Annotated in this window: 46 protein-coding genes, 1 pseudogene and 1 riboswitch; of the genes and pseudogenes, 24 read left to right on the top strand and 23 right to left on the bottom strand. The window is 65.6% G+C overall.

From position 1 onward, the window contains the following. The first annotated feature begins 248 nt into the window (after positions 1–248). The 3 genes and pseudogenes from J2Y55_RS08840 to J2Y55_RS08830 form a co-directional block, all read left to right on the top strand. The gene (locus J2Y55_RS08840) at positions 249–1,364 is read left to right on the top strand and encodes an AraC family transcriptional regulator (protein ID WP_310150869.1); all 1,116 of its coding nucleotides are present in this window, start codon (positions 249–251) and stop codon (positions 1,362–1,364) included. A gap of 104 nt (positions 1,365–1,468) precedes the next feature. Next, positions 1,469–3,409 (top strand): serine hydrolase, encoded by a 1,941-nt coding sequence (locus J2Y55_RS08835; protein ID WP_310150864.1) that lies wholly within the window; start codon positions 1,469–1,471, stop codon positions 3,407–3,409. 296 nt (positions 3,410–3,705) lie between these two features. Continuing rightward, positions 3,706–3,943 (top strand): annotated as a pseudogene (locus J2Y55_RS08830) (transposase); the annotation flags it as partial. 66 nt (positions 3,944–4,009) lie between these two features. Here the strand turns inward: J2Y55_RS08830 and J2Y55_RS08825 are convergent. After that, positions 4,010–5,173, bottom strand: a complete 1,164-nt coding sequence (locus J2Y55_RS08825) for a Gfo/Idh/MocA family protein (protein ID WP_310150860.1) — start codon at positions 5,171–5,173, stop codon at positions 4,010–4,012. 104 nt (positions 5,174–5,277) lie between these two features. Between J2Y55_RS08825 and J2Y55_RS08820 the strand changes: the two genes are divergently transcribed. Then, entirely contained in the window at positions 5,278–6,144 is an 867-nt protein-coding gene (locus tag J2Y55_RS08820; RefSeq protein WP_310150855.1) for a LysR family transcriptional regulator, read from the top strand. A 163-nt stretch (positions 6,145–6,307) separates the two neighbouring features. On the opposite strand, the gene J2Y55_RS08815 is transcribed toward J2Y55_RS08820, so the two are convergent. Then, positions 6,308–7,084 carry a C40 family peptidase gene (locus J2Y55_RS08815; protein ID WP_310150852.1) on the bottom strand — a complete coding sequence of 259 codons (777 nt, stop codon included), beginning with the start codon at positions 7,082–7,084 and terminating at the stop codon, positions 6,308–6,310. Positions 7,085–7,210: 126 nt separating this feature from the next. Next, positions 7,211–7,828: a ParB-like protein gene (locus J2Y55_RS08810; RefSeq protein WP_310150850.1), complete on the bottom strand. Its 618-nt coding sequence runs from the start codon at positions 7,826–7,828 to the stop codon at positions 7,211–7,213. 369 nt (positions 7,829–8,197) lie between these two features. Here J2Y55_RS08810 and J2Y55_RS08805 point away from each other — a divergent pair, with 369 nt between their 5' ends. The 5 genes from J2Y55_RS08805 to J2Y55_RS08785 all read left to right on the top strand — a co-directional run bounded on the left by J2Y55_RS08805 (position 8,198) and on the right by J2Y55_RS08785 (position 17,988). Beyond that, complete coding sequence (locus J2Y55_RS08805) at positions 8,198–9,466, top strand: MdtA/MuxA family multidrug efflux RND transporter periplasmic adaptor subunit (protein WP_310150846.1); 1,269 nt, start codon at positions 8,198–8,200, stop codon at positions 9,464–9,466. Continuing rightward, positions 9,463–12,570, top strand: a complete 3,108-nt coding sequence (locus tag J2Y55_RS08800) for an MdtB/MuxB family multidrug efflux RND transporter permease subunit (protein WP_310150844.1) — start codon at positions 9,463–9,465, stop codon at positions 12,568–12,570. Before J2Y55_RS08805 ends, J2Y55_RS08800 begins: the two co-directional genes overlap by 4 nt. A 3-nt stretch (positions 12,571–12,573) precedes the next feature. Next, complete coding sequence (locus J2Y55_RS08795; RefSeq protein WP_310150842.1) at positions 12,574–15,852, top strand: efflux RND transporter permease subunit; 3,279 nt, start codon at positions 12,574–12,576, stop codon at positions 15,850–15,852. A gap of 192 nt (positions 15,853–16,044) precedes the next feature. After that, the gene (locus J2Y55_RS08790; RefSeq protein ID WP_310150839.1) at positions 16,045–17,472 is read left to right on the top strand and encodes an efflux transporter outer membrane subunit; all 1,428 of its coding nucleotides are present in this window, start codon (positions 16,045–16,047) and stop codon (positions 17,470–17,472) included. Positions 17,473–17,718: 246 nt separating this feature from the next. After that, positions 17,719–17,988 (top strand): hypothetical protein, encoded by a 270-nt coding sequence (locus J2Y55_RS08785; protein WP_310150836.1) that lies wholly within the window; start codon positions 17,719–17,721, stop codon positions 17,986–17,988. 119 nt (positions 17,989–18,107) lie between these two features. On the opposite strand, the gene J2Y55_RS08780 is transcribed toward J2Y55_RS08785, so the two are convergent. Both J2Y55_RS08780 and J2Y55_RS08775 read right to left on the bottom strand, forming a co-directional pair. After that, complete coding sequence (locus tag J2Y55_RS08780; RefSeq protein ID WP_310150833.1) at positions 18,108–19,637, bottom strand: Do family serine endopeptidase; 1,530 nt, start codon at positions 19,635–19,637, stop codon at positions 18,108–18,110. Positions 19,638–19,793: 156 nt separating this feature from the next. Continuing rightward, positions 19,794–20,573 (bottom strand): glycine-rich domain-containing protein, encoded by a 780-nt coding sequence (locus J2Y55_RS08775; protein ID WP_310150829.1) that lies wholly within the window; start codon positions 20,571–20,573, stop codon positions 19,794–19,796. A 365-nt stretch (positions 20,574–20,938) separates the two neighbouring features. On the opposite strand from J2Y55_RS08775, the gene J2Y55_RS08770 reads away from it, so the two are divergent. Next, the gene (locus J2Y55_RS08770) at positions 20,939–21,970 is read left to right on the top strand and encodes an LLM class flavin-dependent oxidoreductase (RefSeq protein ID WP_310150824.1); all 1,032 of its coding nucleotides are present in this window, start codon (positions 20,939–20,941) and stop codon (positions 21,968–21,970) included. A 45-nt stretch (positions 21,971–22,015) separates the two neighbouring features. Here J2Y55_RS08770 and J2Y55_RS08765 read toward each other — a convergent pair whose 3' ends face one another. The 9 genes from J2Y55_RS08765 to J2Y55_RS08725 all read right to left on the bottom strand — a co-directional run bounded on the left by J2Y55_RS08765 (position 22,016) and on the right by J2Y55_RS08725 (position 33,382). Continuing rightward, positions 22,016–23,254 carry a c-type cytochrome gene (locus J2Y55_RS08765; protein WP_310150821.1) on the bottom strand — a complete coding sequence of 413 codons (1,239 nt, stop codon included), beginning with the start codon at positions 23,252–23,254 and terminating at the stop codon, positions 22,016–22,018. A gap of 2 nt (positions 23,255–23,256) precedes the next feature. After that, positions 23,257–25,023: a GMC family oxidoreductase gene (locus J2Y55_RS08760; RefSeq protein WP_310150819.1), complete on the bottom strand. Its 1,767-nt coding sequence runs from the start codon at positions 25,021–25,023 to the stop codon at positions 23,257–23,259. A 3-nt stretch (positions 25,024–25,026) separates the two neighbouring features. Beyond that, positions 25,027–25,776 (bottom strand): gluconate 2-dehydrogenase subunit 3 family protein, encoded by a 750-nt coding sequence (locus J2Y55_RS08755; protein WP_310150817.1) that lies wholly within the window; start codon positions 25,774–25,776, stop codon positions 25,027–25,029. Between the two features lie 186 nt (positions 25,777–25,962). Next, positions 25,963–27,162 carry a M24 family metallopeptidase gene (locus tag J2Y55_RS08750; protein WP_310150815.1) on the bottom strand — a complete coding sequence of 400 codons (1,200 nt, stop codon included), beginning with the start codon at positions 27,160–27,162 and terminating at the stop codon, positions 25,963–25,965. Between the two features lie 44 nt (positions 27,163–27,206). Beyond that, positions 27,207–28,862 (bottom strand): ABC transporter ATP-binding protein, encoded by a 1,656-nt coding sequence (locus tag J2Y55_RS08745; RefSeq protein ID WP_310150811.1) that lies wholly within the window; start codon positions 28,860–28,862, stop codon positions 27,207–27,209. 4 nt (positions 28,863–28,866) lie between these two features. After that, complete coding sequence (locus J2Y55_RS08740) at positions 28,867–29,685, bottom strand: ABC transporter permease (protein WP_310150809.1); 819 nt, start codon at positions 29,683–29,685, stop codon at positions 28,867–28,869. Next, positions 29,678–30,628, bottom strand: a complete 951-nt coding sequence (locus J2Y55_RS08735; RefSeq protein ID WP_310150807.1) for an ABC transporter permease — start codon at positions 30,626–30,628, stop codon at positions 29,678–29,680. The genes J2Y55_RS08740 and J2Y55_RS08735 overlap by 8 nt, the downstream gene beginning before the upstream one ends. A 7-nt stretch (positions 30,629–30,635) precedes the next feature. After that, entirely contained in the window at positions 30,636–32,192 is a 1,557-nt protein-coding gene (locus J2Y55_RS08730) for an ABC transporter substrate-binding protein (protein WP_310150804.1), read from the bottom strand. A gap of 11 nt (positions 32,193–32,203) precedes the next feature. Further along, the gene (locus J2Y55_RS08725; RefSeq protein ID WP_310150801.1) at positions 32,204–33,382 is read right to left on the bottom strand and encodes a M24 family metallopeptidase; all 1,179 of its coding nucleotides are present in this window, start codon (positions 33,380–33,382) and stop codon (positions 32,204–32,206) included. A 116-nt stretch (positions 33,383–33,498) separates the two neighbouring features. Here J2Y55_RS08725 and J2Y55_RS08720 point away from each other — a divergent pair, with 116 nt between their 5' ends. The 4 genes from J2Y55_RS08720 (at position 33,499) to J2Y55_RS08705 (ending at position 37,331) form a co-directional block, all read left to right on the top strand. Then, positions 33,499–34,233: a GntR family transcriptional regulator gene (locus tag J2Y55_RS08720; protein WP_310150799.1), complete on the top strand. Its 735-nt coding sequence runs from the start codon at positions 33,499–33,501 to the stop codon at positions 34,231–34,233. Continuing rightward, positions 34,230–35,528 carry a Zn-dependent hydrolase gene (locus tag J2Y55_RS08715; protein WP_310150797.1) on the top strand — a complete coding sequence of 433 codons (1,299 nt, stop codon included), beginning with the start codon at positions 34,230–34,232 and terminating at the stop codon, positions 35,526–35,528. Before J2Y55_RS08720 ends, J2Y55_RS08715 begins: the two co-directional genes overlap by 4 nt. A gap of 67 nt (positions 35,529–35,595) precedes the next feature. After that, positions 35,596–36,330, top strand: coding sequence for a 5-oxoprolinase subunit B family protein (locus J2Y55_RS08710; RefSeq protein WP_310150796.1), 735 nt, complete (start codon positions 35,596–35,598; stop codon positions 36,328–36,330). After that, the gene (locus J2Y55_RS08705) at positions 36,327–37,331 is read left to right on the top strand and encodes a 5-oxoprolinase subunit C family protein (RefSeq protein ID WP_310150794.1); all 1,005 of its coding nucleotides are present in this window, start codon (positions 36,327–36,329) and stop codon (positions 37,329–37,331) included. Before J2Y55_RS08710 ends, J2Y55_RS08705 begins: the two co-directional genes overlap by 4 nt. 3 nt (positions 37,332–37,334) lie before the next feature. Here J2Y55_RS08705 and J2Y55_RS08700 read toward each other — a convergent pair whose 3' ends face one another. Beyond that, positions 37,335–38,099: a LamB/YcsF family protein gene (locus J2Y55_RS08700; RefSeq protein WP_310150791.1), complete on the bottom strand. Its 765-nt coding sequence runs from the start codon at positions 38,097–38,099 to the stop codon at positions 37,335–37,337. Between the two features lie 340 nt (positions 38,100–38,439). Between J2Y55_RS08700 and J2Y55_RS08695 the strand changes: the two genes are divergently transcribed. The 9 genes from J2Y55_RS08695 to J2Y55_RS08655 all read left to right on the top strand — a co-directional run bounded on the left by J2Y55_RS08695 (position 38,440) and on the right by J2Y55_RS08655 (position 48,436). After that, a complete protein-coding gene (locus J2Y55_RS08695) occupies positions 38,440–40,356 on the top strand; it encodes a putative bifunctional diguanylate cyclase/phosphodiesterase (protein ID WP_310150789.1) in 1,917 nt (638 codons plus the stop codon). 43 nt (positions 40,357–40,399) lie between these two features. Next, on the top strand, positions 40,400–41,407 hold the full coding sequence (locus J2Y55_RS08690; RefSeq protein WP_310150787.1) for an aspartate/ornithine carbamoyltransferase family protein: 1,008 nt from the start codon (positions 40,400–40,402) through the stop codon (positions 41,405–41,407). Beyond that, a complete protein-coding gene (locus tag J2Y55_RS08685; RefSeq protein WP_310150785.1) occupies positions 41,395–42,312 on the top strand; it encodes a DMT family transporter in 918 nt (305 codons plus the stop codon). Before J2Y55_RS08690 ends, J2Y55_RS08685 begins: the two co-directional genes overlap by 13 nt. Before the next feature lie 79 nt (positions 42,313–42,391). After that, positions 42,392–42,521: riboswitch (TPP riboswitch) on the top strand. A 93-nt stretch (positions 42,522–42,614) separates the two neighbouring features. Continuing rightward, entirely contained in the window at positions 42,615–43,718 is a 1,104-nt protein-coding gene (locus tag J2Y55_RS08680; RefSeq protein WP_310150784.1) for a LuxE/PaaK family acyltransferase, read from the top strand. A 4-nt stretch (positions 43,719–43,722) separates the two neighbouring features. Next, positions 43,723–45,171 carry an acyl-CoA reductase gene (locus J2Y55_RS08675; protein ID WP_310150782.1) on the top strand — a complete coding sequence of 483 codons (1,449 nt, stop codon included), beginning with the start codon at positions 43,723–43,725 and terminating at the stop codon, positions 45,169–45,171. Further along, complete coding sequence (locus J2Y55_RS08670) at positions 45,161–45,925, top strand: ABC transporter ATP-binding protein (protein ID WP_310150780.1); 765 nt, start codon at positions 45,161–45,163, stop codon at positions 45,923–45,925. Before J2Y55_RS08675 ends, J2Y55_RS08670 begins: the two co-directional genes overlap by 11 nt. Continuing rightward, positions 45,922–46,671, top strand: coding sequence for an ABC transporter permease (locus tag J2Y55_RS08665; RefSeq protein ID WP_310150778.1), 750 nt, complete (start codon positions 45,922–45,924; stop codon positions 46,669–46,671). The genes J2Y55_RS08670 and J2Y55_RS08665 overlap by 4 nt, the downstream gene beginning before the upstream one ends. Positions 46,672–46,674: 3 nt before the next feature. Beyond that, positions 46,675–47,658 (top strand): ABC transporter substrate-binding protein, encoded by a 984-nt coding sequence (locus J2Y55_RS08660; protein WP_310150775.1) that lies wholly within the window; start codon positions 46,675–46,677, stop codon positions 47,656–47,658. Positions 47,659–47,668: 10 nt separating this feature from the next. Beyond that, a complete protein-coding gene (locus J2Y55_RS08655; protein ID WP_310150772.1) occupies positions 47,669–48,436 on the top strand; it encodes an SDR family oxidoreductase in 768 nt (255 codons plus the stop codon). 99 nt (positions 48,437–48,535) lie between these two features. Here the strand turns inward: J2Y55_RS08655 and J2Y55_RS08650 are convergent, their stop codons facing one another. The 5 genes from J2Y55_RS08650 to modA form a co-directional block, all read right to left on the bottom strand. Continuing rightward, complete coding sequence (locus J2Y55_RS08650; protein ID WP_310150770.1) at positions 48,536–50,887, bottom strand: xanthine dehydrogenase family protein molybdopterin-binding subunit; 2,352 nt, start codon at positions 50,885–50,887, stop codon at positions 48,536–48,538. A gap of 122 nt (positions 50,888–51,009) precedes the next feature. Continuing rightward, positions 51,010–51,384 (bottom strand): winged helix-turn-helix domain-containing protein, encoded by a 375-nt coding sequence (locus J2Y55_RS08645; protein WP_310150767.1) that lies wholly within the window; start codon positions 51,382–51,384, stop codon positions 51,010–51,012. 164 nt (positions 51,385–51,548) lie between these two features. Then, on the bottom strand, positions 51,549–52,637 hold the full coding sequence (modC, locus tag J2Y55_RS08640; RefSeq protein ID WP_310150764.1) for a molybdenum ABC transporter ATP-binding protein: 1,089 nt from the start codon (positions 52,635–52,637) through the stop codon (positions 51,549–51,551). Beyond that, a complete protein-coding gene (gene modB / locus J2Y55_RS08635; RefSeq protein ID WP_310150761.1) occupies positions 52,634–53,332 on the bottom strand; it encodes a molybdate ABC transporter permease subunit in 699 nt (232 codons plus the stop codon). Before modB ends, modC begins: the two co-directional genes overlap by 4 nt. Next, on the bottom strand, positions 53,329–54,135 hold the full coding sequence (gene modA, locus J2Y55_RS08630) for a molybdate ABC transporter substrate-binding protein (protein WP_310150758.1): 807 nt from the start codon (positions 54,133–54,135) through the stop codon (positions 53,329–53,331). The genes modB and modA overlap by 4 nt, the downstream gene beginning before the upstream one ends. 144 nt (positions 54,136–54,279) lie before the next feature. Between modA and J2Y55_RS08625 the strand changes: the two genes are divergently transcribed. Further along, positions 54,280–54,486, top strand: coding sequence for a TOBE domain-containing protein (locus tag J2Y55_RS08625; protein ID WP_310150756.1), 207 nt, complete (start codon positions 54,280–54,282; stop codon positions 54,484–54,486). A gap of 29 nt (positions 54,487–54,515) precedes the next feature. Here the strand turns inward: J2Y55_RS08625 and J2Y55_RS08620 are convergent, their stop codons facing one another. The 3 genes from J2Y55_RS08620 to J2Y55_RS08610 all read right to left on the bottom strand — a co-directional run bounded on the left by J2Y55_RS08620 (position 54,516) and on the right by J2Y55_RS08610 (position 57,452). Beyond that, entirely contained in the window at positions 54,516–55,820 is a 1,305-nt protein-coding gene (locus tag J2Y55_RS08620; RefSeq protein WP_310150753.1) for a TRAP transporter large permease, read from the bottom strand. Positions 55,821–55,884: 64 nt separating this feature from the next. Further along, the gene (locus J2Y55_RS08615) at positions 55,885–56,493 is read right to left on the bottom strand and encodes a TRAP transporter small permease subunit (protein ID WP_310150750.1); all 609 of its coding nucleotides are present in this window, start codon (positions 56,491–56,493) and stop codon (positions 55,885–55,887) included. After that, positions 56,490–57,452 (bottom strand): TRAP transporter substrate-binding protein, encoded by a 963-nt coding sequence (locus J2Y55_RS08610; RefSeq protein ID WP_310152001.1) that lies wholly within the window; start codon positions 57,450–57,452, stop codon positions 56,490–56,492. The genes J2Y55_RS08615 and J2Y55_RS08610 overlap by 4 nt, the downstream gene beginning before the upstream one ends. Positions 57,453–57,671: the final 219 nt, after the last annotated feature.

The following is a 57,671-nucleotide window of genomic DNA, read 5'->3' as shown; positions in this document are numbered from 1 at the left end:
TGGTGTGGCGCTTTCGGACGATGTGCAGACCGTCAGCAATTCGGACAGTCTCGGCTTTTCGGCGCGGCGGCTGAAACACATGACCTCCTGGTTTGAGGCGCAGCAGCTCCCGTCCGGTTCGTGGCCGCTTTCGAAATCATCCGCCGACTCGACGTCGGCTGCGTCAAGGGCGTACGAAGCGAACCTACGCGGCTTTGGCGTCTACAATGGCATTCGGAGTATGTCCGGTCGTGGACACCAGCGGTTTGATGTCGATCGATCTGGGGTTACGGGGCGCCGTCGTCGCATTGTGCTTGCTGATCGCGGCCATGGCGCTGCGCGATCGCCGCGACAGCACGGCCGCGCTGCTGGGCGCCGCGCTCGCGATCGGCGCCGCGGCTTCGATGATCTGCTCGGCGCCGACCTTCCCGCGGCCATTTGCGTGGTGGGGCCTGTTGCTGCTGGCGTTGTCCAGCGCGAACTGTGTCGTGTTCTGGCTATGGGCGCGTGCCGCCTTCGATGACGATTTCGTGCCGCGGCCCTGGCATGGCGTCTTGTGGGCGGCCGTCGCCGTCGCGCAATGGCTGGACGCCAGCGGCATCACCCGATCGGCCGCGCTGGAGCGTGCGATCGAACGCACGCTGTCATCAGCCTTTCTCGGCCTTGCGTTATTGGCGGTGGCGCAGACGCTGCTCACCTGGCGGGCGGATCTGGTGGAGGGCCGACGTCGGCTTCGGCTGGTCGTCCTGATCGGGGCGTCGGCCCAAATCGTTCTCAACTCTTACTTGAACTTCGTGCAGCAGCCCTCGATCCCCACTTTTTCCATGGCCAGCGTCGCCAACGCCTTCGCTCTGTTCGTGTTGGTTGGCTTGAGCGCATGGAATCTACTGGATGCGCGTACGCGGAAAGGTTCGATCCTGCTGCCGGCGACAAATGTACCCTTAGGCGCGCCAGCCAAGGCGTCTGATGATCAAGGCAAGCCTGCCTCGATCGAACCGGCTATCTTGCGCCGCTTGGAACGGCTGATGACCGTCGAGCGCATCTACCGGCGTGAGCGATTGACGATTGGATTGCTATCCGCCGAGTTGGGCGTGCCGGAATACCGGCTTCGGCAGCTCATCAATGAGGGCCTCGGTTACCGCAATTTCAATGCGTTCCTCAATCATTACCGGATCGGGGAGGCCAAGGCCGCACTGGTCGACCCCGAACAAGTGGAAGTCCCGGTGCTGACAATTGCGATGGACACAGGTTTCCAGTCGATCGGGCCGTTCAACCGCGCCTTCAAGGCCGCGACAGATCTGACTCCAACCGAATTCCGCCGTCTTGCAATGGCCGGAAATGCAGCCCCGAGGAACGAGCGATTGAAAATCGGCCAGTCGAGTTGAGGAATCGGCCAGCCGGATTGCAGGAATCGGCGAGAAGGAAGCAGCAACATTCGACAGGCTGATGGCGATCTTTCCTCGCACTAGCTGCGACAACGGGGTTGCCCATGCGATATCAGCGATTTGCCATTTCATTGACCGCGCTGGCGGCGCTCACGCTCGGTCTGGCAGCTGCGGCGCTTGCCGACGATTTGAAGACCGTCGGCGATCCGGACAGTCTCGGCTTTTCGGCGCGGCGACTGGCCCGCATCACCTCCTGGTTTGAGGCGCAGACCAAAACGGGCGATCCCTCCGGCTTTGTCGTTGGGATCGCCAGAGGCGGAAAGCTGGCTTATTTACAGCCCACCGGCTTTGAGAACCACGACAAGACAATTCCGATGCGACCGGATTCGATCTTTCGCATCGGCTCGATGTCCAAGCAGATCACCAGCGTCGCCACCATGATGCTGGTCGATGACGGCAAGCTCGACCTCGACGCTCCCGTGGCGCAGTATCTGCCGGAGCTCAGGGATATGCAGGTCGTCAAGACCAATCCGGCTACAGGAGATGCGATCCTGCTGGAGCTTGGACCTGCCAGGCGGGCGATGACAATCCGGGACCTTCTGCGCAATACGTCCGGCCTCGTTTATGCTTCGCCGGACTACGCCGATCCCGGATTTGGCAATGCCGCGATTCACGCACTGTACGGAGCCAAGGCCCCATTCCGACGCGACAAGCCCATCGCCTCCTTTATCGCAAGCCTAGGAACACTTCCGCTTCTGCACCAGCCGGGCGAAGTCTGGGAATATTCTATCGGCTACGATGTTCTCGGACGGGTCATTGAAGTCGTATCGGGCCAGACTTTCGACCGGTTTCTGCAAAGCCGCCTGTTCGCGCCGCTCCATATGGTCGATAGCGGCTTCTCGGTGCCGGAGGATAAACTCGCCCGTCTCGTCGCCGTGCCCGGCGCCCAGCCCCGACCTCTTTCGGATGGCGACGTCGGCAAGCCGCAGACGTTCTTGTCCGGCGGGGGAGGAATCGTCTCGACGGTCCCCGACTTCCTGCGCTTCTGCCAGATGCTGCTCAACGGCGGCGAGCTCGACGGCGTGCGTATCTTGAAGCCCGAAACGGTCAAGCTGATGACGACGAATTCGCTACCGCCGGATATGCACATGGCGGGACACGAAGCCGGCCCGGCTGTTGGCACGGGATGGGGGCTCGGCTTCGCCATTCGCACCAACCCGGATTTCAGCCTCATCCCAGGCGCGGTCGGCAGCTTCAACTGGCAGGGAAGCTGGGGCACGTTTTTCTCGATCGATCCGACACAGAAGCTGATCCTGGTCATGATGATGCAGCGGAGCCAGTTCAGTGAGAACGGTTTCTATTTCAACGCGATCCGTCGTCTGCCCTATGCGGCGCTCAAGATTCCCCAAGCTCCCGCACCCGTGGCGTCGGAACAGGAAAACGCCGGTGCTCTCACCGAGTATGTTGGACGTTACGTTTTCGGCGGGTCTGCAAGTTCGCTGGACCGACAGATACTGGTCGCCGACGGCAATAGTTGGACCGGGCTTGAATCCGTTGTCGTGGAGAGCGATGGCCTCAGGGTGATCAAGCCGGCCGAGGGCGGCCCCGCCGCAAGGGCGGGCGTCATGGCGGGAGATCTCATCACCGCTATCGGCGATAGATCGATCAAGGGCCTGACCCTGGAAGCGGCCTTTCGCCGGATTTCAGGCCCGGTCAACGCCACCATCAAGCTCAAGATCATCCGAGAGCGGCAGAACGATCCGATCGTGATCGCCTTTGCCAGGGAGGCGGTCCCCTCGCACAGTGTCGCGCTTCAAGTCCGTGTCGCGGACGGCAAGCTTGTCGTTGAAGCCACGGGTGCCTGGTCGATCCTTGATTTCGACAAGGGCGAGCCGATGCCCGTAGCGTTCCTTTCGAAGGATGAATTCCATGTCGAGAGCGGCGATCATACGCGGATCGCCTTCATTCGCGACGCCGCCGGCAAGGTCAACGGCGCGGTTCTCAATCCTGGACCATGGGAGCAACGCGGCGCAATCACCCAATAGGGCACACTGACAAATGGCGGAAGCTTGCGCGGCCCGAACATTAACGTGTCCGACGATCGCCTCAATGTTAGCGGTCCGACTTCCGCTTGGGGTCAATCGCTACACGGGCGACCCAGCGGCAAGTCCGGCCATGTCGGCTATCGGGCCGAAAGCAGAAGTAAATTCAGAGCATTGGCGGCTTCGCGGCCAGTGATTGCGGCTTACTGGCCCTGCCCGAGACGTGATTCAAGCTCCGAACCGGAGTCTCGAACCCTGCGCTACGAACTCAGCGATTATGAATGGACCGCCATCAAGCCGATGCCGACTCGATCAGGGAGCTTGCTCGCCAGCAGGGAGCAGGCGAACAGTCCGCCGAAACGAAATCGCAAGGACCCAATCTGCTTCAGCCCTTATCTGTATCGCGCCCGCAACCTGATCGAACGGTTCTTCAACAAGATCAAGCAATGTCGGCGTGTCGCGACCCGATACGACAAACTCGCAGCCAATTATCTGGCGTTCGTCAAACTCGCTTCAATCAGAATTTGGCTACGTGCTAATGCGTCCACGCCCTGGAACACGCTTTCTTCGCGCGAACCGGTGTCCCGTTCGCTCGAAAGCGCACTAAAGGGATACCCGCTGTCCGCTCTCGGCGGCTCTCTCGATGGCCGCGATGACACGATGCACGGCCACAGCATCGTCAAAACGCGGTGTCGTGCGCGTGCCGTGCCGCAAATCATGAGCCATCCCGGCATAGACGCGAGCGACATTGCCCGGCTCGACATCGTCTGGCCAGCCGGCGCGATATGAGGCTGGCACCTGGATGGGGCGGAATGCCTTCTCCTCGCCCCTGATCCCTTTGAGGGCAAGCTGCACCATCTGTGTGTGACCGGACGGGCCTGAGACCCGGATGTCGCCCTTGGTCCCGTTGATTTCCCAGAACAGGCCATCGCCGTCGCGCGCTTCGCCGCCACGATAATGCAGCGAGACAGGCACGCCACGGGTCAGCATCCCGGACACCTGGACCTGGTCCGGGGCGGATACGGGCATGATCTCGCCGGTGTCGACCACAAGCGCGGTTGGGCGCCGTGTCGCCAGCACCGCCGAAACCTCGGTGACGGGCCCGAGCACGCTCGTAAGTGCTGCCAGTGTATGGCCCACAGGGATCGTCAGCATGGTGGCGCCATTGCCGCGATCCAGCAGATAACCATAGGTTTTCTTGTCGGGAATGCTGCCTCCGCCCTGCAGGGCGCCGCCCCACGCGACAATCGTGGTCGACAGCACCTCTCCGACGAAGCCGTCCGCAATAAGCTGCTTCAGATATGCGATTTCCGGCGCAAACGGCGCCTGTGTGCCGACGACACCCACGATTCCCTTTGCGTCCGCCAGCGCGGCCATCTCCTCTGCCTCGGCCAGGCCATTGCCGAGCGGCCATTCGCAATAGACGTGTTTGCCTGCTGCGATGGCTGCTTTCACGATCTCGAAGTGAGGGGGCACCTTTACGGCGACGGTCACGATATCGACCTCCGGCGCTGCGATCAGCTCCGCGACCGTGTCGAAGGCACGGGAAAGCCCGGTCTCGGCAATGGCTGCTTCGGCGCTCGCCCTGCTCGAATTGGCGACGCCTACGATCTCGAAGCTGTCCGAGAGCGCGCGCAGCGCAGGCACATGGGATCTTGCAGCCCAGCTCCGGCCTGGCTGCAAGCCAACAAGGCCGATCCCAAAACGTTGACCTGGCATGATGTTTCGTTCTCCTGGATAGCGTGTCGGCTTTGCCATCGGCGTCATCTGACCATCGTCGATGGCAGGCCGGTTTCGGTACCCAAGCTAGGGCAGCGCGCTCTCCGCAAAAATTCGGTATATCTGCCAGCGATCCTTGAGAATTCGCACAGATGACCGATTGGGAAGACATCCGCCACTTTCTGGCTGTGGCCGAGTGCGGCACGCTCTCAGGAGCGGCCCGCAAGCTGAAGGTGGATCATGCGACAGTGAGCCGGAGGCTAGCAGCGCTCGAAACGGCGCTCGACGTCCGTCTGGTCGACCGGCTGCCGCGATCCTGCCGTCTGACGGCTATCGGGGAAGCCGTGCGCGAGCGCGCCCTGGCGATGGAGGCCGGCGCGGACGGCATCGCCCGGCTGGCAAAGGCTGCGCATGCGCCGCTCGTCGGCCGCGTCGCGGTCAGCGCGCCTCCCGTCCTCGTCGCTCCACTGCTGGCCCGCCACCTCGCACGCTTCCATGACGAGCATCCCGACATCCGGCTGTCGCTCGCGGCGCAAGGCGAGCAGGTTTCGCTGAGCCGCCGGGAGGCGGATGTCGCCATTCGGCTGGTGCGCCCCGACGAGGCTGGCAGCGTCACACGGAAGATCGGCGCGATGCCTTTCGGCCTCTATGCCCATCGCTCGTACAGCCATCTTGCTGCCCCCGAGCATTGGCAATTCATCGCCTTCGACGGGGCCTTCACCGACATGCCTCAACAGCAATGGCTGCTCGGCATTGCGGGCGACCGGCCAGTGGTGTGCGAATTGAACTATATCAGCGAGCACCTGATCGCAGTGCGGGCCGGGGTCGGCGTCGCCGGTCTGCCTTGCTTCCTCGGCGAGGCGGATTCCGATCTCGTCAGGATCGATGGGAACGCTTCGCCCTTCTGGCGTGATATCTGGCTCGTGGTCCATCGCGACCTGCGCAATTCGCGGCCGGTGCGCGCGGTCATGGATTTCATCGCCCATATCATTGCCGAGGAGCCGTTGCTGAAGGCGTAGACGCACATTTCCCTCAGCCCTCATCCTGAGGAGCCATTCCCGAGGGAATGGCGTCTCGAAGGATGCTCGTAGAGGCTCCAGAACCTCCTGGAGCATCCTTCGAGACGCCGCTGCGCGGCTCCTCAGGATGAGGGCTCAGTTCTCAAACGGTGTCGAATCAGCCTCAGGGCCCGTCGACCCAGGTCAGGCCTTTGTAGTTGAAGCCCTCCTCGATGGTCGGCTTGACGATCTCGAAATAGGGCGAGATGTCGAAATCGGCGGGCGCATAGAGGCTGTGATGCCGGATATGCAGGAGCTCCTGACGGCGCCAGCTGCTGATGCCGCGCTTGACCGCTGCGCCCTGCTCGATGCGCGGCAGGATAGGGTAGCCGATGCGCCCGAACGCCTCGGCGAGCAGGGTCGAGCAGATCGCCCGGGTCGGCTCTCCCGATCCGAGCGCGATCATGCGCCGCCGCCAACGCGAGGGGATGGGCGGTGTCGGCAGCAGATAGCGGGCAAGGTCGACGATGTTGCGCATGTCGTAGCGGATGCCGAGGCGCGAGATCATGAAGTTGATCAGTTCGTCGCGATCGCCGTCGGTCAATCCCACCGGCCGGCAGATGCGGGTGTGAAACCGCGCCAGGCTCGAGAGCGGAACCGACCTGCAACCGGCGTCGAGGACGACTTCGATCAATGTGTGGCGCTCGCTGCCGTCATCGGGCGCCCCAAGCACGTCCCCGACATAAAGCGCGGCATGCGACCAGGTCGAATGGGTCAGGTATTTGACCGCCGTCGCGATCATGCTGGAGCCGGCGACCAGCACGACGTCGCCGGGCCGCAGCGTGCGCCGCAGTGCATCCGGATCCGATGGGATGAAGAGCTCCTGGCCGGGCGTCTCGCGCAGCAGCACGCCGGCCAGTTTGTGCCCGAGCCAATCGAGAGCCGTATTGGATTGCCTCATCGCATCGTCGCCTTGCGCTCCCGGGGAGAGTCTTCCTGCGGCAGCGCCGGAGCGTGCCGGTGGCTGGAGCGTTTTCGAGCGAAGCGGGGACCGGTTCGCGTGAAGAAAACGCGTTAAAACAATGCTCTAATCCTCTATGGGGCCGCACCATCCAGGCAGATAGCTGGCCTCCGGACTGCGCGCGAGGTCGAGGGCCTTGACCACCGACGCCTCGAATGCGCTCACGACACGCTTGCGCGAGATGCGCCGCCGCAGGAAGTCGGCCCACAGGAACTCGGAGAAGGGCGTCACATCCTTGGCGAAACCGCCAGCGCGCCGCAATTCGCCGGCGAGCGACCGGTAGGGATCGTCCTTGAGGTCGCGGACCCGCTTGGGGATATCGTCGACGCTGCGGCGCAGGCCCTCGGTGTCATAGGGATGGGTCCAGGCGCGGTGCTCGCAGACCGTCCAGAAGCTCTGCCTGGTCAGGCTCGACAGGTCGGACACCACATTGACGAGCACTTCCTCGACGCCTTCCTCGTCGAGCGCGCGCGTCAGGTGATGATGGTCGAGGATGTAGAAGCGCTCCTTGGGGCCCTTGAGTACAGGGATCATGTGCTTGCCCAGGAATTCCTGCGCATGCACGCCGTGCTTCTCGCGCCAGAGCCGGCGCTTGGCCTCGACCTCGCGCAGGCCGACCGTCATCTGGGTCGGTCGCAGATCGCTGATCCTGACGGGGTGAAGGATGGGCTCTCGCGTCGTCATCAGGGTCACCTCGCAGTGGTGCGGCGGATTTCGGTGTGTATGGGCGATCGGGAGGAGATCGGCCTGTCTTGAAGGTATTCCATGGTGGCGCATGGATAAGACGGGAAATGAATAGGACGGGAAAAAGCCACATCTGTGGCTAGGTTGACCTGTGCCGAGTCGGCCTGGATCACGTCGCATTCGGACGATGCCGTCCGAATGCGAGAAGCGTGATCGATTCTACAAGTTTAGAGCATCGCTCATGCGAAAAACCGGTACCCACTTTTTCGCGCAATGCTCCAGGGCCGGCGTCGGCATGGGGATAGCCGCACGGCGTTTGCCCAACTGGTGTATCGTCGCAGTGGAGATCCGAATGGTGACGGTGCGTCGATGAACCAGAAGCCCGTGTTCCCGAAGCTGCCCGACAGCGAGGCGCCCGCAATGCCCGTGCGGAGATCGCGCCTGCGCTCGCCTGTCATCTGGCTGCTCCTCCTGCTCGTTGCCGGCGGCGCGCTCTGGTGGAGCCGGCGACAAGCCGCTGAGGCGCCGCCGCCGGCGCGCGGCGGCCGCACAGCCGTGCCGATGTCGATCGTGCCGGAAATCGTCAGGAAGGGCGATATCGCGATCAATCTCGACGCGCTGGGAACCGTCACCTCGCTTGCGACCGTCTCGGTCCGCTCGCAGATCAGCGGGCAACTGGTCCGGATCGATTTCAAGGAAGGGCAGGACGTCAAGAAGGGCGATTTGCTCGCCGAGATCGACACGCGCCCCTATGAGGCGGTCCTGGCGCAGATGAAGGGCCAATTGGCACGCGACGAAGCCCTGCTCAAGGGCGCGCAGGTCGATATGGCGCGCTATCAGGGCCTGTCCGCCCAGAACGCCGTTTCCCGCCAGACGCTCGATACCCAGACCGCGCTGGTCGCCCAGTATGAGGGAACGGTGGCCGCCGACCGCGCCCAGGTCAATGCGGCCGAGGTCAATCTGCAATATTGCCGGATCGTGGCGCCGGCGGATGGTCGCGTCGGCCTGCGTCAGGTCGATCAGGGCAATTACGTCACCCCCGGGGACACCAACGGCCTGGTGGTGATCACCCAACTGGCGCCGATCAGCGTCCTCTTCACGATGCCGGAGGACAACCTGCAGGCGATCTCGGCGCGGTTGAGGAGCGGCGCGACGCTGCCGGTCACGGCTTTTGACCGCGCCGGTGCCAAGAAGATCGCCGAGGGCGTCCTGCAGACCTTCGACAGCCAGATCGATTCCACCACCGGCACGATCAAGCTGCGCGCGCAGTTCGGGAATGAGGCGAGGACGCTCTATCCGAACCAGTTCGTGAATATCCGCCTGCTGGTCGACACGCATAAGGACGTCACGCTGATGCCGACGGCCGGTGTGCAGCGCGGCGTGCCGGGAACCTTCGTCTATCTCGTCAATGCCGACGCCACCGTTTCCGTCCGCAAGGTCGAGCTCGGGATCAGCGATGGCGAGCATGTCGAGGTCCGTTCGGGGCTGAACCCGGGCGATGCCATCGTCATCGACGGCGCCGACAAGCTGCGCGACGGTGCGAAGATCAGCGTGCGCTCGGAAAGCGGCGCGGGCCCGGCGCAGCCAGAACAACCGGCAGGCGGCAGGCGGCGGCAGAACGGCGGCCGCCAGCCATGAGCCCGTCGCGGCCTTTCATCCTGCGGCCGGTCGCGACCACCTTGCTGATGGTCGCGATCATGCTGTCGGGCATCCTGGCCTTCCGCTTCCTGCCGGTCGCGGCGCTGCCTGAAGTCGACTATCCGACCATCCAGGTCCAGACCTTCTATCCGGGCGCGAGCCCCGACGTGATGACCTCCTCGGTCACCGCGCCGCTCGAGGTCCAGTTCGGCCAGATGCCGAACCTCAACCAGATGAGCTCGGTCAGCTCCGGCGGCGCATCCGTCATCACCTTGCAGTTCGGGCTCAACATCACGCTCGACGTCGCGGAGCAGGAGGTCCAGGCCGCGATCAACGCTGCCGGCAACCTGTTGCCCTCGGACCTGCCGGCACCGCCGATCTACGCCAAGGTCAACCCGGCCGATGCGCCGATCCTGACGCTCGGGCTGACCTCGGCGACGATGCCTCTGACGCAGGTGCAGGATTTCGCCGATACGCGGCTGGCGCAGAAGATCTCGCAGCTCCCGGGCGTCGGGCTGGTCAGCATCAGCGGCGGGCAGCGGCCGGCGGTGCGCATCCGCGCCGATATCCGCAAGCTCGCCGCCTATGGCCTGAACATCGATGATCTGCGCAGCACGCTCGGCACCGCCAATGTCAACACGCCCAAGGGCAGCTTCGACGGCCCCTTGCGCGCCTCGACGATCAACGCCAACGACCAGATCCGGACCGCCAATGGCTACAGATCGCTGATCGTTGCCTATAAGAACGGGGCGGCGGTTCGGCTCAGCGACATCGGCGAGGTCGCCGACGGTTCGGAAAACGACAAGCTCGGCGCCTGGATGAATGCGTCGCCGGCCGTCATCCTGAACATCCAGCGGCAGCCCGGCGCCAATGTCATTTCGGTGGTGGAGGGCATCAAGGCACTCCTGCCGCAGCTCAAGGCGTCGCTGCCGGCGGCGATCGACATGGCCGTGCTCACCGACCGCACCGTCACCATCCGCGCCTCGGTGCGGGATGTGGAATACGAATTGACGCTGGCGGTGATCCTCGTCGTGCTGGTGATCTTCGTCTTCCTGCGCAGCACGCGCGCGACCTTGATCCCGAGCCTGTCGGTTCCGCTGTCGCTCGTCGGCACGCTGGGCGTGATGTACATGTTCGGCTTCAGCCTCAACAACCTGACCTTGATGGCGCTGACCATCTCGACCGGCTTCGTCGTCGACGACGCCATCGTCGTCATCGAGAACATCTCGCGCTACATTGAGGAGGGCGACACGCCGCTCGACGCCTCCCTGCGCGGTTCCGAGCAGATCGGCTTCACCATCATCTCGCTGACGGTGTCGCTGATCGCCGTGCTGATCCCGCTGCTGTTCATGGGCGATGTGGTCGGCCGGCTGTTCCGGGAGTTTGCGATCACGCTCGCCGTGACGATCCTGATCTCTGCGGTGGTCTCATTGACCCTGGTGCCGATGGCCTGCGCGAAGCTGCTGAAGGCGGCGGCCGAGACCCATGAGAACGGCTTCCAGCGCTGGAGCCGCGAAGCCTTCGACGGCGTCATCGCGGTCTATGCCCGCATGCTGAACTGGGTGCTCGATCGCCAGACCCTGGTGCTGCTGGTGGCCCTGGCGACCTTCGGGCTGACGGGCCTGCTCTATGTGGTCATTCCGAAAGGCTTCTTCCCGCTGCAGGATACCGGCGTCATCCAGGCGATCTCGGAGGCGCCGCAATCGGTGTCCTATGCCGCGATGGCCAAGCGGCAGCAGGCGCTGGCGAGCGAGATCCTGAAGGATCGCGATGTCGATAGCCTGTCCTCCTTCATCGGCGTGGACGGCACCAACAGCACGCTCAACAGCGGCCGCATCCTGATCAACCTGAAGCCGCATGAGGAGCGGACATCCAACATCGCCGTGGTAATGCAGCGCCTGCAGGAGCGCACCGCCTCTCTTCCCGGCATCACACTCTACATGCAGCCGGTGCAGGACCTGACCGTCGAGGGCACGGTCAGCCGGATGCAGTATCAATTCATCCTGCAGGATGCGAGCGCCGACCAGCTCGCGGAATGGACGCCCAAGCTGGTCGACAAGCTGAAGGAGCTTCCGCAACTGGCTGATGTCGCAAGCGACATCTCGGCCCGCGGGCTCGCCGTCTTCGTCGATATCGACCGCGATCAGGCGGCGCGCTTCGGCATCACCCCGGCGACGATCGACAACGCGCTCTACGATTCCTTCGGCCAGCGCATCGTATCGACGATCTTCACCAACTCGAACCAGTACCGCGTCATCCTCGAGGCCGATCCGCAGCTCCAGAAGTCGCTGCGCTCGCTCTCGGCGATCCGTCTGCCGTCCTCGGTCGGCGGCGGTCCGGTGCCGCTCGACGTGGTCGCCAGGATTCGCGAGGGCACAGCGCCGCTCCAGGTTTCGCATCTCGGCCAGTTCCCGTCCGCCACCGTCTCGTTCAACCTGGCGCCGGGCGCTTCGCTCGGCGAGGCCGTGACCGCGATCAAGCAAGCGGAGGCGGAAATCGGCCTGCCCGAAAGCGTGGTCAGCACCTTCCAGGGCGCGGCCCAGGCTTTCCAGTCCTCGCTCTCGAACCAGATCTGGCTGATCCTGGCGGCGATCGTGACGGTCTATATCGTGCTGGGCATCCTCTATGAGAGCTTCATCCACCCGCTGACGATCCTCTCGACCCTGCCTTCGGCGGGTATCGGCGCGCTCCTGGCGCTGATGGCGGCCGGGCAGGAGCTCACCATCGTCGCGATCATCGGCATCATCCTCTTGATCGGCATCGTGAAGAAGAATGCGATCATGATGATCGACTTCGCGCTCGACGCCGAGCGGAACGAGGGCAAGACGCCGCGCGAGGCGATCTACCAGGCCTGCCTGCTGCGTTTCAGGCCGATCCTGATGACCACGATGGCGGCGGTGCTGGGTGCGCTGCCGTTGATGCTGGGAACCGGCGCAGGCTCGGAACTCAGGCATCCGCTCGGCATCTCCATCGTCGGCGGCCTGCTGGTCAGCCAGGTCCTGACCCTGTTCACGACGCCGGTGATCTATCTCTGGTTCGACCGCCTCGCGGTGCGTTTCGCCGGGCGCGAGCCCGGCATCCGCCCGGCACGAGAGACGAGCTAGGCCATGAGCCTGTCCAGCGTCTTCATCCGCCGCCCCGTCGCCACGACGCTGCTGACCGTCTGGCTGGCGGCGGCAGGCGCGGTCGCCTTTTTCCAACTGCCGGTCTCGCCGCTGCCGGAGGTCGATTTTCCGACGATCTCGGTGCAGGCCTCGTTGCCCGGCGGCAGCCCGCAGGATGTCGCGACGACGGTCGCGAGCCCGCTCGAGCGGCATCTCGGGCAGATCGCCGACGTCTCGGAGATGACCTCGTCGAGCAGCGTCGGATCGGCGCGCATCACCCTGCAATTCGGGCTCAATCGCGACATCAACGGCGCGGCGCGCGACGTGCAGGCCGCGATCAACGCTGCCCGCGCCGATCTGCCGACGAGCCTGAGGGCCAATCCGACCTATCGCAAGGTCAATCCCGCCGACGCCCCGATCCTCATCCTCACCCTGACCTCGGACACGCTGACGCGCGGGGCGCTCTACGACGCCGCCTCGACCGTGCTGGCGCAGAAATTGTCGCAGGTCGAAGGCATCGGCGAGGCTGTCGTCGGCGGCGGCTCGCTGCCGGCGGTGCGCGTCGAGCTCATTCCCCAGGCGCTCTACAAATACGGCATCGGCCTGGAGGATGTCCGCGCCGCGATCGCCAGCGCCAATGCCCATAGCCCGAAGGGCGCGATCGATGTCGGCGACCGGCGCTACCAGATTTATGCCAGCGATCAGGCGGAGAAGGCGGCGCAATACAGATCATTGACGATCGCCTATCGCAACGGTGCTCCGGTGCGCCTCTCGGATGTCGGCGAGGTGGTGGATTCCGTCGAGAACCTGCGCAATTCCGGCCTCGCCAATGGCAAGCCCAGCGTTCTCGTCATCCTGTTCAGGCAGCCGAATGCGAACATCATCGGCGTGGTCGACCGTGTGAAGGCGCTATTGCCGACCTTGCGCGCCTCCGTCTCACCGGCGATCGACATTGAGCCGGCCGTCGATCGATCGACGACGATCCGCGCTTCCCTGCACGATGTCGAGCGAACCCTGGTGATCGCGATCCTGCTCGTCATCGCCGTGGTCTTCCTGTTCCTGCGGGACTGGCGCGCGACGCTGGTTCCGATCGTGGCCGTCTCGGTGTCGCTGATCGCGACATTCGCGGCCATGTGGCTGATGGGCTACAGCCTCAACAACCTGTCGCTGATGGCGCTCACCGTCGCGACCGGCTTCGTCGTCGATGACTGCATCGTGGTGCTGGAGAACATCACGCGCCATATCGAGGACGGCATGGCGCCCCGCGATGCCGCCCTCAAGGGCGCCCAGGAGGTCGGCTTCACCGTTCTGTCGATGAGCGTGTCGCTCGTCGCCGTCTTCATCCCCATCCTGCTGATGGGCGGCATCGTCGGGCGCCTGTTTCGCGAATTCGCGATGACGACCTCGCTGGCGATCATGATCTCGTTGGCGATCTCGCTGGCGACGACGCCGATGATGTGCGCGGTGCTGCTCCGCAAGCAGACCGGCGAGCGCCATGGGCGGCTCTATCGCGGCAGCGAGCGCGTCTTCGAATGGATGCTCGATGGCTACCGGAGCAGCCTCTCTTTGGCGCTGCGTCACCCCCGCTCAATCATGCTGATATTCGCCTCGGTGGTGGGCCTGAACGTCTATCTCTACGACATCATCCCGAAAGGCTTCTTTCCGCAGCAGGATACCGGGCGGATCATCGGAGCGATCCAGGCCGACCAGAGCATCTCCTTCCAGCTCATGCAGCAGAAGCTCGCGCAGTTCGTCGCCATCGTTCGGCAGGATCCGGCTGTTGACACCACCGTGGCCTTCACCGGCGGCGGCCAGACCAATTCCGGCAGTGTCTTCATGTCGCTGAAGCCCATGGCCGAACGCAAGATCTCGGCCGACCGGGTCATCGCCCGTCTGCGGCGGGAGCTCTCGGCGGTGCCCGGCGCGACCTTGTTCCTGCAGGCCGTGCAGGACATCCGCGTCGGCGGCCGCGCCGGCAACGCGCAATATCAATATACGCTGCAGGGCTCGACCCTCGAAGAGCTCTATGAATGGGCCCCGAAGATCACGGCCGCGCTGCAGGGGCAGCCCAACCTGTCCGACGTCAACAGCGACCAGCAGAACAAGGGGCTGCAATCCAACCTGGTCGTCGATCGCGACACGGCTGCCCGCCTGGGCATCTCGATGAGCCAGATCAACAACACGCTCTATGACGCCTTCGGCCAGCGCCAGGTCTCGACGATCTTCGTCGCCCGCAACCAGTATCATGTGATCATGGAGGTCGCGCCGCGCTTCTGGCAGAATCCGGAGACGCTGAAGAACGTCTATATCAGCACCTCCGGTGGGTCGGTCGGCGGTTCGCTGGCGACCAATGCGGTCTCGGGAACCGTGGCGGCGGCGGGGCAGTCGGCATCAGTGAACTCGGCCAGTGCCAATGCCGCCCGCAACCTCGCGACGAACTCCATCGGCCAGACCGGGCGCGGCACCGCCTCGAGCGGGTCGGCCGTCAGTACCTCCAGCGAGACGATGGTGCCGCTCTCGACGCTGGCGCGGTTCGAGCCGGGCTCGACCCCCCTGTCGGTCAACCATCAGGGCCTGTTCGTCGCCAGCACCATCTCGTTCAACCTGCCGCCGGATGTCTCTTTGAGCGCGGCGGTCGAGACGATCGAGGCGACGATGAACCGCATCGGCGTGCCCGCCACGATCCGCGGCAGCTTCCAGGGCACGGCCCGGGCCTTCCAGGCCTCGCTGAGCAACCAGCCTTATCTCATCCTCGCCGCCCTGATCACGATCTACCTGGTGCTCGGCGTACTCTATGAGAGCTATGTCCACCCGCTGACGATCCTCTCGACCTTGCCGTCGGCGGGCGTGGGGGCCTTGCTCGCATTGATGGCGTTCAACACGGAGTTCAGCATCATGGCGCTCATCGGCGTCATCCTGCTGATCGGCATCGTCAAGAAGAACGCGATCATGATGATCGACTTTGCGCTCGACGCTCAGCGCACCCGCGGCCTGTCCGCTTTTGACGCGATCCATGAAGCCTGCCTGCTGCGCTTTCGGCCGATCATGATGACGACCCTGGCGGCGATGCTCGGAGCCTTGCCGCTCGCGATCGGCCTGGGGGAGGGCAGCGAACTCCGGCAGCCGCTCGGCATCGCGATCGTTGGCGGTCTCATCCTGAGCCAGATCCTGACGCTCTACACGACCCCGGTGATCTATCTCTATGCCGACCGGTTCCGCGCCTGGTGCCAGCGCCTGAAAGGCGGCAGCAAAACGCCGGCTTCACCCGGTGCTGCCTCATGAGCGAGGCTTCTTTCCAGGATCGACACGGGGGCTGCTTGCGGCCGGCCAGATGCTGTACGAAGACGATGATCGAACCCGAACCTTGCGGCCGTGAGCGGCATTCTGGTGCGGCGGACGCAAGTGCGGGTGAGGTGCGGAATGCGTGATGGTGTTGCGTTCGGGCGGGCTGCTTCCGTTCCGAAGATCGGCGTCATGCCTGGCCTCGCGCCGCTCGCCGCGCTGGTCGTGATCGGGTTGGGACTGTCCGGCTGCATTCTCGGGACTGAGCGGCCCGACGCCAATCTCGAGGTGCCGGCGAGCTACCGCGCCGCGCCGCGCGCGCCCGACAGCGCCGTGCCGGCACTCGACTGGTGGCGCGGCTTTCGCTCGAGCGAACTGACGCGCCTGATCGAAAGCGCGCAGGCCGCCAATCTCGATATCGCCGTGGCCGTGGCCCAGATCCTCCAGGCCGATGCGCAGGCCGGCATTGCGGGCGCTCCCCTGCTGCCCACGCTGACGGGGACCGGAACGGCCGAGCGCTTGCGCACGGCAAGCTCGTCGAGCAGCAGCAACGCAAGCTCGCGCTCGAGCTCGCAGTTCAACGCCGGCCTCACGGCGAGCTACATGATCGATTTCTGGGGCAAGAACCGGGCGACGCTCTATGCGGCGGAGGAGAATGCGACCGCGGCGCGCTATAATCGCGACGTGGTGGCGCTGACCGCGACCGCGACCGTCGCGAACACCTATTTCGAGCTCCTGACCGCGCAGGATCGCTTGCGCATCGCACGCCGCAACGCGGCCTCGGCCGAGCGCATCCTCGTCCTGATCAAGCAGCAATTCACCGCGGGAACCGCGTCACAGCTCGAAGTGTCGCAGCAGGAGACGCTGGTCGCGACCCAGCGGGCCTCGATTCCCCCGCTGGAAATCATCGTGCGCCAGAACAGCGCCACGCTCGCCTTGCTGGTCGCCCGGGCGCCGGCGAAGTATACGGTGGGCGGCGGAAGCCTCGCCAAACTCGCGGTGCCGCGCGTCACGCCGGGCATTCCCTCGGAATTGCTGCGCCAACGACCCGATGTCATGCAGGCGGAGGCGCAGCTCGCTGCTTCCAATTTCAGCGTCGAATCGGCACGCGCCGCCTTCTTCCCGCAGATCCAGCTGACGGCCGACACCGGCTTCCAGAGCAAGGCATTGTCGTCGCTGTTTGGACCCGGCGCGTGGTACTACACCCTCGCGGCGAGCCTGACCCAGCCGATCCTTGACGGCAATCTGCTGAAGAGCCAGCTGGAGCAGGCGCAAGGCGTCCAGCTCGAAAACCTGCAGGCCTACCGCAAGGCGGTCCTGTCGGCCTTCACCGACGTCGAGAAGGCTCTCGTCGCGCTTCAGCAGACGAGCTTGCAGGAGCGTTTGCAGGGCGAGGTCGTCGCGAGCTCCCGCCGGGCCTTCGAGGTGGCGGAAACCCAGCTGCGCGGCGGCACCGTCAACCTGGTCAGCGTGCTTCAGGTCCAGCAGACTTTCTTCACGGCCGAGGACAATCTGGCGCAGGTCCGTCTGACGCGTTTCCAGGCAGCGGTGAGCCTGTTCCAGGCTTTGGGCGGTGGCTGGACGCGGACCCCAAGGCCTGCGGAGCCGAAGCGGCTCTGAACGCTACGGCTTCAAACCGGACCGCGCGCGACGGCCCGGCCGGCATGTTATGATCCATGTGTGAACAAATGGCGGAAGTGATTGTTCCGGCATGCATTTTCGCCGTGCTTGACGAATTGAAACGCCGGCGGCGCAGCCCATCTCTCAGGATGAGGAACGCAAAGGCGCTGCGGCTTCGGTCGGAGATGCCAAATAGCGGCTGAAATTGCACACCGGGTCAGGCGTTCCCGTTTTGGAGGTAACGTCATGCGTAGTTTCATCATTGCCGCGGGCTTCGCCGCGTTGTCCTTCGTGACGCCGGCGCAAGCCAGTGCGCCCTGGGAAGCGGCCTGCGCCTACAAGATGCCTTCGGGCATTCCCGGACAGGGCTGGACCAACATCGCCGATGACTGCACGCGGCTGGTGTTCTGCCAGAAGATGGAGAATCAAGGCGCCGGGGATCTCTCCCAGATGGGCTGCTTCGGCTTCGCGCCGGAACAGACCATACCGAGCAAGCCCGGGCGCAGCCACGGCTGAACTCCACCGCACCAGGGGGAATTCCATAAGCTTTCCAGGCGGATGTCCGACCGGGTTGAACATTCACGTTGAACATCCACCTGGAGACTTTCAGTCGCCTCAAGCCTTTTTCAGTGGCCTCAGGCCTTGGGCAGCGGGAACGCCATGAACAGCGCGCCCTGTGCGGTCTTGATCTTCAGCAGGACGGCCTTCTTGCCGTCCTGAGCGGCGCTCGCGATGCCGGCCTTGACCTCGGCCGGCTGAGTGACGCTCCTGCCGGCGACTTCGAGGATCACGTCGCCCTTGCTGAGCCCTTTGCTCGCGGCCGGGCCGTTGGGATCGACGCGTGCGATCACGACGCCTTGCTCGGCTGCGCCATCGGATGACTTGGCGTGAGATGACTTGGCATGCGAGGGCTTGGCCGGAGCGAGCAGGACGCCGAGGACCGAGGCGCCGCCATGCGGCTCCTCGACAGCTTGCGCGACCTTCTCAGGCTTCAGCGGGGCGAGTACCACGTTCAGGGCCAGCTCCTTGCCGGAGCGCAGGACGGCGATCTCCGCCTTTTCGCCTGGCTTCAGCGCGCCGACACGGCGCGTCAGGTCGCGGTCGTCCTTGACGGGCTGGCCGTTGAGCTTGGTGATGACGTCGCCCGACTTGACCCCGGCATCCGCCGCAGGCGTGCCGGGCAGGGCGCTGTCGACCAGCGCTCCCGAGGCGTCGTCGAGGCCGAGGCTGTCGGCGATGTCGCGCGTCACCGGCTGGATCTGCACGCCGAGATAGCCACGCTGGACGGCGCCGCCCTGTTGAAGGGCTGCGACGACCGTCGAGACCGTGTCGGCGGGAATGGCGAAGGCCAGGCCGACGCTGCCTCCCGACGGCGAATAGATCGCGGTGTTGACGCCGACGACCTCGCCCTTGAGGTTGAAGGTCGGCCCGCCGGAATTGCCCTTGTTGATCGGGGCGTCGATCTGCAGGAAATCGTCATAGGGGCCGTTGCCGATGTCGCGGCCGCGCGCGGAGACGATGCCGGAGGTGACCGTGCCGCCGAGCCCGAACGGGTTGCCGATCGCCACGACCCAGTCGCCGACCTTCGGCGTGTCCCTGGCCAGCGAGACATAAGGGTAGTCACCCGGCGCGAGCACTTTCAGCAGCGCGAGATCGGTCTTGGGATCGGTGCCGATGACCTTGGCTTCGAGCACCTTGCCGTCTTCCGTGGTGACGGTGACGACCTTGCCGTGCTCGACGACATGGTTGTTGGTGACGACATAGCCATCAGCCGAGACGAAGAAGCCCGAGCCCTGCGCCATGCCTTGCCGGGGGGCTTGGCGATGCTGCGCGCCGCTATTCGGCTCGAGGCGCTTGAACAGCTCCCGGAGCTGCGGCGGCAGCTTGTCGAGCTCGTGGGAGACCTCGCTGCCGCTATCGGCCATGTTTTCGATCAGGACCCTTACCGAGACCACAGCGGGCTTCACGCGCTCGACCACGGGGGAAAAAGACGGCACGGCCTGCGCCTGCAGGTCCGAGGTCACGACCGCTGCGGCGCGCGCCGGATTCACATAGGCGATCATCGCGCCGCCGACGGCGCCCGAGGCGACCAGCGCCAGGGCGGCAACCGAAGCGAACAGTCGCCGGCGACGCCGATTGGGGAAGGGCTCAGCAAGATCCGACATCGGAACTCTCCGTTGGCCAGGCCGCCCCTATGCGGCCCATCCTCAAAAGCTAAGCCTTCCGAGGTGCCGGCGATCTCACCGGCGCATTACGGTTCTTTCACGTTGCGGCGGCGGCCGGATTTTGCGCTTCGCCCCGCATGGCGACTTGGCGAACAGCTAATCCCCGCCACCGCCGCCGCAACCTCCGCCATCGCCTCCACCGCTGTCACTGCTGCTATCGCTATCTGACCCGCTGCTGCCGCTGCTGTCGCTGAGGCCGTCCGTCCCGCCATCATAAGAGCTGTCGGAAAAGTCGCCGCCGCATTGCGAGCCGGCATCGCCGTTGCGGCGCAGCTGCGCGCAATCGGGATAGTAGCGATAGCCGCCCGGAATGTTCAGCTTCACGTCCAGAGCGAAAAGCAGCGGCAGCCGCGACGGGTTCGTGGGATTGATGCCATCCTCGCGGCAGCACAGGAGCCAGACACGGCGCAGGCCGGTATTGTCCTGCTTGCGGCCCTCAGCCAGAGCGACCGCCGGCGTATGGTGCAGAAACCCGCCAAAAGCCTGACGGCAGAAATCCTGATAGGCGCGGGTGTAGAGGATGAACTCGTGCCAGAGATCGTCGGCCACCTGCGAGGGCATGGCGACATAACGTTGCCCGCTGTTGAGATAGGCGAGAAAGAACTGCCGCAGGCCTTGGGCGACGAGGGCCGTCTCCTTGCGGGTAAAACTGCGATGATGATGGGCCGCGAGCTTGTCGAGCAGGCCCGGCGGCCAGCTGTAGTTGCGAATGAACTCGGCCCGCTGCAGGCGGCGATGGGCTGGCCAGATCAACAGCCCGACAACCAAAACGCCGCCCAGCGCCAGGCTCAGTGCGCCACTCAACCAAGCTGTCATCATCGCCCCCCGCCACGGCTCGCCGCGGGGGATCAGATCACGAGTGCAGGGTTGATGCATCCCTATACGGCAGGCAGCAGCGTGCCGATCCTCACAGTCTGTTTGGAAACCTCCAGAGCCCTCATCCTGAGGAGCGCTCCGCAGGAGCGCGTCTCGAAGGATGTTCCAGGAGGCGCGCGAACCATCTGGAGCATCCTTCGAGACGCCGCTGCGCGGCTCCTCAGGATGAGGGCTGAAGGATCCAAACGGTCTCTCACCGATCCGGCAAGAGTTGGAGCAGGATCGATGCAAAAAACGGGTGCCCACTTTTTCGCATCCTGCTCTTGCGCCGGGCGCTGCTGGCGCGGTGCGGCACGCGTGACTAGCTAGCGCGATGATCCACGCGCCATGCCGCGGGATGACTGAACGCGCGGAAGGATGATGTCATGACACCGGCCCTCGAATTCGGCCTCGATACCTTCGGCGATGTGACAACGGGGCCAGACGGCGTCCTGCTGTCCCATGCGGCGGTCATTCGCGATGTCGTGGCGGAAGGCGTCCTGGCCGACGAGGTTGGCGTCGATTTCTTCGGCATCGGCGAGCATCACCGCGAGGATTTCGCGGTCTCCACGCCGGAGATGGTTCTGGCGGCGATCGCGGCACGGACCAGCCGGATCAAGCTCGGCTCCGCCGTGACCGTGCTCTCTTCCGACGATCCGGTCCGCGTCTTCCAGCGCTTCGCGACGCTCGACGCCGTGGCGAAGGGGCGCGCCGAAATCATCCTTGGGCGCGGCTCCTTCACAGAATCCTTTCCGCTGTTCGGCTTCGAGCTCGACCAGTACCAGACGCTGTTCGAGGAGAAGCTCGATCTCTTCGCCGAGCTCATCGCAAGGAAGGCGGTGACGTGGAGCGGGACAACGCGTGCCTCGCTCACCGACCAGCGGGTTTTTCCGCCGATCGAGACGGGAACCCTCAAGACCTGGGTCGGTGTCGGCGGCAGCCCTGAATCCGTGGTTCGCGCGGCCAGATACGAATTGCCGATGATGCTGGCGATCATCGGCGGCGATCCCTTGCGCTTCAAACCCTATGTCGAGCTCTACAACCGCGCCTTCAGCCAGATGGGCCGGCCGGTCCAGCCCATCGGCGTGCACTCGCCCGGCTATGTCGCCGACAGCGACGCGCAGGCGCGGGAAGAGCTCTGGCCGGACTTCAAGCGCATGCGGGAAAGGATCGGTGCCGAGCGCGGCTGGGGGCCGATGAATCGCGCCGAGTTCGATCAGGAGGCCGATCGCGGCTCGCTCTATGTGGGGAGCCCAGAGACCGTGGCGCGGAAGATCGCGAACACGGTGAAAGCTCTCGGCGTTTCGCGCTTCCAGTTGAAATACAGCGCCGGCTCCCTGTCCCATGACCGGCTGATGCGCAGCATCGAGCTTTACGGCATGAAGGTCGTGCCGCTGGTGCGGGAACTCCTTGCCTGAGACGGCGCTGTCCACTTCCCCGCAGGCGCGCGGCGAGCCGTCCCGTCAGGGCTGCAGGCTTGTCCGTAACGAGGCCACGTCCTTGGCCGAGACGGCCGGCGCGGCATTGCCCCAGCTGTTTCGGACATAGGTGAGGACGGCGGCGACGTCCTGGTCGCTGAGGTTCCAGGCGAAAGAGGGCATGGCCGGTCCCGTCGATGCGGCTCTCGTGGTGCCGGCCCGGCTTCCCGCGAGCACGACGCGGATCAGCGTTGTCGGGTCGTCCGAGTTCACCAGCGGCGCTTGCGCCAGGCGCGGGAACAGCTTGGGCACGCCTGCTCCCGTCGAGACATGGCAGCCCATGCAGCGGTCGGCGAAGACCGCTTGTCCGGCCGCCATCAGCTTGTCGCTGGCGGGCAAGGGCGCTGGCGCCTTGGCCTCGCCGTTGCGACCCGCTTTGAGATAGACCGCCACGGCCTTCAGATCGGCCTCGCTCCAATGCTGCGAGGATTTCTCGACGACCTCGGCCATGGGGCCCGAGGCGATGTCGAAGCGATTGGCGCCGGTCTTCAGATACTGGACGATCTCACTTTCGCTCCAGGCGCCGATGCCCTTATGCGGGTCGGCGGTGATGTTGGGCGCGAACCAGCCCTGCAGCGTCGCGCCTTCCAAGAACTGGCCGTTCTTGTCGCCGCCGATCAGGTTCTTGGGCGTGTGGCAGGTGCCGCAATGGCCCAGCCCCTCGACGATATAGGCGCCGCGGTTCCAGTCGGGCGACTGCTTCGGATCGGGCTTGAACTCGCCTTGCGAGAAATTGAGCAGGTTCCAGCCGATCAGGCTGGCGCGGATGTTGAAGGGGAAGGGCAGCTGGTTCGGCTCGACCTTGTTCCTGGCCGGCTCCAGCGTCTGCAGATAGGCCCAGATCGCCGCGTTATCCGCAGCCGTCACCTTGGTGTAGGCGGTGAAGGGCATGGCGCCGTAAAGGTGATAGCCGCCCTTGCCGATGCCCTTCGACATCACGCTCTGGAAATCCTGGAGCGACAGGCGGCCGACCCCGGTCTCGGCATCGGGCGTGATGTTGGGGGCGACGAGATTGCCGAAGGGCGTCTGCAGCACGACGCCACCGGCAAAAGGCGGCAAGCCCGGCGCGGTATGGCAGGCGGCGCAGTCGCCCAGCGCGGCGAGGTAGCGCCCCTTCTCGACCTGCGCGAAGGCGGCGTCGCCGGTGACCTGTGCGCCGACCGGGATGGCGGCGACGATCAAGGCGGCAAAGGCGGCCCCAGTGAGCGGTTTGGCAATGGGCATCCTCATGCGCTCACCAAGGGGCCGGGATTCTTGAGATAGAGCCGGCGGATGGCGTCGGCTGCCTTGAAGGCGAGCGCACCGACGGTTCCCGTCGGGTTGTAGCCGGGGTTCTGCGGAAAGGCCGAGGCGCCGACCACGAACAGGTTGGGCACGTCCCAGCTCTGCAGGTATTTGTTGACCGCGCTCGTCTTGGGATCGGCGCCCATGACGAAGCCGCCGACCACATGCGAGGACTGGTAGGGGCCGGTGTTCCAGTGCCCGGTCATCGGATGCGGCACGAACTGGCGCGGGTTCATCGCCTTGGCGATGCCGGCGACCTTGTCGGTGCAGTATTGCGACATCTTCAGGTCGTTCTGCGAGAAGTCGAAGGTGATGCGCAGCAGCGGCCGCCCGAGCCGGTCGGTATAGGTCGGGTCGAGCGAGAGGTAGTTGGTGCGCGTCGTATAGCTCGAGGCCTCGCAGCCGATCGACATGGAGCTGAGGTAGTTCTTGACGGTCTGGCGCTTCCATTCCGAGCCCCAGAGCGGCGTGCCCGGCGGCGTCGGCCGGTAGCCGATGGGGGCTGCGCCGATCGGCGTGACGCGGATGCTGCCGCCGCCGAAGAAGCCCAGGCCGGAATGGTCGAAATTGTCGTTGTTGAAATCGTCGATCCCCATGCCGAGCGCGCCCGCGCCGATGAAGGGGTTGAAGTTCTTGTCGTCGAAGAAGAGCTGGACGCTGTTGGCGGTCTGGTAGGCGTAGTTGCGCCCGGTCGTGCCGGTCTGGGTTTCAGGGTCATAGGGTGTGCCGACGCCCGAGAGCAGCATCAACCGCACATTCTCGAAGGTGAAGGCGGTGACGATGACGAGATCGGCCGGCTGCTCCCATTCCTTGCCGGAGGTGTCGACATAGACGACGCCGGTGGCGCGCTTGCCGGTGGCGTCGAGCGTGACCCGCAGCACCTCGGAATTGGTCTGTGCCCGGAAATTGGATTTTCGCGTCAGCACCGGCAGGACGGTGGTGATCGCGCTCGCCTTGGAATAGTTGGCGCAGCCGTAATTGGTGCAGAAGCCGCAGAAGGTGCACGGCCCCATCGTGATGCCGAGGGGGTTCGTATAGGCCTCGGAGATCAGTGCCGAAGGCACCGGGAAGGGCTTGTAGCCGAGATCCTTGGCGGCCTGGGCGAACAGGGTCGGCCCATAGGGCTGGCGCATCGGGCCGGTCGGATACTCTTCAGAGCGCGGCCCCTCGAACGGATTGCCGCCCTCGCGGATCTGCCCCTTGAGGTTTCCGGCCCGGCCGGAAAGCCCGGCGAGCCGGTCGAACGCTGTGTAGAACGGCTCCATCTCGCTCCAGTCCGTGCCCCAATCTTGCAAAGTGAGCTCGCTGGGAATGGCGCCCGCGCCGTATTTCTCGGTGAGATAGGATTTGAGCCGGAATTCCTCCGGCTGGAAGCGGAAGGTGATGCCGGCCCAATGGTTGCCGGCGCCACCCGTGCCGTTGCCGGGATGGAACGAGCCCCAGCTGCGCATCGGCAGCGCCGTCTGGGACGGGTCGTTGCGGGCCGTGACGGTGTTCTGCGCGGTCTGGAGCATCAGCTCCTGGCGCTGGCTGTAGCGCAGCTCGTCGGGGGCCGATGCGATGTTGAAATCGCGCGCCGTCTCGCGCCAGGGACCGCGCTCGAAGGCGACGACCTCGAGCCCCTGGTCGGTCAATTCATTGGCGATGATCGATCCGGCCCAGCCGAGGCCGACCACGACCACATCCGTCGAGGGCAGTTTCCTGGCCATGGCTCAATCCTTCACGCGCCATTCGGACCGCCCGGCGATGCTGAGCGGGGGCAAATCGAGCTTCTGGTTATGCTTGTCGATGTAGTCGCGGTAATCGTAGCGGGCTCCGGGAAAGCCGAGCATCCTCCATGACGCCATCTCCTTGTTGCCGCCATAGATCGGGTCGGCGAAGAAGCCCTCCATGGTGTTCTGCAGGAGCTGCGCGAAGAAGGCCTTGGCGTCGATGTCCTTCAGCGTGATCGCACCGGTCTGAAGCTGCGTCAGGACCTGGTCGCGCTGCTCGGGCGGCAGATCGGCAAAAGCCTTCTGATAGGTCTCGCGGCAATGCGCCTGGAGGCCGGCGAGGCCCAGCCGGTAACGCTCGCGCGGGGCGAGCGGGAACTGGTCGCCCTGTTCGGGCGTGCCGGGCTGGAACGGCCCCTTCATGTAGAGCCGCTCGGAGGAGCCGTAGCTGCCGGCGAGCTGGCGGTCGATGAACTCGACGCAGCCCGCATCCCTGCCGCTGATGCTCAATTCGTCAGCCGGGATCAGGCGCTCGGTGATTGCGCTGAGGGCGCGAACCTCGTCGGGCGTCAGGACGTACCAGCGCCCCGAGCCCAGCGTCTGCGGCGGGCTGGCGTCGAAAGGCTTCCAGGGAGGGCTGCCTGCGATCGTCTCGCCAAGGCCTCGGCCTGTCGAACCAAGCAGCAGGGCAATCGCGGTCGAGGACAGGAACTGCCTGCGGTTCGGCTGTGGCACTCCAGATGCGCGCATGGTGAGCCTGCTCTTCGCTTGCGATCGAACGCTGCGACGCCCGAATATGCCACAGTTTGCACTGAGACCAATTCGACTGAGAGAGCCAATTGCGCGCCGCGCCATGCGCTGAGAGCATGACGCGTCAGGGATTTCCGGTTTTCCTACACTTTTATGCGTTGGCCAATGATGCCCCTGACGCTGAATTCAGCCCTGCAACAGCGCGAGCGGGATCGTGCTGAAGACCTCGGGCGGGCCGTTCTCGCGCAGGGCGAAAGTCTGGCCGACGCCGGCTGCGAGCCCCGTGCGTGTATCGGGGATCATGATGTGGACGAAGAAGACCATGTCGGCCTCCATCACCAACGGATTGCCGGAATAGATCATCGGCGGCACGTCCATCCAGGTCGGGCGATAGGTGCAGCCGAGCGCATAGCCGCAGGCCGAAAAGCGCTCCAGGCCGAAGCCGGCCGCGTCGAGCACCTTGCGGTGGATGTCGTCGAGCGTGCCGAGTTCGCGCCCGGGACGCGCGGCGTCGAGCACCTGACGCATCGCCTCGCAGGCGACCTCGTGCTGCGCCTGCTGGCGCGGGTCGAGCTGGCCCAGCACCAAAGTGTGCTCGATGCAGACATTGTAGCGGCAATAGGAGGCGCCGAGCTCGATCATGAGCTGGTCGGTCTCCTCCAGCATGCGCGGCCCGGCGACGCCGCGGCCATAGAGCGCGCGCGGACCGGAATTCACCAAAGGGCCGCCGGCCGGCATGTCGCCGCCGCCCTCCAGCATTGCCGCGACGCCGGCTGCAGTCGGCACGCTGTCGAGCACGCCGGGCCTTGCCTTCCCGGCCATGGCGAGCACGGCTGCGTCGGCAAGCTCGCCGGCGCGGCGGATATAGGCGAGCTCGGCCGGGGATTTGACCAGCCGCTGCCGGCGCACGATGTCGGAGCCGTCGACGACCTCGGCGAAACCGCTGAGCGCCGCCTCGACCTCGCGGCTATTGGCGCCGGTCAGGCCATAGGTCGCGAATTCAACGCCGATGTGCGAACCCTTCAGGCCGAGTTCCTCCAGGATCGCCTTCATCTCGAAGGCCGGCCGCGCCCCCTCGGCGTTGAGCCAGATCCTGATGTCGTCATAGAGCGAGGCGACCTGGGCCTGGCGCAGATCGGGCCGGCGGGTCAGCAGGACAGTAGGACGCTCGTCGGCGGTGATGATCCCGACCTGGAAGAAGACATAGCCGGCCGTGTCGAAGCCGGTGAGGTAGTAGTGGCTCTCCTGCGCGAAGACGAGCAGCGCCGAGAGGTTGCGCCGCTTCAGCTCCGCGCGCGTGGCGGCGAGCCGGGCATCGTGTTCGGCCTTCTCGAAGCGCAAGGTGATGGCCCGGCCGCTGCCGGTGGTGGCGGAGATCTCTTTCATCACCGTGTCTTGCATCACCAAGTCCTGCATCACCTTGTCCTGTCTCAAGGATGGATCGGGGGCGGCATCGCCTCGAGCAGCGCGCGCGTATAGGGGTGGCGCTTCTGCGCATCGAAATCGGCAGCCTCGAACAGATCGACGAGGTCGCCGCGATAGACCACGGCGATGCGGTGGGCGAGCTGGCGGACGAGATTCAGATCATGCGTGATGAACAGGCATGAGGCTTTCGATTCCGCCTGGAGATCGACGAGCAGGCGCGCCACCGCGGCCTGCACGGAGACGTCGAGCGAGGAGGTGATCTCGTCGCAGATCACCAGTTTCGGCCTCGCCGCGAAGGCGCGCGCGATCGCGACACGCTGCTTCTCGCCGCCGGACAATTGATGCGGGTAGCGCCCGGCGAAATCGGCCGGCAGCCTGACCTGCGCCAGCAACTCGGCGACGCGCGCCTCAATGCCGCTGCCCCTAGCGAGGCCATAGAGCTTCAGGGGGCGCGCGATGATCTCGCCGACGCGTTGACGCGGGTTGAGGGAGGCGTCCGGGTTCTGGAAGATGATCTGCGCCGCGCGCCGGTAGCTGCGGCTGATCGCGCTGCGCTCCTGGACGACATGATCGTCGAAACTGATCGTACCGTTGAAATCGGCGATGCCGGCGATGGCCCGCGCGATGGTCGATTTGCCGGAACCGGATTCGCCTACGATGCCAAGGATCTCGCCTTCGCGGACATCGATATCGATCTTGCGCGCGCCTTCGACGGCGGCCTCGCCACGCCCCATCAGCTTTTGCAGCAGGGAGCGGCCGCCATAGCGTACGGTCAGGTCCTGCGTCGCAAGCACGGTCGGGGCCGCAATGTCGGGCGCCGGGCCGGAGAGCCTGATGTCGGGGCGCGGCGCCGCCGCAATCAGCGCGCGGGTGTAGTCGTGCTGCGGATTGCGGAAGAGCGTCGCGGTCGCACCGCGCTCGACGATCTCGCCGCGATGGATCACAGCCACGTCATGGGCGATGCGCGAGACCAGCGCGAGGTCATGCGAGATATAGAGCGCGGCGACCCCGGTATCCTCCTGAAGCGTCTGGAAGATGTCGAGGATCTGGCGCGAGGTGATGGTGTCGAGCGCCGTCGTCGGCTCGTCGAACAGGATGCATTCGGGGTCGCAGGCGAAGGCGGTCGCGATCACGACGCGCTGCTTCTCGCCGCCCGAAGCCTCATGCGGATAGCGCTTCATCATCGCCGCCGGACGGGTGATGCCGGTGCGCGCGAGCAAAGCCTCGCCCTCGCTGAAGGCCTGCGCCTTGCTCATCTTGCGGTGGCGGATCAGGGTCTCGGCAAGCTGTTCGCCCAGCGTCAGCGTCGGGTTCAGCGAGGTGCTCGGGTCCTGGAACACCATGCCGATGCGCGCCCCGCGAATATCGGCGATCTGGCTTTTTGAGGTGGCGCGCAGGCTCTCGCCGGCCAGCAGCAGGTCGCCGCCGAGTTCGCGCGCATTGCGCGGCAGATAGCGCATGATCGCCCAGGCGAGCGAGGTCTTGCCAGAACCGGACTCGCCGACCAGGCCGAGCGTCTTGCCGCGCGGAATGCTGATGTCGATGGATTTCAGCGCCTGGACCAGGCCGCCCGGCGTCTCATAGGCCAGCGAATAAGCGCGCGCCTCCAGGGCAGGGCGGGCGTCGGGGCGCGCGGAGGCAATGGCTGTGTTCTGCGTCACGCCGTCACCGCCGCCCGCGCGGGTCGGTGAGATCGCGCAAGGCGTCCCCGAGCAGGTTGAAGCCGAGCGCCGCGAGCGCGATGGCGACGCCGGGCGCCGCGACGCAGATCGGGTTGCGGAACATGTATTGCCGCGCCTCGGCGATCATCAGGCCCCATTCGGTCGAGGGTGGCTGGGCGCCGAGCCCGAGGAAGCCCAGCGTCGCCCCGAGCATGATCGCGAAGGAGACCCGGATCGTCGCCTCGACGATGATCGGGGCGATGGTGTTGGGCATGATCTCGCAGGCGATGACATAGGCGGGGGACTCGCCGCGCGCCTGCGCCGCCAGCACGAATTCGCGGGTGCGCACCGAAAGCACCGTGCTGCGCGCGATCCGCGCCAGCCCCGGCATGAAGGCGATGGCGACCGCGAGCATGGCGTGGCCCGAGCCGCCGCCCAGCACCGTGACGATCAGCAAGGTGAAGAGCAGGTCCGGCACGGCGAGCAGCCCGTCGAGCAGGCGCATGATCAGGCTGTCGACAGCACCCCCGATCGCTCCCGCGATCAGGCCGATCGCGCCGCCGGCTGCAACGCCGGCCATGGTCGCGCCAAGCCCGAACAGGATGGTCGAGCGGGCGCCAGTGAGAATGCGCGAGAGGATATCGCGGCCGAACTGGTCCGTGCCGAGCCAGTACGCGACTGAGGGCCCCTGGAGCCGCGACAGCGGGTGGAATTGCTGAGGGTCATAGGGCGCGATCAGCGGGCCGAAGATCGTCATCACGGCGATGATCGCCAGAAGCACGGCGCCTGCCAGCCCCGTCGGATGTCGCAGCAGCTCACGCATAGCGCACCCGCGGGTCGAGCCTGGCGATGACGATATCGGAGACGAGGTTGGAGAGTGCGTAGGTGAAGGCGAGCACCAGCGTCGCCGCCTGGATCACCGGCAGGTCGCGGTTCTGCAGCGCGTAGATGATCAGTCGCCCCAGTCCCGGCCAGGCGAAAACCTCCTCGACCACGAGAATGCCGCCGAGCAGATAGCCGATATCGAGCGAGATCACCGCAACCGCTGGCGCCATGGCGTTGCGCAGCGCATGGCGCAGCACGACCGAGCGCTCGGACAGACCTTTCAGGCGCGCGGCGCGGATATAGTCGCTCGACAGAACGTCGGACATCTCACTGCGCACCTGCCGGGCGATGTGTGCGGTCAGGATCAGGGAGAGCGTCGCTGCGGGCAGGACGACATGCGACAGCGCCGCCCCGATGCCTTCCGAAAGCGGCGCGAAGCCGCCGGCCGGGAGGAACCCGCGATCGGGGCCGGCGAGGAAAACCAGGAGCAGGGTCGCCGTGACGAATTCGGGCACCGCCGTCCCGACATAGGCGAAGAGGCCGATGACGAGATCGACGATCGTGCCGCGCTTCAGCGCGGCCAGAATGCCGAGCGGAATGGCGATCAGGGTCACGGTTGCAAGTGAGGCCAAAGCGAGCGCCGCCGAGCGCCAGAACGCTTCGCCGATCAATGCCGCAACCGGCTGCGACAGGCGCATCGAGACGCCCCAGTCGCCACTCAGCATGCCGGAGAACCAGCGCCAGTACTGGATATACCAGGGCTGATCGAGGCCGAGCTTCAACTCCAGCGCCTGCAGCTGCGCGGGCGTGGCGTATTCGCCCAGGATCATCACTGCCGCGTTGCCGGGCAGGATCTGCGTGATCGAGAACACGGTCAGCGAGACGATCAGCAGAACGATGAGGATCGCGGCGAGCCGTCTGAGAAGATACGCCGCGCTCATGGCCGCATCACGCCTTGTCGAGCCAGACGTTCTCGACGAAGAAATAGCGCGCGAGCGGGTGGCCGACCCAGTTTTTCACATAGGAGCGGTTGGCCGTCAGCACATCCTGGAAGAAGGGGATGATGCTGGGCACGTCGCGCACCATCAGCGCCTGGGCCTCAGCGTAGATCTTGCGGCGCTCGGCGTCGTCGATCGTGGCGCGGCCCTTGGCGACGAGCGCATCGAATTCCTTGCTGTTCCAGGCGGTGTCGGCGAAGGCGGCGTCGGTCGTGAACAGCAGGGTGAAGGCCTGGTCCTCGGTCGATTGCATGCCCCAATAGCCGATATAGAACTGCCCCTTCATCCAGACATTGGCGAGATAGGTGTCGTGCGGCATGGTCTGCACGTCGATGTCGAAGCCGGCGGGCTTGGCCATTTCCTTGATCGCGATGCCGACCTGCGAGCGGATTGCCGGCCGGTTCGAGCAGATCAGCGGGATCTTGAGCCCGTTCGGGTAGCCGGCTTCCGCGAGCAGCTTTTTGGCTGCGGTGGGGTCGTATTTCGGCGCCGTTGTCTCGAGCAGGTAGCGATAGCCGGGCGAGATGACATTGTCGCCGGCGGGCCGGCCGTAGCCCTCCAGGATGATGTCGACCAGCGTGGGTCGATCGACCGCCATCGCCATTGCCCGGCGCACGCGGACATCGTCGAAGGGCTTCTGGTCCTGCCGCATCACGACATTGACGAAGCGCCCCGACGGTGTGCGCACGCCGACGCTGCCGGGCGCGGTCGAGATGCGCTTGAAGTCGGCCTGCTGCACCTCGAGCATCGCATCGACGGCACCCGAGAGATAGTTCTGCGTCTCGGCCGCGAGATCGGGGAAGAGATGCATCTCGACCGCGTCGAGATGGGGCTTGCCGGGCTGATGATAGGCCGGGTTCTTCACCAGCTTCAGCATGCGGGCGCTGTCGAAGCTCTCCTGCTTGAACGGGCCGGTGCCGTTGGCCTTGGTGTCGAGCGCAGTCAGCGGGCCTTTCAGCGTCTCGGCCGAGACAATCCGCGCATTGGCATGGGCGAGCGAGATCGGCAGGTCGGCATAAGACGAGTTGAGCGTGAATTTCACCGTCAGCGGATCGACCGCCGCGACGTCGCCGATCATGCTCAGCACCGTGCGGGCGGGCGAGGCGCTCTTGGGGTCCTGGATCGTCTTGATCGTGGCGACGACGTCCTCGGCGGTGAAGGGCTTGCCGTCATGGAAGCTGACGTTCGGCCTGAGCTTGAAGATGAAGCTCTTCGCATCGGCGTCGGCGCTCCATTCGAGCGCGAGATCGGGCTGCGCCCGCATGTCGGGGCCCATCCGGGTCAGGCCGGAATAGAGCATGTCGACAGCGAGATACTCGGCCGGGCCGGAGATCTGCAGCACGTTCAGCGAGGCGACGCGGGTCGGATGGCTGATCTTCAGCGTGCCACCGCTCTTGGGCGTGCCACCGGTCTTGGGAGCGCCTTGCGCGTAGGAGAGATCGGGCAGGGCGGTCGCTGCGGCGAGGCCCGCGAGAGCGCTGCGGCGTGTGATCGGAAGCTGCGTCATGGGTCTTCCCCTCAGAGGACTTCGGTGAGAGCGTCGGGCAGGCCGGTCAGGATCTCGGGCGCGCCCTCGGTGACGAGCAGTGTATGGCCGACGCCCATGGCGTAGCCGGTGTCGCTGTCGCCGATCATGACGTGGTAGAACAGTGTCATGCCGGGCTGGCAGATGGTCGGATTGCCGGAATAGATCATCGGCGGCACATCCATGCTGGTCGGCGCCCAGGTGCAGCCGACCGAGTAGCCCGTCGCGCCGAAACGGTGCGCCGCGAAACCGCCCTTGTCGAGGCCGTCGGCATGGACGTCGAAGATCTCGCCCAGGGTGGTGCCGGGCCGCGCGATCTCGGTCATGCGGTCCATCGTGGTCCGCGCCGTCTCGTACATGTGCTTCTGCTGGTCGCTGGCGCGGCCCATCAGGATCGTCCACTCGGTCTTGCAGCAATAGCGGCGATAGGCGACCGGGTATTCGACGATGATCTGATCGATGGGCTCCAGCCGGCGCGGCATGGAGACGCCGCGGCCATAGACCGCGCGCTGGCCGGAATTGAACAAAGGCGCATTGGGCGGCATGTCGCCGCCACCTTCGAGCACGACCTTGAGATAGGCCGCCGTCAGCGAGGAATCCATCACGCCGGGCCTGGCGGTCTCGATCACCACTTCGAGCGATGTGTCGAGCAGCTTGCCGGCCAGGCGCATGTAGTCGATCTCGGCCGGCGATTTCACCAGGCGCAATTTGCGGATCAGGTGGTCGTCATTGTCGAGCTTGCAGAAGCCGTCGAGCGTCTTCTGCAGCCGCCAGAGATTCCAGCCGGTCAGGCCATGGGTGTTGAGCTCGACGGCGATGTTGGCGCCTTTGAGCCCGAGCTCTTCGAGGATGCCCTTGAGATCGCGCGCCGGATTGGCGTCCTCGGCGTCCCACCAGATCCGGATGTCCTCCATCGTCGAGGTCTGGCGCGCCTGGAGCAGGTCGGGGCGGCGCGTCAGCAGCACGATGGGGCGCTCGTCGGCCGTCACCACCGAGCACTGGAAGAAGACCGAGCCGCCGGTGTCGTAGCCGGTCAGCCAATAATGGCTCTCCTGGGCGAAGACGAGCATGGCGTCGAAGCCGCGCGCCTTCAGGGTCTGCCGCAGGCGGCCCTGGCGCTCGAGGTGTTCCTCACGCGAAAAAGGCAAGGTGGGGGCGCCGGTAAATGCCATATCCGTCTCCGCCGCAAGATCGTCAGGGCAAGATAGTCAGAGGTCACCGATGAAGCTTGCTTGCAGTCACGCTACGAGGTGGTATACCACTCGTCAACCATTGGAATGCACAGAGCTTGGACACATCTGCACAGAAAGCGGTCTCGGCCGCCAATCGCTCCCGCAAAACCGCCAAGGCACAGGAATCCGCCGGCGCCTTCGCCGAGCCGGAGAAAAGCCTGGCCGCCCAGGCCTATGAGGCCGTGCTCGACATGATCATGTCGGGGGAGGCCAAGCCCGGCGCCTTCTTCACCGAACGCAGGCTGGCCGAACAGCTCGCCATGTCGCGCACGCCGCTGCGCGATGCGCTGCTGATCCTGGAGAGCGAGGGGCTGATCGTGCGCCTGGGTGCGCGCGGCGTGCAGGTCGCGACCATGCGCATCGAGGAGTTCGCCGAGAATCTCGGCGTGCGCCGCCTGCTCGAGCCGGAAGCCGCGCGCATCGCCGCCGGCCGTGTCGCGCCGGATCTGCTGGCGACGCTGCGAGGGCGTTTCGAGGCGCTGCTGACCCATTCGCAAGCCGGCGAAACGCCTGATCGCACCGAGGTCCGTGGCGCCGACGACATGCTGCACAGCGCCATAGCCGATGCGGCCGGCAATTCCAGGCTTGCCGCGATCGTGCGCAATCTGCGCCGGCAGACATTGATGTTCGACCTGCGCAGCCTGCCCGAACGCTTCACCGATACCTGCCGCGAACATCTCGCAATCGTCCAAGCGCTCGACGAGGGCGAGGGCGAGGAGGCGGCGCAAGCGATGCGCGACCATCTCGATGCCGTGCGCGCCAGCATCGTCGCGCGATTGGCGCGCCTGTGACAGCTCTGCAATCGGGACTGCCATCGCTGCCGCCCGAGCCCGATATCGCGCTTGCGCAGCGGCTATTCGATGAGCTGAGCGCCAGGACAGGCGGTGTTGGAGGCATCACGCGCGCCTCCTACGGTCCCGGCGAGGCGATCGCCCATGACATCATCGCGCGCGAGGCCGGGCGTCTTGGGCTAGCGCTGCGGCGCGATCCGGCGCTCAACCTCTATGCGACCTTGCGCGGCAGCACGCGAGAGCCCGCGATCATGATCGGCTCGCATCTCGACTCCGTGCCGAATGGCGGCAATTTCGACGGCGCCGCCGGCGTCCTCGCCGGCCTTGCCGTCGTCGCCGGGATCGTCCGGGCGGGAATAGAGCCGCCGCGGGACATCGTCCTGGTCGTAATCCGGGCCGAGGAAAGTGCCTGGTTCAATGCCTCCTATATAGGCAGCCGCGCCGCGTTCGGAGCGCTCGCGGTGGCTGAGCTCGATCAGGTCAGGCGCAGCGACGACGATCGCAGCCTGGGGGACCACATGCTGGAGGCCGGTGCGGATCTCGACGCTTTGCGCGTGGGAGAGGGCGTCCTCGCCCCTGCGGAGATCGGGGCTTTCATCGAGCCGCATATCGAGCAGGGACCTGTCCTGCTGGCGCAGGGAGCGCCGGTTGCGATCGTCACCGGCATCCGGGGCTCGGCGCGGTTTCGCCATGTCGTCTGCCGGGGCGAATATGCCCATTCCGGCGCCACGCCGCGCGCCTTACGACGGGATGCCGCCTTGGCCGCAGCCGAGCTCACGCTCAGGCTCGATCAGCTCTGGCGCGATCTGGAAGCCGAGGGCGAAGACCTCACGATCACCGTCGGGCAATTTGCGACCGATCCGGCCGAGCACGCCTTCAGCAAGGTCGCCGGGCGCGTGGACCTTTCGATCGACCTGCGCAGCCGCTCACCCGCCTTGCTGGCGCGCGCGCCCGATCTGATGCGCGACATCGCGATGCAGATTGCTCGGCAGCGCGGCGTCTCGATCGATCTTGGGCCGCTTTCGGGCACCGAGCCTGCCTCGATGGATCAGCGCCTCGCCATGCGCCTGACAGGAATGGCCGAGGCGGAGGGGCTCGCCGTTCCGCAGATGGCCTGCGGAGCCGGCCATGACGCGGCGATCTTCGCCAATCACGGCGTGCCGACCGCGATGATCTTCATCCGCAACGCGCATGGCAGCCATAATCCGCGTGAATCGATGGAGATTCAGGATCTCGCTGTTGCAGCGCGCATCCTGATGCGGTTTTGCCTTGAACCGGGCAGCATCAGTGCATGACAATTGCCGAGGCTCCCAGCCGGACGTCGTGTGGCGTGGTGTGGCCGGTAGGTATTGCGAGAAACGAATGACGATCGAGACCTTGCCCCGTCCCCGCCTGCTGCGCTGCGGAGACGCTGCCATCTCGGTCGAATTCGGGGATGCGATCGATCCTGCCATCAATGCGCGCGTGCTGGCGCTCGATGCGGCGCTCGCTGCCGAGCCGCAGCCCGGCCTGCTCGAGACCGTGCCGACCTATCGCTCGCTCCTGATCCATCTCGACCCGCTCCACATCGATGTCCCGGCCTTGTCGGAGCGCATTCTCGCTCTCAGCGAGAAGCCGGTCGCGGCAGGCGGCAAGGTGCGGCGCTGGCGCGTGCCGGTCGTCTATGGCGGCGATTTCGGCATGGACCTTGATGATCTTGCGGCGCGCCATGGCATCAGCGGGGAGACGCTGGTCGCGCGCCACGCGGCCGCGACCTATGTCGTCGCGATGATCGGCTTCATGCCGGGCTTTGCCTATCTCAGCGGGCTCGACCCGGCGCTCGCCACCCCGCGCCGGCTCGAGCCGCGCATGAAGACGCCGGCGCAGTCGGTCTCCATCGGCGGGGCGCAGGGCGCCATCTCCACCGTCGAGGGGCCGAGCGGCTGGCATATGCTCGGCCGAACGCCGGCACGCGGCTTCATGCCGGGGCGAGATCCGGTCTTCACTTACGCGCCGGGCGATGAAATTCGCTTCGAGCGGATTGCTCCCGATGAATGGGCCGGGCTCGATGCGCTGGCAGCTTCCGGAGCCCCCGTCGCCCGCTGCGAGGCGCCATGAGCGCGCTCGTCGTCAAGGCCTGTGGTCCCGCGACCTCGATCCAGGATCGCGGCCGCTTCGGCTATCAGCGCTTCGGCGTCTCGCCGGCGGGCGCGATGGATCGTTTTCATCTGGCTGCGGCTAACCTGCTCGTGGCGGCCGAGGCCGGGGCCGCGGCGCTGGAACTCGGCCCGGGCGGAGTCCGTTTGACGGCCGAGGGCGACATCACGATCGCGCTTGCCGGTCCGGCCTGCACGCTGGAGGTGGAGGGCCGCCAGATCGCCCCCTTCACGGCGGTGCGCGTCACTGACGGCGGCACGGTCTTGGCGCGCCCCGCGCCGGGCGCAGCCTACGCCTATCTCGGGGTCGAGGGTGGCATCGCGACTGCGCCGGACATGGGCAGCCAATCGATGCATCGCCGCTCCGGCATCGGGGGCGGGCCGCTCACGGTCGGCGCCCGCATTCCGGCAACTGGGGGAGGGGCGACGCTATACTGCCTGCCGGAGCTTCCGGGCGGGGAGATGGGGCCGATCCGCATCCTGCCCGGCCCGCAGGACGATCATTTCAGCGACGAGGCTTTGGCGATCCTGACCGGCGCCGGTTACCGCCTCAGCGGGCAGGCCGACCGGATGGGCGTGCGCCTGGACGGGCCGACGCTGCCCCATCGCGGCGGCTACAACATCGTCTCGGACGGCATCGTCGACGGCTCGATCCAGGTGCCGGGCGACGGCCGGCCGATCGTGCTGCTGCGCGACCGCCAGACCACTGGCGGCTACCCCAAGATCGCGACCATCATCAGCGCCGATATCGGCCGCTTCGCGCAGATTCCGCCGGGTGAACCCGTGCGTTTCGAGATCGTGACCTTCGAGCAGGCAATCGAGGCGGCGCGCCGGCTTCAGACGCTGGTCGATGGGCTGGTCTCCGCGCTCGCCCCAGTGGCCGCGCCACTGACGAGCGAAAGGCTGCTCGGGCTCAACCTGATCGGCGGCGTCACCAGCGCGACGGAAGCGGTCGGCGTTTGAGGGTCAGGATGCGGTGTAGCGCGCCACCGTCACGCCCGCCGCTTCGAGTTGGTTGCGCAGCTTGCGGGCAAGCGCGACGGCATGGGGATTGTCGCCATGCACGCAGATCGAATCGATGCCGACCTTGAGCGTCTTGCCGGTCACCGACACCACCGCGCCGGCATCGAGCATGCGCATGACATGTCGGCACGCCTCCTCGGGATCGTGGATCACCGCGCCGGGCTTGGCGCGATCCGTCAGGTTGAAGCTGTCATCATAGGTCCGGTCGGCATAGATCTCCCGGAAATAGGCCAGGCCGAGCTTTTCGGCCGCCCGTTCCGTCGCCATCCCCGGCATCACCAGGAAGAGCGCGTCGGGGTCGGCTGCCTTGATGCCGCGCGCGACGGCGAGCGCCAGCGCGTCGTCGTCATTGCAGATGTTGCCGAGCGCGCCATGCGTCTTCACATGGGTCATCGGATAGCCTGTCAATGCCGCGACGGCCTTGAACGCGCCGACCTGATAGGCGACGAGGTTCTCGACCTCCCGCTCGGTCAGGCCGGGCAGGCGGCGTCGGCCGAAGCCGATCAGATCGGCAAAGCCGGGATGGGCGCCGATCGCGACATGCTTGTCGCGCGCGAGCTCGGCGGTTTTGCGCATGATCTCGGGATCGCCGGCATGAAAACCGCATGCGACATTGGCCGTGGTGACGATGTCGAACATCGCCGCATCGTCTCCCATGGTCCAGGGACCGAAGCTTTCGCCGACATCCGCGTTGAGATCTATGTTCATTCGAGATCCTGAAGCGTTGAAACCGACCCCTTGGAACCGCAGGGCCAGTGGCATGGGCCGCAAGGCGGCTGGCCTGGGGACGTTCTAGTGGAGCGCGCGGCCAGCTGCCAGCCTGTGCCACGAGACGGCCGTGATCCAGCTCTGGCATCGATGCCCGCGAATTGAGGCCGGGAATCTTAGGATTTATTCAACTTTGAAGGCAGATGCTCTCCGGGAGGCTTCGACAGGAGCCATAGTTATCTGAGCTGGGTTGAACCCGGCTCTGAGCCGGGTGTGTCCTATGTCCAGAAGCACAAATCATGGCGCTGAGGCAGAACGGCTCCCAAAAGATAAGGATACGATGAATGCCCAATTGGTAGCGGCGCTCTACGCCACGCCCGGGCCTATTCTTATCGGTTCGATCACGGTTACCCTCGTCATGCTGGGAGCGGGCCTGCTCGCCGGCCATGATCCCGTATTCTATGGCCTGGCCGTCCTGATGGCTTGCCTCGGATTATTCCGGTTCGCTTCCCACAGACTCTATGAGCGGGCTCAAGCCGTAGCTGGCGCAGCGTTCGATGCGGCCCGTTTCGAGCGCTTTGCGATGATCGGGGCTTGGGGAACGGCCGCTCTTATTGCCGGATTCAGCTGCTACGCCCTGTGGCGCTATCCGAGCCAGCCGGTTGCCGTTCTGGCGATCGCGCAATCGATCGGTTATCTGGCGGGGATATCGGGGCGCAACACCTCGCGCCCCCTGATCACGAAGATCCAGGTCCTGATCTCCGGTGCGCCCTTCACCTATGCCTTGGCTGCGACCTTGGAGCCGGCCTATATCCTGATCGCGCTGACGGTCGCGCTGACGACGATTTTGACCTTCTCCAGCACGCAGATCATTCACGAAATGTTCGTGTCCCGCCATCGCACGATGGAGGAGCTCGAGATCCTGGCCAATCGCGATACGCTGACGAATCTGGACAACCGGCGCTCGATTCTGCTCAAGATCGAGAACCAGCTGGCACGCAAGCAAGATACCGCGCTCCTCTCCATCGATGTCGATGATTTCAAGAGCATCAACGACACCTATGGGCATGATGTCGGGGACGCTTTGCTGCTCTCGATCAGCGAGACCCTGGCGTCTTGCCTTGGCTCTGGCGATATCGCCGCGCGGATGGGGGGCGACGAGTTCATGGTCGCCACGTCGCGCGGGAGCACTGAGGCGGTCGAGCTCGCGCGCCGCATCCTGATGCGGATCGGTTCCCAGAGGCGGATTAAGGGGCGCAGCATCGCCGCGACCGTCAGCGTCGGCGTCGTCGTTGCCGAGGCTGGCCTGGCTGTCGAACAGGCCCTCAAGCGCGCCGACATCGCGCTCTACAAGGCCAAGTCGGATGGCCGGAACCATCTGGTCGTCTATACGCCGGAGCTGAGCGTCGAGCACGATGAGCACCTGGCCTTCGAGGTCGATCTACGGGACGCGCTCCGCGCCGGGCAATTCCAGCTCGTCTACCAGCCGATCTACAACCCGCGCTCGGGCAGCGTCACGCTGGTCGAGGCGCTGCTGCGCTGGGATCATCCGCGGCGCGGGGTGGTCAGCCCCGCGACCTTCGTTCCCGTGGCCGAGCGCACCGGGTTGATCAAGGTGCTGGGCACATGGGCGATCGAAACCGCAGTGCGCGCCGCCCTGGCCTGGCCGCGCAATGTCGGCGTCAGCGTCAACGTCTCCGCGCGGCAGTTCGAGAGCGATCACGACCTCGTCGCGATCGTCGCCGCCATCCTGCGCAAATCGGGCCTGCCGCCGCGCCGTCTGACGCTCGAGATCACCGAATCGACGCTCATCGAGGACGCGCCGCACATCATCGAGAGCTTGAAAAAGCTGCGAGCCATGGGCGTCAGGATCGCGCTCGACGATTTCGGGACCGGATATTCGTCCCTGAGCTATCTGGCCAAGCTGCCGATCGACATCATCAAGATCGACAAGAGCTTCAGCCATGAGATCGATTCGTCGGTCAAGGTGAACGCGCTGATGACCGCGATCACCGACCTGGCTCATAAGCTTGGGTTGTCGATCATCGTCGAAGGCATCGAGACGGCGGCGCAGCTTGCCGTGATGCGCCAATTCAGCTTGCATGGGATACAGGGATACATTCTCGCGAAACCGATGTCCGACGAGGCTTTGCTCGCCATTATCAAGGATCGCGTGGCCTCCGACAGGATGAGCCTTGTCGGGAACCTCACGGCGCCTGCTGCGGTTGCCGTGAGGAAGCGGCCAGAAGTTGCTTGAGCGCGTCCCCGCGGTAATAGAGCCGGAACGAGAGCGGGGCGCCATGCAGAGGCCGAACTATCCAAGCGGCAAAGACCTGCTTGGCGCCGATTCGGTGTCGCGCGACGATCTCGACGATATCTTCGCGCGCGCCGAGCGCTTCCTGGCGGAAGAGACTGAAGAGGATGCGCCTGGCGACCAGCCGGCCCGGCTTCATCTCATGAGGCGGCGGCCAAAGGTGATCGCGACCCTGTTCGACCAGCGCAGCACGCGGACGCGGCTGGGCTTTCAGGCCGCGGCCTTGCGCCTTGGGCATCAATCGCTCGACGTCTACGATACCGATCGCAGCCGGATGGGCAGCGCGACAGGGGAAACGCTCGACGATCATATCCGCACCGTGGAGGCCTATAGCGACCTGATCGTGGTGCGCTCGCATACCGAGAGCCTGCCGTATCAGATCGGGCGACTGAGCTACCTGCCGGTCGTCAATGCCGGCAACGGCGCCGACGAGCACCCGACCCAGGCTTTGATCGATCTCTTCGCCATCCACAAATTGCGCGGGGACGTCAAAGACCTGTCGATTGCCTTGTCGAGCGATACGCGTGCGCGCTTTGCCCTGTCCTTCGTCAAAATGCTGCGCCTCTCGCCGCCCCGGCGTTTCACGCTTTGCTCCCTGCCGGACGTGCCGATCAACCCGCCGATGCGCGAAGCGATCGCGCTGCTGGCGAGCCTGGGCTGCAAGGTCTCCTTCGTTCATGACGTCAGGGACACCCTGGACCATGACGTCTTGATCATTCAGATGCAGGACATGAGTCGCTTCGCGCACGCGTCTCTGGGCAGCGAGGCCATCGACAAGGAAGCCGAGACCGAACCCTTCACGCTGACCGCCAAGAAAATCCTCGATGCGAAATCCGACACCCTGATCCTGAACCCCCTGCCGCGCTTCTCCGAGCTCGACGTGTCATGCGACGCGCTGCCGAATGCGGGTTATTTTCGACAGGTCAAATTGTCCTTGCCGGTGAGGATGGCCATCCTGGAGCGAATGCTTCTGGGTATTCCATGGACTGGTTGAAGCGCCGTTTCCTGGTATTCTCGGGTTGGATGCTGGCCTATTTCCTGGCCTATATCGCTGTCGCGATAGCCATTCGCTATCTCTCGCATTCCTTCCGCATCGTCGAGATCGCGGCGATCCGCTCCGCCGGCTCACTCATCCTTGCCGGATTCTTCGTCTTCAGAAGCAAAGCAGCCCTGCACCAACTGGCTGGCATGCAGTTCGGCTATCACGTCCAGCGCAGCCTGATTCACCTGATCGGGTCGTTGGCGTTGATCTGGAGCCTGGCCAATCTTCCCCTGGGCTTCATCGCGACGATCGAGTTCTCGGGGCCTCTCTTCGCGGCGATGCTGGGCCTCGTCGTCGCGGGCTTGATCCCGGGGGCCGTCGCTTGCCTGGGACTGTCGCTTATCGCCGTCGGCAGCGCCTATCTGCTGTTCTCGCAGGGCGTGTCGCATGATCCACGCCTGCTGATCCCGGTCGGTGCAGTCGCCCTGCTGACGATCACGAATTTGATGCTGGCCCGGCTGGCCGAGAGCAAGAGCGTTGTCCTGATCGTGTTCGTCATGCATGCCGTGCAGCTACCGGTTTATCTCTGTGCGCTCTTCATCGGCCTCGACGTGGGGGGAGCTACTCTGCCGCGCGACGTCCATATCGAGGACGTGCTCGGCGTTTCGCTGGCGGTTGCTGTGCTGATGCTTGCCGGCTTCGTCACGCAGACGGCGCTGGCGAATGCGTCGCGTCATGGCTCCGCACTGCAACTCTGCGCCGCCGATACGCTGCGCGTGCCGTTCCTGACGCTCATCGGCTATGTCGTCTTCAAGGAGATGCTGAGCGAGAGCATCGTCCTGCCCGGATTGCTCGTCGTGGCGGGAGCGATCATCACCAGCCTGCCGCACCCGCGCGCTCGAAGCCAGGCGAGCTAGAGGCCGTTGGCACGCGCGCAAGAGTGAGCCGCCGCCATGTCACATTCTTGACATGGCGCCGCCGCCGCCGTCATGGTGCGCCCGTTCCCAGGGGGGCCTCGCTAGGAGGCTGAGATTCCGCCCGCTCGAACCCGTTTCGAGCAACGCGGTGACCCTCCGAACCTGATCCGGCTCATACCGGCGTAGGGATGCGGGACATAGGGCGGCAAGTCGCTCCTTTTCCATGCTCGCGCCATTGGCCGGACAGCGGGTCGCAGATCGGAAACGTGCCGGATTGCGCCTTGATGTCTGGGAAGGTGTGCATGGACGTGACGGAAGCGCAGATCATTGCGGCCCTGCTCGAGTTCTTCGACAGGGAACAAGCGACGGACGAGGATTTCGACCGGCTGGCGCTGCGCATCTTCGCCTACCAGTTCGAGAACAATCAGCCCTATCGCCGCTTCGCCGCGGCGCGAGGCAGGACGCCGCTTGCCGTCCGGAGCTGGCGCGACATTCCCGCTGTTCCGATCGACGCTTTCAAGGATCTGACGCTGAGCTGCCGCCCCACGGAGGGGATCGAGCACGTCTTCATGACGAGCGGCACGACCCGTGGCGGGCAGCGAGGACGCAGCTATCACCCGACGCTGGCTGTCTATGACCGTTCGATGATCCTGAATTTCCGGCAGCGCTTCATGCAAGGCTTGGACAGGATGCAGGGGCAGGATCGGATCCGCATGGGCATTCTGTTCCCCGACGAGCAGGCGATGCCGAATTCCTCGCTGGCGCATTATCTTGCTTTGGCGCGGCGCGAATGCGGGACGCCCGACAGCGAAGGCTTCATCGACGAGGCAGGCCTCGCCACCGCGCGCCTGCTTGCGGCCATGGCGCATGCCGAGGCGAGGGGCGAGCCCTATGCGCTGCTGGGCGCCAGCTACAGCTTCGTGCATCTGCTCGACGAATTGCAGCGGCAGGGCCGGCGCTTTGCGCTGCCGCCGGGCAGCCGGATCCTCGACACTGGCGGCTTCAAGGGGCAGTCGCGCGAATTGGCGGCGGACGAGTTCTACGACGCGCTCTCGGCTGGGCTCGGCGTGCCCCGGGAGCGCTGCATCAACATGTACGGCATGACCGAGCTCAGCACTCAATTTTACGATTGGGGCAATGAGACCTGCCCGCCGGTGAAGTCGGGCCCGCACTGGATCCGCAGCCGGGTGGTGAACCCGTTGACGGGTCAGGATGTGCCCGCAGGCGAGACCGGCGTGCTGGTCCATCACGATCTCGCCCATTTCAACTCGGTCTCGGCGATCCTGACCGAGGATGCCGGCATCATCGTCCCCGGCGGTTTCCGCCTGCTGGGTCGCGTCGACGGCGCCGATTCCAAGGGCTGCTCCGTGGCGGTCGAGGAATTCCTGAAAGCGGCTCGTGGCTGAGGTGATGACCGAATTCGCGGGGCATCTGCCCGGCTTGCCAGCCGGCGAGGTGGAGTGGAAGACACTTCACTTCAGCGCTTGGGGCGAGGCCGCGGAGGTCCGCGTGCCCGTGCTGAGCGACGCGCAAGCCGCAGCGCTGGCGGGGCGCGTGCGCGACAATGCCCGTGCCTATCTCAAGACCCTGCGCATTGCCGAGATCACCGCGATCATCGACCAGGCGATCGCGCGATTGCTCGATCGGAACGATCCCTGGCGGCGGAAGGCCGAAAGGCTGCTGCCGATCGTGACGGGCTATGATCCCGAGATGATCCGGCTCGGCCTGACCGGTTATCTGAAGACCTTCCGGCAGCCGCAGCTCAAGCGCTTCCTGGCTGAGGATTTCGCCGATCCGCAGATCCTCGACGATTTCCAGCCCAGGCCGAAGGGCGGTTTCGCCAAGGCGTTCGGGCCGGATCTCTTGCTGCATGTCTGGGCCGGCAATGTTCCGGGCCTGCCGCTCTGGAGCCTGATATCGGGCCTGCTGGTCAAGGCCGGAAGCATCGGCAAGGTCGCCACCGCCGAGCCGCTGCTGGCGGGCTGGTTCGCCCGCATCCTGGCCGAGATCGATCCGCGCCTGGGCGAGTGTCTCGCCGTGGTCTGGTGGAAGGGCGGCGACGAGGCCGGCGAGCGCGTCTGGCTGGCTGAGGCCGACGCCATCGTCGCCTATGGCGGCAATGATGCGCTGAAGGCGATCCGGGATCGCGCTCCCGTCACCGCCCGCTATCTGCCGCATGGCCACAAGATCGGCTTCGGCATGGTCGCGCGCGCGGCGCTGGATACGCGCAAGGCAGGCGCACTTGCCCGGCAGGCCGCCTATGACGTGATGCGTTATGATCAGCAGGGCTGCTATTCCCCGCAGATGCTTTTCGTCGAGCGGGGCGGGCGCGTCTCGCCCCATGAATTCTCCGGCTATGTCGCCCATGAACTGGCGAGCTTTGCCCGAAAGCATCCGCGCCGCGCGCTCTCGATCGAGGAGGCTGCCGGCGTCGCGTCCTGGCGTGGCGCGCAAGAGAGACGCGCCTTTGGCGGCGACCGCGACATGCTGGGCGATTCTTCCGATGACTGGAGCATCGTCCATGTCGAGGATGCGCAGGCATTGGCCCCCAGCGGCCTGAACCGGACGCTCGCCATCGTCGCCGTCGACAGGCTCGACGATGTCGTCAGCTTGATCGCCCCCTTCCGGTCCTTCCTGCAAAGCGCCGGGATCGCGGCGGAGCCCAATGATCTGTTCCGGCTCGCCGGCCTGCTCGGGCAGGTCGGCGTGACGCGCATCTGCGCGCTCGGCGGCATGACCGCGCCCGAGGCCGGCTGGCACAATGACGGGCGCTTCAACCTGCTCGACCTCGTCACCATGACCGAAATCGAGTATGCGGCGGAAGCCGCTGCGGACGGGTTCGCGCCTTATGTCGATTGAGCCGCACAGCGAAGGCTTCGTCGCCATCGACAAGGCGAGCTACGGCTACGGTGACTGGCCCGCGATCGTCGATCATGTCGACTGGACGATCCCGCGCGGCGCGATCCATTGCCTGGTCGGGCGCAGCGGCTGCGGCAAGACGACCTTGCTGAAACTCGCTGCCGGCCTGCTCCTGCCCGATGAGGGGATCGTCAGGATCGATGGCGCCGCCTTGCGCGAGCCGGGACCGCAGATCGGCTTCGTCTTCCAGGCTCCGACCTTGCTGGACTGGTCGAGCGTGCTCGACAACGTGCTGCTGCCTATCTCGTTGAAGCGCCGCCCGTGCGCGGCGGACCGGGAGGCGGCACTTGATCTGCTGAAACTGGTTTCGCTGGACGGCTATGCGCAGCGCTATCCCAGCGAATTGTCGGGCGGGCAGCAAAGCCGTGTCGCGGTTGCGCGCGCGCTGGTCACCCAGCCGGCCGTACTGCTGCTCGACGAGCCTTTCGCCGCGTTGGACGCGCTGACCCGCGAGGAATTGCAGGACGACCTGCTGAGGCTCTGTGCCCTGCACGGAACGACAGTGCTGTTCGTGACCCATGACATCACCGAGGCCGTCTATCTGGCCGACCGCGTCGCGGTGATGGCGGCGGGGCGTCTGCACCATCAGATCGCCGTGGACTTGCCCCGGCCGCGCCAACGCGAATTGCGCTACGGCCAGGCCTTCAACGCGCTCTGCCGCGAGTTGCGGCAGGCGATGGACCTGGCGCCATGATCGCGCGCCTGTCCTCGGCTTTGCTGCTGCTGGTCCTCCTCGCCGGCTGGGAACTCTATTGCCGGTTTGCCGGCGTGCCGGCGCTGATCGTGCCGCCACCCTCGACCGTGCTGGCGACGCTGTGGGGCGAGATCGCCAGCGGGCGCCTGCTGCCGCATCTGCGGATCACGGCGACCGAGATGGCGCTTGGCCTCGCCTTGGGCTGCGCGATCGGGCTCGCCGCCGGGGTGGTGCTGGCGGAGGTCGGGTTCCTGCGCCGCCTGCTGCACCCCTATATCGTTGCCAGCCAGGTCGTTCCCAAGCTCGCGCTCGGCCCACTCTTCATCATCTGGTTCGGCTTCGGCATGACCTCGACGGTCGTGATCACCGCGCTGATCTGCTTCTTCCCGCTGATGGAGAACACCATGACGGGGCTGAGCCAGGTCGATCCGGCGCGGCGGGAACTCTTCCGCATGCTGGGCGCGACGCGTCTCCAGACCTTGCTGCGCCTGAAGCTGCCGAGCGCCCTGCCGGTGATCATGGCGGGCGTCCGCGTCGCTGTCGTGCTGGCGCTGGTCGGCGCGGTCGTGGGCGAGTTCATCGGGGGCAGGGCGGGGCTCGGCGCCTCCATCATCGCCGCCCAGAGCGTGATGGATTCAGGCCTGATGTTCGCGCTCTTCATCGTGATCACGCTCATGGGCATGCTGTTCTACCAGGCCGCGATCTGGCTCGAGAGCCTGCTGCTTCGCCATCATCTGAAAGGATAAATCATGTCCGGCCCATCACGTCGCTGCATTGCCCTGGCGCTGGCTTTCTCAGCCCTGCTGGCCTGTGCCAGCCGGGCGCAAACCCTGGACACGGTCACCGTCGCCGGTTGGAGCCAGCCGATCAGCGAGATCACCAATCTGCTCGCCGAGCCCGACAAGGGCTTCTTCAAGGCGAAGGGGATCGCGCTGGACTACGTGCCGGGCACGGGCGGTGGCTCCGCCATCCAGACCATGCTGACCGGCAAGGCCGACATCGCCTTCACCGATCCGGCCTCGCTCTATCTCGCCCTCGACAAGGGCGAGAAGCTGGTGGCGATCTACAACATCTATCCGCAGAACGTCTTCAACGTGGTCGCGCCCAAGAGCGCCGGCATCAAGCGGCCGGCGGACCTCAAGGGCAAGCGCATCGGCGTCTACAGCCTGTCGAGCGGCACGCGCCAGAACCTGCAGGTGCTGCTGCAGCAGGTCGGTTTGACCGAGACCGACGTCACCATCGAGGTCACGGGGCTGCTGAATTTCGCGCCGCTGATCCAGGGGCAGGTCGACGCCACCGCCGCGACTGATACGGGCCTGCTGGTCGGCCGGATGAAGGGCCTGCCCGAGGTCGACGTCATCGAGGTCAAGGATCATCTCAACCTGCCCAGCGACATCTTCGTGGTGACGCAGGCGACCTATGAGGCGAAGAAGCCGCTGCTGAAGCGTTTTCTCGCGGCCTATCGCGACAGCGCCGCCTGGATGATCGCCAAGCCTGAGGAGGCTGCGAAGATCGCCGTCACGCGCGCCATCAACGGCCGCGACGAGGCGCTCAACCTGGAGATCATCAAGCTGCGCAACCTCTCCACTGTCTCCCCGACCACCGACAGCAAGGGGCTGGGCCATTTCGACCCCGAGCCGATGCAGAAGGGGGCCGATACCTTCAGGCAGCTCGGCCTGATCACCAAGCCGATCGATATGGCCACGGTGGTGAAATCGGACCTGATCCCATAGGGCTCGCATCATGAACTTCCGCGACAGGACCATCATCGTCACGGGTTCGAGCCGCGGCATCGGGGCTGCGCTTGCAAAAGCCTTCGCCGCCGAGGGCGGGCTCGTCGTCGTCAACTATCTCAGCAACGAGGCGGCAGCACTGCAGGTCGTCGAGGCTTGCCAAGCGCTGGGCGGGCAAGCCCTGGCGATCGCGGCCGATGTGACCTCTGAGAGCGAGGTCAAGGCGATGATGGCGCGCATCGCCGACGAGGTCGGCAAGGTCGACGTCCTCGTCAACAACGCCTTCGCGCCTTACGTCTTCGATCCCGATGACCGGACGCGCTTCTGGGACACGCCCTGGTCGGCCTATCATACGCAATTCGATGGCGCGCTGAAGGCGACCTACAATATGTGCCAGGCCGTGCTGCCCTTGATGAAGCAGCGGCTGAGGGGCAGCATCGTCAACATGACGAGCGATCTCGTCGCGCGCCCGAGCATTCCCTATCACGACTACACCACGGCGAAATCGGCCCTGATCGGCTTCAGCCGGACCCTTGCCGCTGAGCTCGGCCCCTTGGGCATCCGGGTCAATTGCGTCGCGCCCGGGCTGGTCTATCCGACCGACGCGAGCCGCGCGACCAAGGAGGAGGTGAGGGACGCTCTCATCGCCCAGACTCCCCTGCGCCGGATCGCGACGCCCGAGGATATCACCGGCCCCGTCCTCTTCCTTGCCTCGGACTGGAGCGGCTTCGTCACCGGGCAGACGCTCCATGTCGATGGCGGGCTGGTGATGGCCTAGAGCTGTTGAACGATCCAGCTGGATCGTTCAACAGCTCTAGCTCTTTGTTTTAACGCGTTTTCTTCACGCGAACCGGTGTCCACTTCGCTCGAAAACGCTCTAAGACGCCACCGCCTGCGCATCCCTGATCGCCCGCCAGACGCGGGCAGGGGTTGCGGGCATGTCGAGATGCGTCACGCCGAGCGGGCGCAGCGCGTCGAGGACGGCGTTCATCACCGTCTGCGGCGCGCCGATGCAGCCGGCCTGGCCCGAGCCTTTCGCACCCAGCGGATTGGCTTTCGTCGGCACCTCGACCATCTCCAGATCGAAGAACGGAATGTCGTCGGCGCGCGGCATGGCGTAGTCCATGAAGGTCGCGCTGAGGAGCTGCCCGGAATCGGGATCGTAGACCGCTTCCTCGAGCAGCGCCTGTCCGATGCCTTGCGCCAGCCCGCCATGAACCTGGCTTTCCGTCAGCAGCGGATTGACCAGCCGGCCGTAGTCGTCGACGGCGACATAGCGCTCCAGCGACACGGCTCCCGTTTCGGGATCGATCTCGACCTCGGCGACCTGCGCGCCGTTGGGAAAGGTGATGACGTCGCAGATATTGTCGCCATGGCTGCTCAGGGCCCCGCCGGTGCTCTCCGCGACATGCCGGGCAACAGTGAAGAGATCGATCTCCCTTACCAGGCCGTCGGCCCCTGCAACGGTGCGGAAGCCGCCATCGCCGAAGGCCAGCTCGCCCGCCCCGACCTGCAGCAATTGCGCCGCGACGGGGAGCGCCCTGGCGATCAGATCATCTGCTGCCATCAGCAACGCCGTCCCGCCCAGATGCAGGGAGCGCGCCCCGCCATGGCCGCCGCCGCGCGGCACCAGGGCGGTGTCGCCCTGCACCAGCCGGAAGGTTTCGACCGGCAAGCCCAGCCGCTGCGCCGCGACCTGCGCGAAGCTCGTCTCATGGCCCTGGCCGTTGGATTGCGTGCCGACCGCCATGTCGATCGCGCCGTCGCGCCGCACCGTCAGCCAGGCCTCTTCATTGGGCTGGCCGCGCGAGGTCTCCAGAAAGCAGCCGATGCCGAAGCCGCGCAGCTTGCCGCGCTTCTTCGCCTCGCGCTTGCGCCTGGCGAAGCCGGCGCGGTCGGCTGCGGCGAGAACCCGGTCGAGATTATCCGCGAACGCGCCGCAATCGATCACGGTGCCGAAGGCGCTGCGATGGGGAAAACGCCGGATGAAGTTGCGCCGGCGCAGTTCCGCCGGATCGATCGCAAGCTGATGCGCGGCCGTATCGATCAGCCGCTCCAGCAGATAGTTCGCTTCCGGCTTGCCGGCGCCGCGATAGGCGTCGATCGGCGCCGTGTTGGTGAAGGCGCCGCGCACATCCATCGTCATGGCCGGGATGTCGTAGAGCCCGCCCATCGCGGTCGAGGGTGAATTCGTCGAGCTTCCCGGGCCGAGCGAGGAGACATAGGCGCCGAGATTACTGAGCGTCTCGACCGCCAGCGCCAGGAAACGGCCCTTGGCGTCGAGCGCGAGCCGCGCCTTGGTGAGGTTGTCGCGGCCATGCACGCCGCTGGTGAACTCGTCGAGGCGGTCGGCCGTCCAGTGCACCGGCCGCGCCAGCTTGCGCGCCGCCCACAGCACCAGGGCATATTCGGGATAGGTGACGTTCTTCATGCCGAAGCCGCCGCCGACATCGGGGCAGGAGACCTCGATCCTGTCGAGGGGCAGGCCGAAGACGCCCTCAGCCAGCTCGCGGCGGATGGCGTGCACCGAGGCGCCGCTGATCGCCAGGCTATAGACCCCGCTCGCCGGATCGAAGCGGCCGAGTGCGATGCGCGGCTCCATGGCGGCCGCCACGATGCGGTTGTTGACGAGGTCGCAGGAGGCGATATGCGCGGCGCTCGCAAAGGCTTTCGCCACCGCCTCCCGGTCGCCGCGCTCGAAGCGGAAGGCCAGGTTGCCCGGGGCTTCCGGCCAGATCTGCGCGGCCTGCGGGTCCAGCGCACCGCGCAGTTCCGTCACCGAGGGCAGGATGTCGTAGTCGACGATGACCTGCTCGCAGGCGTCGCGCGCGGCCTCGCGGCTCTCGGCGACGACGAAGGCGACAAGATCGCCGACATGGCGCACCCGCTCGCGCGCCAATGGAAAACGCGGAGGTACGATCAGCGGATCGACGGTCTTGACCACGATATAGCAGGGCAGGGGATGAAGCCCGTCGAGATCGTCGGCGGTGTAGATGCCCCGCACGCCCGCCATCTCGGCGGCCGCTGCGGTATCGATCGAGAGGATGCGGGCATGGGCATGGGGCGAGCGCACCATGGCGGCGAAGAGTTCGCCAGGGACGGGGTGGTCGTCGAGATAACGGCCCGCGCCGGTGAGAAAGCGCTGATCCTCGCGCCGCCGCAACGAGCGCGGGTCGTCGGGCGCGGGGACCATGCGCATGCTGTCCGAGGCGATCAGGTCGTCATTCATATCGCTTCGCTCTCGCCTCAATGCCGCGCGCGGCCCGGTGCCGCGCGCGGCCCGGTCGCCGCCATCGCAGCCACTCGGATGCAACCGCTTTGCCATCCCGGTGGCTGACACCCAACGGGAAACTAGGATGTCGGCTCGGCTGCCGCATCCCGGAGGGCGTCGATATGCAGGGCGGCTGCCTTCATGGCCTTGCTCTCGATGGCCCGGTAATGCGCCACGATCTCGCGGCCCATCGGCGTCAGATGCGCGCCGCCGCCCTTGGCACCACCGGGCGCGGCCTCGACGAGCGGCTGACGGAACATCCGGTTGAGATTGTCCACCAGGAGCCAGGCCCGGCGATAGGACATCGCCATGGCGCGTCCGGCGCCTGAGATCGAGCCCGATGCCTCGATCGCCTCCAGCAGCTCGACCTTGCCCGGCCCGAGCCGGCCGATCGGCACGAGGTCGATCCTGACGCTGATCAGGGCGGAGGGCTTTTGCCGGGCGGTCTCGGGCATGTCGGCATCCTGTTGCTTCCACCCGTTCTAAACAGATTTTTGCCGGACCGCACCGACAGCTTCCGATCGAGCCGCGCCGACTCCGTCTTTCAGGAAGGGGCGAGCCCTATATCGCCGGGAACATAGCCCGGGCTGCGCCACATGCCTCGCAGCGGCGCGGAGCCTCAACTCGTCTCGACGGAAACGCTCTTGATCACCGCATAGACCTGGCTGCCTTGCTTCAGCGCCAGGGCCGCCACGGATTTGGTGGTCAGGCGCGCCAGCAGGCTCTCGCCATTGCAGTCGATGACCAGCTCGACCGCCGCACCCTCGCGCCTCCTGCCGATTGCGGCAATCGTGCCCGGCAGGATGTTGAGCGCGCTCACGCCGGTCGGCGGCGTCAGGCTGATCAGGACGTCGCTGGCAAGAATGCGAACCCGGACATGCCCGCCGACAGGCAAGGCGCTGCGCGAAACCTGCAACAGGCCGGCCTGGGTTCTCAGGCTGGTCAGATGGTATTCGGCATCGTGGCTGACGATCTCCGCTTCCAGGATGGAGCCGGCCTCGGCCGCACCCGACAAGCCAGCGACGTCCAGCCGTGACATGACCTCCGCCGTCGGGCCGCAGGCCTTGATGGCGCCCTGGTCGACCACGACCAGCGTCGTCGCCAGCCGCGCCACCTCCGCCACCGAATGCGAGACATAGACGATGGGAATGCCGATCTCGTCGCGCAGACGCTCGATATAGGGCAGGATTTCGGCCTTGCGCGCTTCGTCGAGCGAGGCCAGCGGCTCGTCCATCAAGAGCAGGCGGGGATTGGCCAGCAAGGCACGGCCGATCGCGATGCGCTGCTTCTCGCCTCCCGACAGGCCCGTCGGCCGGCGTTCGAGCAGATGGCCGATCCCGAGCAGGTCCAGCACGGCCTCGAAGGCAATGCTGTCGCGCCCTTCGCGTGGCGCGAACCAGCGCCCGAACAGCAGGTTCTGGCGCACCGTCAGATGGGGAAAGAGCCGGGCTTCCTGAAAGACATAGCCGATCCGCCGGCGGTGTTTGGGCACGAAAACGCCGTGCTTGGTATCGACCAGCACCTCGCCGTCGACGAGGACGCGCCCGCGCGCTGGGCGGATGAGGCCGCCGATGACGTTGACGAGCGAGGTCTTGCCGGAGCCCGAGCGGCCAAACAACGCCGTCAGACGCCCATTGGAGGTGAAGCTGGCGTCGAGCTTGAACTGGCCCAACTGATGTTCGACCGCGATGTCGAGGAGCGGGCTCATTCAACCGCGATCCTGCGCCCGACGAAACGCGCCATCCATTCCGAGACGAACAGCGCCGCGACCGAGATCGCGATCGAGATCAGCGTCAGGCGCGTCGCGCCGGCCTCGCCGCCGGGCACCTGGGTGAAGGTGTAGATCGCCGAGGGCAAGGTCTGCGTCTCCCCCGGGATGTTGGAGACGAAGGTGATGGTCGCGCCGAATTCGCCCATTGCCTTGGCGAAGCACAAGATCATGCCGACGACGATGCCCGGCAGGCAGAGCGGCAGCGTGACGACGAGGAAGACCCAGGCGGGGCTGGCGCCGAGCGTGCCGGCTGCGTCCTCCAGCTTGCGGTCGACCGCCTCGATCGAAAGGCGGATGGCGCGCACCATCAGGGGAAAGCCCATGACCGCGGCGGCCAGCACCGCGCCCGTCCAGCGGAAGGAGAGCACGATGCCGAAATAATCATAGAGGAACTGCCCGATCGGCCCGCGCCGGCCAAAGCCGATCAGCAGGAGATAGCCGGTCACGACGGGCGGCATGATCAACGGCAGATGGACGGCCGCATCGAGCAGCGATTTGCCCCAGAAGCGGCCGCGCGCGAGCAGGAAGGCGACGCCGAGCCCGAGCGGCAGGCTTGCGAGCATCGCTGTCGTCGCGACGACCAGGCTCAGGCGGACCGCCGTCCATTCCTCGGGAGAAAGCCAGTCGCTCACGAGGCGTTGGCGGGCCTGTTCAGCACGGTGAAGCCTTGGCGTTCGAAGGCGGCCTTCGGCCCCGCTCCGCGCAGATAGGCGAGGAAGCCCTGCGCGTCAGGATTGGTCGCGTCCTTCGTCACCGCGACGGGATAGATGATCGGCGGGTGCGAGTCCTCCGGGAAGACCGCCGCGACCTTGACCTTGGAGTCGGCGGCGGCATCGGTGGCGTAGACGATGCCGAGCGGCGCCTCGCCCCGCGAAACCAGGAGCAGGGCGGCGCGGACATTGTCCGCCTGCGCGATCTTGTCCTTGACCTTGTCCCAGCCGCCGAGCTTCTCCAGCGCCGCCTTGCCGTATTTGCCGGCCGGCACGGAAACGACATTGCCCATGGCGAGGCGGCCGGAACCGAGCGCGGCGCTCAGATCGACGCCCGCCGTCAGGGCGACCTGCGCCGTCGAATCCGAGGGCGTAACCAGCACGATCCGGTTGGCCAGCAGGCTGATCCGCGTCTCCGGCTTGATCAGGTTCTTGCTCGCCGCATAGTCCATCCAGTCGAGGTCGGCGGAGAGGAAGAGATCGGCCGGGGCACCCTGTTCGAGCTGCTTGGCGAGCGCATTGCTGGCCGCATAGGAAATCTTCGGAGCCGGCTTACCGGTTTCCTTGACCCAGGCTGCTGTCGCCTCGTCGAGCGCGTTCTTAAGGCTCGCCGCCGCGAAGATGACGAGTTCCTTGGTCTGGGCCTGCGCGGTCGCGACGTTTGCGGAGAAACCGAGCAGGAGCGCGGCCGTGAAACCCATCACCAATCGGCGGTTCCTCGTCATTTCGTTCACCCTCGTCGCGTTTGCCTTCGCTCTGTTTGGTTGAATATAACGGCTGCCGCAACAGGTCGAGCCCAACAATTGCGTGAGCTTGGTCTGCGACCCTATCCCAGGGCCGAGCGGCCCAGTCGTTTCAGGAGAGAGCCCATGAAGATCAGCGCCCGCAACCAGCTCAGAGGCACGATCATCGAGATCACCAAGGGCGCGACGACCGCCCATGTCCGGCTCGATGTCGGCGGCACGATCGTGACCTCGGCGATCACCAATGCAGCGGTGGAGGAGCTCAAGCTCGCTGTCGGGCAGCAGGCCTATGCCGTGGTCAAGGCGTCCGACGTGATGATCGCGATCGATTGAAGCGAAAGCCCGCCGGGCCGGGGAAGAACCTACCCGGCCAGCACTTTCGGCAGCCACAGCACGATCTCGGGATAGACCGTCAAGAGCAGGGTGAACAGGATCAGGATGACCAGATAGGGGAAGGTCACCTTGGCGATGTAGCCGAGACCGTCCCCGGTCAGGCCCTGGATCACGAAGAGGTTGAAGCCGACCGGCGGCGTGATCTGCGCCATCTCCACCACCAGCACCATGAAGACGCCGAACCAGATCGGATCGAATCCCGCCTGCTTCACGATCGGCAGCACGATCGGCAGCGTCATGACGATCATCGAGAAGCCGTCGAGGAAGCAGCCGAGCACGATATAGAAGGCGATCAGCGCGACGATCAGCATGAAGGGCGTCAGGTTCAGCCCCTTGACGAAGGCGGCGACCGCCTGGGGAATGCCAAGGAAGGCGGCGGCATTGCCCAGGATCGAGGCGCCCAGCACGATCAGCGCGATCATCGAGCAGGTGATCACCGAGCCGATCAGGATGCCCTTGATCGCCTCGAAATTCAGCGAACCCTGGAACGCGGTGACAAGCGCGGCGCCGAGCACGCCGACGGCGGCGGCCTCGGACGGCGTCGCGATGCCGCCATACATCGAGCCGAGCACGCACAGGATCAGGAACAGCGCCGGGGCCAGATCGCGCAGGGCGGAAAAGCGCTCGCGCCAGCTCAGATTGCGCAGATCGTTCTCGGCTTGCGGCACGAGGTCCCCGCGCAGCGTGGTGTGGATCATCACCCAGGCCATGAAGGTGCCGGCGAGCAGGAAGCCCGGGATGAAGCCGGCGGTGAACAGCTTCAGGATCGAGACGTCGCCGAGCACGCCATAGATGATCATGATGTTGGAGGGCGGGATCAGGAAGCCGAGCGTGCCGGCGCCCGCCAGCGAGCCGATGGCGATGTCCTTGGAGTAGCCGCGCTTGAGCAGTTCGGTGAGCGCGATACGCCCGACGACCTGGGTCGTCGCCGCCGAGGAGCCCGAGATCGCCGCGAAGATCGTGCAGCCGAAAACGTTCACATGCAGCAGGCGCCCGGGCAGCAAGCCGGCCCAGGGTGCGAGACCCTTGAACAGCGAGCGCGACAGATGGGTGCGGAACAGCAACTCGCCCATCAGGATGAAGAGCGGCAGCGCCAGCAATTCCTGCGTCGTCAGGATGTTCCAGGCATATTGCGGCAGGAGCCGGTCGAGCGGCATCGAGCGGAACAGGAAGAGCAGCACCGTGCCGGTCAGCGCGAGCGTCAGACCGATCCACAACCCGCTGGCCAAGAGGCCGAACAGGATCGCGAACATGACGATGACTTCGATGGACATGGGTGTGATCCCGACCGGCGCACCGGTCCTTGAGTAGAGGAAGGGCGCTGTGGCGAGGCGCTGCTCAGTCCGCGGGGGACGCGGCCTTCATCGAATGATCTTCCAGCGGCAGGCCAAGGGCTGCCTGGATAACGCGCGCGAGGTACTGCAGGGTCAAAAGCAGCATGCCGAAGGTCACCACGGCCTGGGGAAACCAGACCGGCGTGTCGCTCGAGACCGAGGTCTGGCCCCGGCTGAACGAGCCCCAGGAGAAGCGCACCATCGCGTAGGTCAGGAAGCTCATGAAGGCGAAGCCGAGCAGCGCCGCCAGGACCTCCAGCGGCCGCCGCAGAGCCGGCGGCGCCTTGCCGATCAGCAGGGTGACGCGGACATGGCCGCCCGCGCGCAGAGTCATGGCGGCCCCAAATGTGAAGGAGGCCGCCATCAGATAGGAGGAATACTCCCACGCCACCGGGATCGAAGCGGGGAAGAAGGGCAGGAAATTCGACAGGAAGCGGGTGCCGATCTCGCACAGCATGAGCAATGTCAGCGCCAGCAGGCAGCCGCCGCCGATCCAGCCGTCGAGGCGGCTGAGCCGGTCGATTCCGTCGAGCAGGGCGCGCAGGGCAGCCGGAACGGCGACCGCTTGCGGTTCGGCAAACCTTGGCGGTTCGGAGGGGGAGGCGTTGGTCACGAGCCGCGCTTCATCTCGGTGAGATAGGCCTTCACCGGCTTGTCGGCGGCGGGAACGCGCTTGAGGAAAGCGTCGAGCAGCGGCGCGGTCTTGGCGCGCAGATCGGCCATCATCGGCGCCGGTACCGGCACGATCTCCATGCCGCCCTCGGTCAGGCGCTTGAGGCTGTCGGTATCGGCCTTGAGCGAAGCCGCCCAGAAATCGGGCTCAAGCTTGGCGGCGATGTCCTCCATCGCCTTGCGCTCCTCGGGCTTCAGCTTTTTCCAGCTGTCGAGATTGATCGTGACCATCTCCGACGACCAGACATGGTTGGTCGGCAGCAGATATTTCAGGAACTCCCAGAACTTGCCGTCGACGCCCGACACCGCCGAAGTCGAGACGCCCGAGACCACGCCCGAGGCCAGCGCCGGCACGGTCTCGCCCCAGGGGATCAGGACCGGCGACATGCCGACCGCGTTGAGCATGTCGACGGCGTTCTTGTCGGGCACGCGGATCTTGATGCTCTTCAGCATCTCGACCGTGGTCGCCTTGGCCTTGAGCTGCAGATACTGCGTCGGCCAGGGCACGATGAAGAGGATCTTCTGGTTGTTGCGCTCGGCGATCTTGTCATATTCGGGCCGCACATATTTGTGCAGGATCTTGAGTTCCTCGGGCGTGCCGACGAGGAAGGGCACGCTTTCCACGCCCATGAACGGCTCGTCGCCGACCTGCTGGATGTTGAGGATATCGGCCATCGGCACGATGCCGTCACGCACGGCGCGCAGATGCTCGGGCCCCTTGAAGCCGAGCTGGCCGCCGGCCTTGACCAGGATGTCGACGCCGCCATTCGTCGCCTTCTTGACCTCTGCGGCGTAGCGCATGGCGTTTTGCGTGTGGAAATTGCTTTCGGGCCAGACGGTCGAAAGGTCGAGTTGGGTTTGCGCGGCCGCAGGCTGGGCCAGCATGCCGAGCAACCCCATTCCCAGCAGAAGCGCGCGCCGCGCGATGCGATGGTCCGCCATGATCCGTAAGCCCTTCCAGTGAAGCCGTGTGTCGGTGAGGGAGAAAGCAAATCCCCGGCCAACCAGGGGCTGGGGTGGCGGGCTAGGTGACCGACTCATAACTTCGCAACCAGATGCGGATTGAAGCGAGTTGGACTGAGGCGAGGAAGTTGTCGTCTCGCTTATCGTAGCGCGTGG

Origin of the sequence: Allobosea sp. BE125 (assembly GCF_031456075.1) — a bacterium.
Classification (GTDB): domain Bacteria; phylum Pseudomonadota; class Alphaproteobacteria; order Rhizobiales; family Beijerinckiaceae; genus Allobosea.
This window is presented reverse-complemented; position numbering and strand designations above follow the sequence as displayed.

Bases quoted from the DNA above. Each gene is read 5' to 3' on its own strand.
- J2Y55_RS08840 (WP_310150869.1), top strand. From the start codon at position 249: ATGTCGATCGATCTGGGGTTACGGGGCGCCGTCGTCGCATTGTGCTTG.
- J2Y55_RS08835 (WP_310150864.1), top strand. From the start codon at position 1,469: ATGCGATATCAGCGATTTGCCATTTCATTGACCGCGCTGGCGGCGCTC.
- J2Y55_RS08825 (WP_310150860.1), bottom strand. From the start codon at position 5,173: ATGACGCCGATGGCAAAGCCGACACGCTATCCAGGAGAACGAAACATC.
- J2Y55_RS08820 (WP_310150855.1), top strand. From the start codon at position 5,278: ATGACCGATTGGGAAGACATCCGCCACTTTCTGGCTGTGGCCGAGTGC.
- J2Y55_RS08815 (WP_310150852.1), bottom strand. From the start codon at position 7,084: ATGAGGCAATCCAATACGGCTCTCGATTGGCTCGGGCACAAACTGGCC.
- J2Y55_RS08810 (WP_310150850.1), bottom strand. From the start codon at position 7,828: ATGACGACGCGAGAGCCCATCCTTCACCCCGTCAGGATCAGCGATCTG.
- J2Y55_RS08805 (WP_310150846.1), top strand. From the start codon at position 8,198: ATGAACCAGAAGCCCGTGTTCCCGAAGCTGCCCGACAGCGAGGCGCCC.
- J2Y55_RS08800 (WP_310150844.1), top strand. From the start codon at position 9,463: ATGAGCCCGTCGCGGCCTTTCATCCTGCGGCCGGTCGCGACCACCTTG.
- J2Y55_RS08795 (WP_310150842.1), top strand. From the start codon at position 12,574: ATGAGCCTGTCCAGCGTCTTCATCCGCCGCCCCGTCGCCACGACGCTG.
- J2Y55_RS08790 (WP_310150839.1), top strand. From the start codon at position 16,045: ATGCCTGGCCTCGCGCCGCTCGCCGCGCTGGTCGTGATCGGGTTGGGA.
- J2Y55_RS08785 (WP_310150836.1), top strand. From the start codon at position 17,719: ATGCGTAGTTTCATCATTGCCGCGGGCTTCGCCGCGTTGTCCTTCGTG.
- J2Y55_RS08780 (WP_310150833.1), bottom strand. From the start codon at position 19,637: ATGTCGGATCTTGCTGAGCCCTTCCCCAATCGGCGTCGCCGGCGACTG.
- J2Y55_RS08775 (WP_310150829.1), bottom strand. From the start codon at position 20,573: ATGCATCAACCCTGCACTCGTGATCTGATCCCCCGCGGCGAGCCGTGG.
- J2Y55_RS08770 (WP_310150824.1), top strand. From the start codon at position 20,939: ATGACACCGGCCCTCGAATTCGGCCTCGATACCTTCGGCGATGTGACA.
- J2Y55_RS08765 (WP_310150821.1), bottom strand. From the start codon at position 23,254: ATGCCCATTGCCAAACCGCTCACTGGGGCCGCCTTTGCCGCCTTGATC.
- J2Y55_RS08760 (WP_310150819.1), bottom strand. From the start codon at position 25,023: ATGGCCAGGAAACTGCCCTCGACGGATGTGGTCGTGGTCGGCCTCGGC.
- J2Y55_RS08755 (WP_310150817.1), bottom strand. From the start codon at position 25,776: ATGCGCGCATCTGGAGTGCCACAGCCGAACCGCAGGCAGTTCCTGTCC.
- J2Y55_RS08750 (WP_310150815.1), bottom strand. From the start codon at position 27,162: ATGAAAGAGATCTCCGCCACCACCGGCAGCGGCCGGGCCATCACCTTG.
- J2Y55_RS08740 (WP_310150809.1), bottom strand. From the start codon at position 29,685: ATGCGTGAGCTGCTGCGACATCCGACGGGGCTGGCAGGCGCCGTGCTT.
- J2Y55_RS08735 (WP_310150807.1), bottom strand. From the start codon at position 30,628: ATGAGCGCGGCGTATCTTCTCAGACGGCTCGCCGCGATCCTCATCGTT.
- J2Y55_RS08730 (WP_310150804.1), bottom strand. From the start codon at position 32,192: ATGACGCAGCTTCCGATCACACGCCGCAGCGCTCTCGCGGGCCTCGCC.
- J2Y55_RS08725 (WP_310150801.1), bottom strand. From the start codon at position 33,382: ATGGCATTTACCGGCGCCCCCACCTTGCCTTTTTCGCGTGAGGAACAC.
- J2Y55_RS08710 (WP_310150796.1), top strand. From the start codon at position 35,596: ATGACGATCGAGACCTTGCCCCGTCCCCGCCTGCTGCGCTGCGGAGAC.
- J2Y55_RS08705 (WP_310150794.1), top strand. From the start codon at position 36,327: ATGAGCGCGCTCGTCGTCAAGGCCTGTGGTCCCGCGACCTCGATCCAG.
- J2Y55_RS08700 (WP_310150791.1), bottom strand. From the start codon at position 38,099: ATGAACATAGATCTCAACGCGGATGTCGGCGAAAGCTTCGGTCCCTGG.
- J2Y55_RS08695 (WP_310150789.1), top strand. From the start codon at position 38,440: ATGAATGCCCAATTGGTAGCGGCGCTCTACGCCACGCCCGGGCCTATT.
- J2Y55_RS08690 (WP_310150787.1), top strand. From the start codon at position 40,400: ATGCAGAGGCCGAACTATCCAAGCGGCAAAGACCTGCTTGGCGCCGAT.
- J2Y55_RS08685 (WP_310150785.1), top strand. From the start codon at position 41,395: ATGGACTGGTTGAAGCGCCGTTTCCTGGTATTCTCGGGTTGGATGCTG.
- J2Y55_RS08680 (WP_310150784.1), top strand. From the start codon at position 42,615: ATGGACGTGACGGAAGCGCAGATCATTGCGGCCCTGCTCGAGTTCTTC.
- J2Y55_RS08675 (WP_310150782.1), top strand. From the start codon at position 43,723: ATGACCGAATTCGCGGGGCATCTGCCCGGCTTGCCAGCCGGCGAGGTG.
- J2Y55_RS08670 (WP_310150780.1), top strand. From the start codon at position 45,161: ATGTCGATTGAGCCGCACAGCGAAGGCTTCGTCGCCATCGACAAGGCG.
- J2Y55_RS08665 (WP_310150778.1), top strand. From the start codon at position 45,922: ATGATCGCGCGCCTGTCCTCGGCTTTGCTGCTGCTGGTCCTCCTCGCC.
- J2Y55_RS08660 (WP_310150775.1), top strand. From the start codon at position 46,675: ATGTCCGGCCCATCACGTCGCTGCATTGCCCTGGCGCTGGCTTTCTCA.
- J2Y55_RS08655 (WP_310150772.1), top strand. From the start codon at position 47,669: ATGAACTTCCGCGACAGGACCATCATCGTCACGGGTTCGAGCCGCGGC.
- J2Y55_RS08650 (WP_310150770.1), bottom strand. From the start codon at position 50,887: ATGAATGACGACCTGATCGCCTCGGACAGCATGCGCATGGTCCCCGCG.
- J2Y55_RS08645 (WP_310150767.1), bottom strand. From the start codon at position 51,384: ATGCCCGAGACCGCCCGGCAAAAGCCCTCCGCCCTGATCAGCGTCAGG.
- modC (WP_310150764.1), bottom strand. From the start codon at position 52,637: ATGAGCCCGCTCCTCGACATCGCGGTCGAACATCAGTTGGGCCAGTTC.
- modA (WP_310150758.1), bottom strand. From the start codon at position 54,135: ATGACGAGGAACCGCCGATTGGTGATGGGTTTCACGGCCGCGCTCCTG.
- J2Y55_RS08625 (WP_310150756.1), top strand. From the start codon at position 54,280: ATGAAGATCAGCGCCCGCAACCAGCTCAGAGGCACGATCATCGAGATC.
- J2Y55_RS08620 (WP_310150753.1), bottom strand. From the start codon at position 55,820: ATGTCCATCGAAGTCATCGTCATGTTCGCGATCCTGTTCGGCCTCTTG.
- J2Y55_RS08610 (WP_310152001.1), bottom strand. From the start codon at position 57,452: ATGGGGTTGCTCGGCATGCTGGCCCAGCCTGCGGCCGCGCAAACCCAA.